This window comes from Terasakiella brassicae, assembly GCF_014641495.1.
GTDB classification, from domain to species: domain Bacteria; phylum Pseudomonadota; class Alphaproteobacteria; order Rhodospirillales; family Terasakiellaceae; genus Terasakiella; species Terasakiella brassicae.
Map to the genome: position 1 here is coordinate 1 of NZ_BMHV01000003.1, position 56773 is coordinate 56773.

General features: G+C 48.6%; 58 protein-coding genes and 1 other RNA gene (1 of these 59 cut by a window edge). 40 read left to right on the forward strand and 19 right to left on the reverse strand.

Annotated elements, in window-relative coordinates:
* Window positions 1-99 precede the first annotated feature (99 nt).
* A complete protein-coding gene (locus IEW74_RS02340) occupies window positions 100-369 on the reverse strand; it encodes a hypothetical protein (RefSeq protein WP_188660983.1) in 270 nt (89 codons plus the stop codon).
* 107 nt (window positions 370-476) lie between these two features.
* Window positions 477-725, reverse strand: coding sequence for a hypothetical protein (locus tag IEW74_RS02345; RefSeq protein WP_188660986.1), 249 nt, complete (start codon window positions 723-725; stop codon window positions 477-479).
* Window positions 726-1033: 308 nt separating this feature from the next.
* On the opposite strand from IEW74_RS02345, the gene IEW74_RS02350 reads away from it, so the two are divergent.
* Window positions 1034-1354, forward strand: a complete 321-nt coding sequence (locus IEW74_RS02350; RefSeq protein WP_188660989.1) for a hypothetical protein — start codon at window positions 1034-1036, stop codon at window positions 1352-1354.
* A gap of 63 nt (window positions 1355-1417) precedes the next feature.
* Here the strand turns inward: IEW74_RS02350 and IEW74_RS02355 are convergent, their stop codons facing one another.
* Window positions 1418-2299 (reverse strand): class I SAM-dependent methyltransferase, encoded by an 882-nt coding sequence (locus IEW74_RS02355; RefSeq protein WP_188660992.1) that lies wholly within the window; start codon window positions 2297-2299, stop codon window positions 1418-1420.
* 3 nt (window positions 2300-2302) lie between these two features.
* On the reverse strand, window positions 2303-3499 hold the full coding sequence (locus tag IEW74_RS02360; protein WP_188660994.1) for an N-acyl amino acid synthase FeeM domain-containing protein: 1197 nt from the start codon (window positions 3497-3499) through the stop codon (window positions 2303-2305).
* Between the two features lie 568 nt (window positions 3500-4067).
* Here IEW74_RS02360 and gshB point away from each other — a divergent pair.
* On the forward strand, window positions 4068-5123 hold the full coding sequence (gene gshB / locus IEW74_RS02365) for a glutathione synthase (RefSeq protein ID WP_229734211.1): 1056 nt from the start codon (window positions 4068-4070) through the stop codon (window positions 5121-5123).
* Window positions 5104-7131 carry a flavohemoglobin expression-modulating QEGLA motif protein gene (locus IEW74_RS02370; protein ID WP_188660997.1) on the forward strand — a complete coding sequence of 676 codons (2028 nt, stop codon included), beginning with the start codon at window positions 5104-5106 and terminating at the stop codon, window positions 7129-7131. Before gshB ends, IEW74_RS02370 begins: the two co-directional genes overlap by 20 nt.
* On the opposite strand, the gene IEW74_RS02375 is transcribed toward IEW74_RS02370, so the two are convergent.
* From IEW74_RS02375 to IEW74_RS02385, 3 genes are all read right to left on the reverse strand, one after another.
* Window positions 7128-8783, reverse strand: a complete 1656-nt coding sequence (locus tag IEW74_RS02375; RefSeq protein ID WP_188661000.1) for a sensor histidine kinase — start codon at window positions 8781-8783, stop codon at window positions 7128-7130. The genes IEW74_RS02370 and IEW74_RS02375 overlap by 4 nt on opposite strands.
* A gap of 193 nt (window positions 8784-8976) precedes the next feature.
* Window positions 8977-9177 (reverse strand): YgaP family membrane protein, encoded by a 201-nt coding sequence (locus tag IEW74_RS02380; RefSeq protein ID WP_188661003.1) that lies wholly within the window; start codon window positions 9175-9177, stop codon window positions 8977-8979.
* Between the two features lie 77 nt (window positions 9178-9254).
* Window positions 9255-9926: a Crp/Fnr family transcriptional regulator gene (locus IEW74_RS02385; protein ID WP_188661007.1), complete on the reverse strand. Its 672-nt coding sequence runs from the start codon at window positions 9924-9926 to the stop codon at window positions 9255-9257.
* Window positions 9927-10119: 193 nt separating this feature from the next.
* Here IEW74_RS02385 and IEW74_RS02390 point away from each other — a divergent pair, with 193 nt between their 5' ends.
* Window positions 10120-11136, forward strand: a complete 1017-nt coding sequence (locus tag IEW74_RS02390) for an amino acid ABC transporter substrate-binding protein (RefSeq protein ID WP_188661010.1) — start codon at window positions 10120-10122, stop codon at window positions 11134-11136.
* Between the two features lie 6 nt (window positions 11137-11142).
* Here the strand turns inward: IEW74_RS02390 and IEW74_RS02395 are convergent, their stop codons facing one another.
* On the reverse strand, window positions 11143-11502 hold the full coding sequence (locus IEW74_RS02395) for a c-type cytochrome (protein ID WP_188661012.1): 360 nt from the start codon (window positions 11500-11502) through the stop codon (window positions 11143-11145).
* Window positions 11495-14203 (reverse strand): preprotein translocase subunit SecA, encoded by a 2709-nt coding sequence (gene secA / locus IEW74_RS02400; protein ID WP_188661014.1) that lies wholly within the window; start codon window positions 14201-14203, stop codon window positions 11495-11497. The genes IEW74_RS02395 and secA overlap by 8 nt, the downstream gene beginning before the upstream one ends.
* A gap of 222 nt (window positions 14204-14425) precedes the next feature.
* Here secA and IEW74_RS02405 point away from each other — a divergent pair, with 222 nt between their 5' ends.
* From IEW74_RS02405 to IEW74_RS02440, 8 genes are all read left to right on the forward strand, one after another.
* A complete protein-coding gene (locus tag IEW74_RS02405) occupies window positions 14426-15274 on the forward strand; it encodes a peptidylprolyl isomerase (protein WP_188661018.1) in 849 nt (282 codons plus the stop codon).
* Window positions 15275-15352: 78 nt separating this feature from the next.
* Window positions 15353-16588 (forward strand): bifunctional glutamate N-acetyltransferase/amino-acid acetyltransferase ArgJ, encoded by a 1236-nt coding sequence (argJ, locus tag IEW74_RS02410; protein WP_188661021.1) that lies wholly within the window; start codon window positions 15353-15355, stop codon window positions 16586-16588.
* A 69-nt stretch (window positions 16589-16657) separates the two neighbouring features.
* On the forward strand, window positions 16658-17080 hold the full coding sequence (locus IEW74_RS02415; protein WP_268233796.1) for a (deoxy)nucleoside triphosphate pyrophosphohydrolase: 423 nt from the start codon (window positions 16658-16660) through the stop codon (window positions 17078-17080).
* 123 nt (window positions 17081-17203) lie between these two features.
* Entirely contained in the window at window positions 17204-18007 is an 804-nt protein-coding gene (locus tag IEW74_RS02420; RefSeq protein WP_188661025.1) for an inositol monophosphatase family protein, read from the forward strand.
* A 149-nt stretch (window positions 18008-18156) separates the two neighbouring features.
* A complete protein-coding gene (locus IEW74_RS02425; RefSeq protein WP_188661028.1) occupies window positions 18157-19281 on the forward strand; it encodes an OmpA family protein in 1125 nt (374 codons plus the stop codon).
* A 33-nt stretch (window positions 19282-19314) separates the two neighbouring features.
* Window positions 19315-20448 carry a flagellar motor protein MotA gene (locus IEW74_RS02430; RefSeq protein WP_188661031.1) on the forward strand — a complete coding sequence of 378 codons (1134 nt, stop codon included), beginning with the start codon at window positions 19315-19317 and terminating at the stop codon, window positions 20446-20448.
* A gap of 1 nt (window position 20449) precedes the next feature.
* Window positions 20450-21622, forward strand: a complete 1173-nt coding sequence (locus IEW74_RS02435; protein ID WP_188661034.1) for a peptidoglycan -binding protein — start codon at window positions 20450-20452, stop codon at window positions 21620-21622.
* An 85-nt stretch (window positions 21623-21707) separates the two neighbouring features.
* Window positions 21708-22904: an MFS transporter gene (locus IEW74_RS02440; protein ID WP_188661037.1), complete on the forward strand. Its 1197-nt coding sequence runs from the start codon at window positions 21708-21710 to the stop codon at window positions 22902-22904.
* A 5-nt stretch (window positions 22905-22909) separates the two neighbouring features.
* Here IEW74_RS02440 and IEW74_RS02445 read toward each other — a convergent pair whose 3' ends face one another.
* Both IEW74_RS02445 and cyaY read right to left on the reverse strand, forming a co-directional pair.
* Complete coding sequence (locus IEW74_RS02445; RefSeq protein ID WP_229734212.1) at window positions 22910-23914, reverse strand: asparaginase; 1005 nt, start codon at window positions 23912-23914, stop codon at window positions 22910-22912.
* On the reverse strand, window positions 23914-24219 hold the full coding sequence (cyaY, locus tag IEW74_RS02450) for an iron donor protein CyaY (RefSeq protein ID WP_188661040.1): 306 nt from the start codon (window positions 24217-24219) through the stop codon (window positions 23914-23916). Before cyaY ends, IEW74_RS02445 begins: the two co-directional genes overlap by 1 nt.
* 188 nt (window positions 24220-24407) lie before the next feature.
* Here cyaY and rpmE point away from each other — a divergent pair, with 188 nt between their 5' ends.
* The 5 genes from rpmE (at window position 24408) to IEW74_RS02475 (ending at window position 28775) form a co-directional block, all read left to right on the forward strand.
* On the forward strand, window positions 24408-24629 hold the full coding sequence (rpmE, locus tag IEW74_RS02455; protein ID WP_188661043.1) for a 50S ribosomal protein L31: 222 nt from the start codon (window positions 24408-24410) through the stop codon (window positions 24627-24629).
* Between the two features lie 196 nt (window positions 24630-24825).
* A complete protein-coding gene (locus tag IEW74_RS02460; protein ID WP_188661045.1) occupies window positions 24826-26091 on the forward strand; it encodes a DUF2336 domain-containing protein in 1266 nt (421 codons plus the stop codon).
* A gap of 201 nt (window positions 26092-26292) precedes the next feature.
* Window positions 26293-26754: an Hsp20 family protein gene (locus IEW74_RS02465; protein ID WP_188661048.1), complete on the forward strand. Its 462-nt coding sequence runs from the start codon at window positions 26293-26295 to the stop codon at window positions 26752-26754.
* Window positions 26755-26910: 156 nt separating this feature from the next.
* A complete protein-coding gene (locus IEW74_RS02470) occupies window positions 26911-28059 on the forward strand; it encodes a GMP reductase (protein ID WP_188661052.1) in 1149 nt (382 codons plus the stop codon).
* Between the two features lie 197 nt (window positions 28060-28256).
* Window positions 28257-28775 (forward strand): pentapeptide repeat-containing protein, encoded by a 519-nt coding sequence (locus tag IEW74_RS02475; protein WP_188661055.1) that lies wholly within the window; start codon window positions 28257-28259, stop codon window positions 28773-28775.
* Between the two features lie 56 nt (window positions 28776-28831).
* On the opposite strand, the gene IEW74_RS02480 is transcribed toward IEW74_RS02475, so the two are convergent.
* Window positions 28832-30220, reverse strand: a complete 1389-nt coding sequence (locus tag IEW74_RS02480; protein WP_188661058.1) for an MFS transporter — start codon at window positions 30218-30220, stop codon at window positions 28832-28834.
* A gap of 97 nt (window positions 30221-30317) precedes the next feature.
* On the opposite strand from IEW74_RS02480, the gene IEW74_RS02485 reads away from it, so the two are divergent.
* A complete protein-coding gene (locus IEW74_RS02485; RefSeq protein WP_188661061.1) occupies window positions 30318-30743 on the forward strand; it encodes a hypothetical protein in 426 nt (141 codons plus the stop codon).
* Here the strand turns inward: IEW74_RS02485 and IEW74_RS02490 are convergent.
* Window positions 30740-31681, reverse strand: a complete 942-nt coding sequence (locus IEW74_RS02490) for a pseudouridine-5'-phosphate glycosidase (RefSeq protein ID WP_188661064.1) — start codon at window positions 31679-31681, stop codon at window positions 30740-30742. The two genes, IEW74_RS02485 and IEW74_RS02490, sit on opposite strands and share 4 nt — an antisense overlap.
* Before the next feature lie 90 nt (window positions 31682-31771).
* On the opposite strand from IEW74_RS02490, the gene IEW74_RS02495 reads away from it, so the two are divergent.
* On the forward strand, window positions 31772-32659 hold the full coding sequence (locus IEW74_RS02495; RefSeq protein WP_188661077.1) for a formylglycine-generating enzyme family protein: 888 nt from the start codon (window positions 31772-31774) through the stop codon (window positions 32657-32659).
* A 39-nt stretch (window positions 32660-32698) separates the two neighbouring features.
* On the forward strand, window positions 32699-33571 hold the full coding sequence (hisG, locus tag IEW74_RS02500; RefSeq protein ID WP_188661081.1) for an ATP phosphoribosyltransferase: 873 nt from the start codon (window positions 32699-32701) through the stop codon (window positions 33569-33571).
* A gap of 72 nt (window positions 33572-33643) precedes the next feature.
* On the opposite strand, the gene efp is transcribed toward hisG, so the two are convergent.
* The 4 genes from efp to gap form a co-directional block, all read right to left on the reverse strand.
* Complete coding sequence (gene efp / locus IEW74_RS02505) at window positions 33644-34213, reverse strand: elongation factor P (RefSeq protein WP_188661084.1); 570 nt, start codon at window positions 34211-34213, stop codon at window positions 33644-33646.
* Between the two features lie 90 nt (window positions 34214-34303).
* Window positions 34304-35092, reverse strand: coding sequence for a substrate-binding periplasmic protein (locus IEW74_RS02510; protein WP_188661087.1), 789 nt, complete (start codon window positions 35090-35092; stop codon window positions 34304-34306).
* A 49-nt stretch (window positions 35093-35141) separates the two neighbouring features.
* A complete protein-coding gene (gene thiE, locus IEW74_RS02515) occupies window positions 35142-35759 on the reverse strand; it encodes a thiamine phosphate synthase (protein ID WP_188661090.1) in 618 nt (205 codons plus the stop codon).
* A 138-nt stretch (window positions 35760-35897) separates the two neighbouring features.
* Window positions 35898-36908: a type I glyceraldehyde-3-phosphate dehydrogenase gene (gap, locus tag IEW74_RS02520; protein WP_188661100.1), complete on the reverse strand. Its 1011-nt coding sequence runs from the start codon at window positions 36906-36908 to the stop codon at window positions 35898-35900.
* 194 nt (window positions 36909-37102) lie between these two features.
* Between gap and IEW74_RS02525 the strand changes: the two genes are divergently transcribed.
* From IEW74_RS02525 to IEW74_RS02545, 5 genes are all read left to right on the forward strand, one after another.
* Window positions 37103-37501, forward strand: coding sequence for a hypothetical protein (locus tag IEW74_RS02525; protein ID WP_188661102.1), 399 nt, complete (start codon window positions 37103-37105; stop codon window positions 37499-37501).
* Complete coding sequence (locus IEW74_RS02530) at window positions 37501-37908, forward strand: cell division protein ZapA (protein ID WP_188661103.1); 408 nt, start codon at window positions 37501-37503, stop codon at window positions 37906-37908. The genes IEW74_RS02525 and IEW74_RS02530 overlap by 1 nt, the downstream gene beginning before the upstream one ends.
* A gap of 39 nt (window positions 37909-37947) precedes the next feature.
* A non-coding RNA gene (ssrS, locus tag IEW74_RS02535) (6S RNA) lies at window positions 37948-38108 on the forward strand.
* 28 nt (window positions 38109-38136) lie between these two features.
* On the forward strand, window positions 38137-38700 hold the full coding sequence (locus IEW74_RS02540) for a 5-formyltetrahydrofolate cyclo-ligase (RefSeq protein ID WP_229734213.1): 564 nt from the start codon (window positions 38137-38139) through the stop codon (window positions 38698-38700).
* Between the two features lie 23 nt (window positions 38701-38723).
* Window positions 38724-39536 (forward strand): TIGR00282 family metallophosphoesterase, encoded by an 813-nt coding sequence (locus tag IEW74_RS02545; RefSeq protein ID WP_188661107.1) that lies wholly within the window; start codon window positions 38724-38726, stop codon window positions 39534-39536.
* A 74-nt stretch (window positions 39537-39610) separates the two neighbouring features.
* On the opposite strand, the gene IEW74_RS02550 is transcribed toward IEW74_RS02545, so the two are convergent.
* Window positions 39611-41773, reverse strand: a complete 2163-nt coding sequence (locus IEW74_RS02550) for a methyl-accepting chemotaxis protein (RefSeq protein WP_188661110.1) — start codon at window positions 41771-41773, stop codon at window positions 39611-39613.
* Window positions 41774-42134: 361 nt separating this feature from the next.
* On the opposite strand from IEW74_RS02550, the gene IEW74_RS02555 reads away from it, so the two are divergent.
* The 14 genes from IEW74_RS02555 to folP all read left to right on the forward strand — a co-directional run bounded on the left by IEW74_RS02555 (window position 42135) and on the right by folP (window position 55176).
* Window positions 42135-42884, forward strand: a complete 750-nt coding sequence (locus IEW74_RS02555) for a YebC/PmpR family DNA-binding transcriptional regulator (RefSeq protein WP_188661113.1) — start codon at window positions 42135-42137, stop codon at window positions 42882-42884.
* Between the two features lie 3 nt (window positions 42885-42887).
* Window positions 42888-43382: a crossover junction endodeoxyribonuclease RuvC gene (gene ruvC / locus IEW74_RS02560; protein ID WP_188661116.1), complete on the forward strand. Its 495-nt coding sequence runs from the start codon at window positions 42888-42890 to the stop codon at window positions 43380-43382.
* Window positions 43379-44011: a Holliday junction branch migration protein RuvA gene (gene ruvA / locus IEW74_RS02565; protein WP_188661120.1), complete on the forward strand. Its 633-nt coding sequence runs from the start codon at window positions 43379-43381 to the stop codon at window positions 44009-44011. Before ruvC ends, ruvA begins: the two co-directional genes overlap by 4 nt.
* A gap of 12 nt (window positions 44012-44023) precedes the next feature.
* Entirely contained in the window at window positions 44024-45076 is a 1053-nt protein-coding gene (gene ruvB / locus IEW74_RS02570; protein WP_188661123.1) for a Holliday junction branch migration DNA helicase RuvB, read from the forward strand.
* Complete coding sequence (ybgC, locus tag IEW74_RS02575; RefSeq protein ID WP_188661126.1) at window positions 45073-45513, forward strand: tol-pal system-associated acyl-CoA thioesterase; 441 nt, start codon at window positions 45073-45075, stop codon at window positions 45511-45513. Before ruvB ends, ybgC begins: the two co-directional genes overlap by 4 nt.
* Entirely contained in the window at window positions 45503-46234 is a 732-nt protein-coding gene (gene tolQ, locus IEW74_RS02580) for a protein TolQ (protein ID WP_188661129.1), read from the forward strand. The genes ybgC and tolQ overlap by 11 nt, the downstream gene beginning before the upstream one ends.
* 3 nt (window positions 46235-46237) lie before the next feature.
* Complete coding sequence (gene tolR, locus IEW74_RS02585) at window positions 46238-46696, forward strand: protein TolR (protein WP_188661131.1); 459 nt, start codon at window positions 46238-46240, stop codon at window positions 46694-46696.
* 9 nt (window positions 46697-46705) lie between these two features.
* Window positions 46706-47590 (forward strand): cell envelope integrity protein TolA, encoded by an 885-nt coding sequence (gene tolA / locus IEW74_RS02590; protein WP_506016867.1) that lies wholly within the window; start codon window positions 46706-46708, stop codon window positions 47588-47590.
* Between the two features lie 109 nt (window positions 47591-47699).
* Window positions 47700-49013, forward strand: a complete 1314-nt coding sequence (tolB, locus tag IEW74_RS02595; RefSeq protein WP_188661137.1) for a Tol-Pal system beta propeller repeat protein TolB — start codon at window positions 47700-47702, stop codon at window positions 49011-49013.
* A 119-nt stretch (window positions 49014-49132) separates the two neighbouring features.
* Window positions 49133-49636, forward strand: a complete 504-nt coding sequence (gene pal, locus IEW74_RS02600; RefSeq protein ID WP_188661141.1) for a peptidoglycan-associated lipoprotein Pal — start codon at window positions 49133-49135, stop codon at window positions 49634-49636.
* A gap of 137 nt (window positions 49637-49773) precedes the next feature.
* Window positions 49774-50793, forward strand: coding sequence for a tol-pal system protein YbgF (ybgF, locus tag IEW74_RS02605; protein WP_188661144.1), 1020 nt, complete (start codon window positions 49774-49776; stop codon window positions 50791-50793).
* 23 nt (window positions 50794-50816) lie between these two features.
* Window positions 50817-52022 carry a tRNA lysidine(34) synthetase TilS gene (gene tilS / locus IEW74_RS02610; protein ID WP_188661148.1) on the forward strand — a complete coding sequence of 402 codons (1206 nt, stop codon included), beginning with the start codon at window positions 50817-50819 and terminating at the stop codon, window positions 52020-52022.
* A gap of 81 nt (window positions 52023-52103) precedes the next feature.
* Window positions 52104-54032: an ATP-dependent zinc metalloprotease FtsH gene (gene ftsH, locus IEW74_RS02615; protein ID WP_188661150.1), complete on the forward strand. Its 1929-nt coding sequence runs from the start codon at window positions 52104-52106 to the stop codon at window positions 54030-54032.
* Window positions 54033-54093: 61 nt separating this feature from the next.
* Window positions 54094-55176, forward strand: a complete 1083-nt coding sequence (gene folP, locus IEW74_RS02620) for a dihydropteroate synthase (RefSeq protein WP_188661152.1) — start codon at window positions 54094-54096, stop codon at window positions 55174-55176.
* Window position 55177: 1 nt separating this feature from the next.
* Here folP and IEW74_RS02625 read toward each other — a convergent pair whose 3' ends face one another.
* Entirely contained in the window at window positions 55178-55399 is a 222-nt protein-coding gene (locus IEW74_RS02625) for an IMPACT family protein (RefSeq protein ID WP_188661154.1), read from the reverse strand.
* A gap of 129 nt (window positions 55400-55528) precedes the next feature.
* Here IEW74_RS02625 and glmM point away from each other — a divergent pair, with 129 nt between their 5' ends.
* A protein-coding gene (gene glmM / locus IEW74_RS02630; protein ID WP_188661156.1) for a phosphoglucosamine mutase crosses the window boundary here: on the forward strand, window positions 55529-56773 show its 5' portion. The gene runs 99 nt beyond the window's last position; 1245 of the gene's 1344 nt are visible here — the first part of the coding sequence; it begins with the start codon at window positions 55529-55531; its stop codon lies beyond the right edge, outside the window.

A 56773-nucleotide genomic window follows, 5' to 3' on the forward strand; every position in this document is an offset into this window, starting at 1 on the left:
AGTGCAAGCTGGACGGCTTCGCTTTTAAATTCATCAGATTTTTTGAGACTCATTTATTCCTCCTGTAAATCTCAGTTTAACAGAAGGTGCTCTCCAGTTTTAGGGGACGGGTCCATTATCCCAGTCAGCTGGGTTTCCAGGTATAATGCCTTTGTAAACGACTTTATCCACAGCAAGCTCAATGCTATCATTAAACTCCCCAGCAGAAACAAGTCGTTCTATTTCTGCTTTAGCAGCAGCTCCGGCAGTCTCAGTCGCCTTTTCCTCTGCAACTTCAGTAGCTTTTTTCAGGGTTTCTCTGTATCCAAAGAACGACAATATCGCAATAACAACACCGAAAACAGTAACTACAACGGTAACTGCAGCCAACAGGATACTAACCCAAGCACCAAAATAATTTTCATTATTAGGTAAGCTCTTCGTGTTGCTTTGAACAATCTTTCTGAGTTCGTCAATTCTCTGATTTTGAGATATTATCACTGCCTGCAGGTTTTGTATCTGAAGTTGACTGTTTTTTCCATTAGTCGCAACAGCTCTTGAGAACTGTTATTTTGCTGATAATCTATCCGGTCGAGCAAACGATTAATAAAGGTGAGATTATTTCTTTTATCTATTGAGGCGGTATCTGGTTTTACACTCGCTCCCTTTTCTTGGGCATAGACATTCAAATTAATAAATGCAGAAGCAATCAAAAGGACAATAAAGAAATATTTCCGAAAAATCATTTAGCTCACATTCCTGAGGTTTCTGTGACGTGAATTTAACCCAAGCGGCGAACGCTATCAAGTTGTAAAGGTTAAAATTATCACACTTCTATTTTGGAGTTTTAGTATTATCTATAAAGTTCCACCCCATATCACCCCGAAACCTGCCTGCATCCCCCGCAGTATATCCAGAACCTTCTCGGACTTTCATTCCTGCGCGCCAGTGACTTTTAAATTGTGATCAAAAAGGTCTGATTGCTTATCATTTTGTTAATTGCTTGTTTGTAACATGGAAATGATTATTTCGTTTTTGATGAAAGGGTTATAAAATGCAGGATGCTCAACTTGGTCGCATCAAATTGAAAATGGACAAGACAATTCGTGAAATTAATCAAGTTGTCATAAATCCTGAAATCCCCGAGTTATCATCAGAAGATTTGGAACCTGTTTTTCGTCTTGTGGCAAAATGCAGAGCCGCTTACCTTAAACAGCTTTTTCACGTAACCCTTGCTGCAAAAAAAGGGTTGCCGGACAACGGGCAAATTCAAGAATTAGCTGATTTGCGAAATACATATGAAGAAACCTTGAAAGCAACTCAAGCTTTGGAAACCGCTATTGAGCGCGGGTATCTTGATATGAAGAATGTCTAATCTTAAATATAGCGATTTCTTGCGAGCTCACCCGCACTCTTTGACGTGACTTGCAAGTAATCCCTAGTGGAAAAGGGCAGAGACCAGATATTCGCCATAATGTAAGGCGGGATGGTCGTCGGGTTTTAGGAATTGGGATTTGAATTGATCGGTGCCGTCCAAGGCCAGCAGGTCGCATTTCTGTTTTTCCAGAAAGGGTTTTATGTTGCCTTTTTCCATATCCCATTTGATCGGCTCCCCGATTATGTTCAGGTAGATTTGCAGAAGTTTTCGGGTGTTGTTGTCCGCGCTGTCTTGTGGTTCAAGGGCGGTGAACAGGAAGCGGGTGCCGCTGCCGCTTAGGGTGCGGATCGCGTTAAACATATGGGTGATTTCGTCATCACTCAGGTACATGGTCACGCCTTCACAGATATAAAGTGTCGGGATGTCTGTTTGAAAGGCGTTGAAGGCGGCAAGGCGGTCTTCGAGATTTTGATGGGTGAAATCGATGCTGAGGTAGTGCAGATTGCTTTGTTCGGCCTCTTTTAAGGCTTGTGCCTTAAACTGCTGAGTATCGGGATGATCGATTTCGATAAAGGAGACATCCGGGTTTTCTTTTGCCAGTCGCAGGGCGAGACTGTCAAATCCGGCACCAAGACACACGACTTGTTTAACGCCGTCCTCAAGAGCTTTTCGCGTATGTGTTTCTATAGAAAGTTTACGCAAGGCATAATGCAGGGTAATGCCGGGTAATAAAAGATATTCGCGCAGTTTGACGCCTAGGGTAAAGCCCGGTTTATTGATTTGTGCCAGTCGCTTTTGACCTTCTGGTGAGTGGGAGAGGATTTTTTCGCCGAGCTCTATCGCCTCTGGTGAAATGAGATAATGATGAGGTGTGCGCCGGGCGATATACATAATGCCTTGCAGAACGGTATAGGCCGTGATGCTGGCTTTATTCTCTTTCATTGATCAATCTTTCTCGACAAAGGTGATGGCATGTTTGCTGCGCTTGATGAGGTTTTGTGCTTCCAGTTTTGCAAGATGCGCTTCGGCTTCTTCTGGTGTGGCAAGGGCCATAGAGGCGAAATCTGTCGTTGTGACTTTGGCGATACGTTGATTGGGGTTTTTCGGGTCAATCATGGCGCTTTGGCGTAAACTTTTGGTGAAATAGGCCATGCGTTCTTCCAGTGAGGCATAGGCATAGAGCAAGGCGCGTTCGTCGGCAGAACGCAGGCGTTTGGATAAAATCTCCATCAGGTCGCGCAGGTAGGTGGCGTTTTCCTGAATCTTTTGCCAGAAGGTTTCCCGGTCAATCACCAACAGTTCGGTGTTGCCAATGGTGGTTGCGCTGGCTGAACGAGGCGCTTCATCAATCAATGACAATTCACCAAACATATCGCCGGGACCGAGTTTCGCCAACGAGAGCAGCTCGGCATTTTCTTTATAACGGCACGCAATATCGACCCCACCTTTGGTGATGAGATAGGCTTTGTCGCCGTGACTGTCTTGTTGAAAAATCGTTGTCCCGCCATCCAAAAGATACCATCGGAAACAGCCGCTGAAATGGTCCAGTAGCGTTTTTTGTTCTGCCAGCATATTGAAGGCCCAGTCGTACATATTGGCCAGCGGTGTGGCGATGGCGACGATATGGCTGTTGATCTCTTCTATCCAAATTTCATCGGACAGGATTTCCCAGCCCAGACGTTTGTAAATACCAATTGTACTGGCGTTTACGGTCGCGATAATATGGCTGACATTCAGGGAATGCCCGACATCAACCGCCATACGCAAAAGGGCCCGGAAAACATCGCGTCGATTGCGCCATTCTTCGGCGATTGCCAACATGCCGGAACTGGCAAAAACAGGGGGCGGTGCGTTTTCGTCAAATGCCTGTTGGCGGATTTTATCTTTGTAAGGCGTGAAGTCAAAAGATTCATCGGCGGCAGTGCCAATTTCATTTTCGAGCGTCACGCGCATGGTGCCAACGGCGGTTTCTTCACTATAGGCGATAATGTTAATGCTGTTTGGTACAGAATCGTAAAGGTCGATGATGTAGTCATGGGCTGTGTTTTGAAAAAAATCATTCGCCTTATAGACACTATGGCGCAGACGGTAGACATCATTCAGTTCTTTAGCCGATTTTGCAATTCTGATTTTTATTGCCATTTTAAAAAGTGCCGTAAAGGTTTTAAATAATGCTTATTCATCAATTAAATTGAAGATATGTCAAGGAATACATGGGATGTTTTCGGGTGAGATAGTAATCGAGAGGTGAATGAGGGCATTGCCCATGATATTTTAAAGTTATGTCTCACTCTTAAAATGTAAAGCGCACCTTGCGAAAAGGATCGTTTGATTTATGGGGTTGGTTAAAGTCAATTTGACCTAAGAATAGGTAGGTGAAGCCGTGTTACTTCTAAATGAGAAAGTGATTTTTCTTATTATTTATAATGTATTTTCGATTATTTTGTGAATTTTAATACTTGTTATTTACTTTAAAATAGCCTGAATTGCGCGTGCGTTACGTTGTGTTTGTAAATTGTGTTTTTTATTTTTTCTTGAAAATTTTAAGAAAAAATGCAATGTGTAATCATAAGTTCAATAGCGAACCTTCTTTTATTTCACATAATAAGTAAAAAGTTCTTGCCATCCTGTTGCGCAGTCCCTAAATAGCGCCTCGCCTTATCATTATTGGTAGTAGGTGTGTTTCAAGTTGTTCGTGATTGGAATTTAAATGACAACTTTTAATCGCCCCATCAAAATTTGTTTTCTGATGTATCCGTGGGAACGCATTTCCCCGGAAAGCGATACGACTTTGCGTATTATTCACGAAGCGGTTGGACGCGGCCATATTGTGGCGGTGACAACGCCGACGAATTTGACGATCCGTGAAACGGTGGCACATGCGTTTTGTTCTGTGATTGAACGCAAGTCCTATACCCGTTCGGCACAACATTTCCATAAATCGGCAACTTTCAAAAAGCGTTTGTTGCCGTTGTCCGGTTTTGATGTGATCTTTATGCGTGCCAATCCACCGTTGGATGTAACGGTGTTGAATTTCCTTGATTCTGTTAAAGATGATACATTCATCTGTAACGATATCAATGGCTTGCGTATTGCCAATAATAAAATTTATACCGCTGCCCTGTATGATCCGAACAGCACGTTTGTGCCGGCAACCCATGTGTCCAAAAACCGGGAATATCTGGAAAAGGTCCTGCTGGAATCTGATCAGGAACAAATGATTCTGAAACCACTCAACGGTTTTGGCGGGCAAGGTGTGATTATTGTCGAGAAAAAATCCAAGAGCAGTTTTCGCTCTTTGCTGGATTTTTATCTTGGTGCCAATTCCGATCAATATGTCATTTTACAGGAATTCGTCCCCGGTGCGGAAAAAGGGGACGTGCGTATTCTGATGCTGAACGGGGAACCGATCGGGGCCATGAAACGCGTCCCGGCCGAAGGCGAAGCCCGTTCCAATATCGCAACAGGCGGTAAGGCGGTTAAACACACCCTGACGAAGGAAGAAAAAGAACTCTGTCGTCAGGTTGGTCCCAAACTTGTGCGCGATGGTTTGTATTTTGTGGGTTTGGACGTCATTGGCGGCAAGCTGATTGAAGTTAATGTTCTCAGCCCCGGCGGGATCACGCGGATCAACCGTTTGAACCGTGTGCGCTTGCAAGCCAAGGTTATTGATTTTGTGGAATCTGTGGTGACGGCCAAAGAAGTGCTGATGGCGCGCAAGAACCAGTATAGAAGGTTGATCGAAGATGCAGTCGACGAAAGTTGAGGACATCATCGCGCGCCTTCATAAAGGCGAAAGTCTGGAGGCGCGTGAAGCCAGCGGGGCTTATGAAATTGCATTTGATCCCCAGTTTCCTTATATCTGTGCGGCTATTCATAACGGGCATCGTTTTGCAAGTGAACTACGCCCGCTTTGTTTGCTGGATGAAGCGGAACGCCTTTATGAAGAAGATCCGCATACTGGCGATCTGATAAGCGGTTATCCCAATCGAATTATTGCGTTTGACAGTCGTTATGAATATGACCTGAACCGCAATGAGCTGGATTGTGTCTATCAAACGGCATGGGGTAAAAAAGTCTGGAGCCGCGAACTGCCAGAAGAGCTAAGCCATCGTTCCATTGAAAAGCATCGTGCGTTTTACAAGGTGTTTGACGCGGCGGTGCAGGCCTTGATTAAAAAGCATGGTTTTTGCGTGGTCTATGACGTTCATTCCTATAACGGGGAACGTAAAGGCGGAACTGCCGCACCGAGCTTTAATATCGGTACGGCCCAAATTGATATGCGTAAACATCGCAGCAACGTGAATTTTATGTTGCGTCAGCTTGATCGAATTTCAATTACCGGTGAAACAGTCCGTGCCGCGCATGATGAAGTCTTTTTGGGACAAGGTTATCTGGCAACGCGTACACGTGAATTATCCGCCAAGGCTTTATGTTTGCCGATTGAAATTCGTAAATTTTATTGTGAAGAGAAAACGGCAACGCTTTATCCGCAGATTTTCAATGAATTGAAAGACGGGTTCACCAAAGTTATTTTGGAACATGCCGCTTTCTTTGCCAACAAGCGGACAGAGAAAAGCACGGTGCATCGTCACGATATGCTGTCATCCCAGATTGAACCGGTCACCCGTCAGGTGGATCGGGATCTGTTTCGCATTGCCAAATCAATGGAAACCCTGCTGTATGTTAACCCGATTAATATTGATCAGGAACGCAAGCGGTTTTTTGCCCGCAAAGAACGCTACGAACCGGTCTTTAAATATCGCAAGCTGGATATTGATCCGTTTTTGGTCAAAGAAAAACTCTTTCGTTTACCGATCGAAGAGATTGGCGATGTCACGGTACAAACCCTGTATCGCCGGGCCATTGATGGTTTGTCGACTAAAGTGGACCTTTTGTCGGCGATTGGCAGCAAAGGCTGTCTCTATAATTCACTGCGTTATTATGGGGAACCGGACCGGGCCGATTTGGACAATGCGCGTTTTCTGCTGCATGCCCCTGAGCTGAAGGATGAAACAGAAGATCGTGATTTTGTCAGTGACAACGATGTCGCTGCATTGCTGCAAAAAGAAATCGACTATTACAAACTGGATGCGCCGGTTAAGCTCAGCAGTCGTCTTGTTGCCGGGGCCATGGTCGATAATGCGAATTTCCGTGTTTTGATTAAACGCGGGAGCCACATGACGCGCAAGGCCGCACAGGCGTTGAAGCATCACGAGGTCGGTGTCCATCTGTTGACATCAGCCAATGCGCGACAACAACCGTTAAGCCTGTTTCGTCTTGGTTTGCCCGGTTCAACCGAAACGCAGGAAGGCATTGCGGTCCTGGCGGAATATTTGTCCGGTAATATGTCGTTAAAACGACTTAAGGTTCTGGCTTTGCGTGTGATTGCGGTACGTTATTTGCTGGATGGACATTCGTTTGAGCGCACTTACAGTATGCTGATGGAAGAATATCCGGAAATGGACGACCATATTTTCACAACGGTTGTTCGGGTGTTTCGTGGCGGTGGTTTTACGAAGGATTACCTCTATTTACGGGGATTGGCGAAAGCCTATTTTTATTGGCAATCGGGTAAATCGTGGGAACCGCTGTTAATCGGTAAAAGTGCTTTTGATGATAGTGAGCGTATTCAGGAATTAATTGAACGATCCGTTATTGTCAGACCAGAGCGTCTGCCGCACGCCTTTACCATGAAAGAGGTTAAAAACCCGATCCATGATTATTTGCTCAGTTCGCTTAAATATGAAATGAGTGACGAGGTTGCCGCTTAACGGGCGGCGTCCTCGTTATCCGGGGCAGGGGAGTAGTCTGCGTTGTATGCTTTTAAGTATATGCTGAAACGGCTCCCTTCGCCCAAGGTGCTTTCCACTTTGATTTCCCCGCCCATCAGTTCAAGGTTTTTTTGAACGATTGCCAAGCCAACACCTGTGCCTTCAACGTGCGTGGTGGTTTCTTTGACCCTGCGAAACGGTTCGAAGATGTGAGGGAGATCAGCTTCGGGGATGCCTTTGCCGTTATCTTCGACATAAAGTTCAATATATTGATTGTCGGTGGTCCGGCAACCAAATCTGACATAACCATCGTCATTGCCGTATTTAATCGCATTACTGACCAGATTAAGCAAAACCTGTTTCAATTTGCTGCGATCTACATAGACATAAAGGTCTGTTTCGGGATGTCCGCTCAGGCTGATATGACGTGCGCCTGCGATAGGTTCGACAATATCAAAACATTCTTTAAACACGTCACGGGGTTGAAAAATTTCGGGCTGGTAAACGGCGCGACCACTTTCAATGCGGGCAAGATCCAGTACATCGTTGACAATATCAAGCAGCATCCGCCCGGAATCAACGATCTGGGTAATCCATGCCTTTTGTTTCGCTGTCAGGTTTTGATCTTTATTCAACCCAAGCATTTGGGCAAATCCTAAAATTCCATTCAGGGGCGTTCGCAATTCGTGTGACATACTGGATAGGAAAGTTGATTTTGCGCGGTTGGCTTGTTCGGATTTCTCCGCCTTTTCCATGATTTCAACGGTCTGGCGCCGAACCTGCTCTTCCAGCCTTTTGTTGAAGCTTGCAAGCTCAGTATTGGCCCGTTCCAAATCGCGATTAAGTTTTTGGGATTGTATAGATTTACGTTGAATAACGCTGAGGAGATAGATCAACGACAAAATGGTAATCAGAAAAGGCAGAAGGTTCCAAATCAAGTCGATGAAAGAATAGCCTTTGGGGGTGAAATAAAGGGGGAAGCTGGACTGGCTTGCATCATCAAGCACATCAAATTTTATTTGATCTGGGTTTGGCTGTAGGGAAAGGTTTGTAACTGCAAAATTCTTCGAGATTTTGGCGAGATCAGTGGGGGTTATTGCTTTCAGTAGGACCAGGTAGCCTTTTTCGTCTTCTGTTCGGGAACCTGTGGCCGATTCACGGGTAAGCGCGCTGGTCGCAACGAGATAAACGCTCTCTTTATTTTGAAAGTAAAAGCCGCTGGCTTGTGGGGAATTTCGTTTTTGCGAGACGGTTTGCACCACCGCTGTTCTAAATACCGGATGACTTGTCAATGTGTTGGTTAATTCTGAATGAGCTGAACCGAAGGTGAAAATCAAGTTGTGTTGACCATCAAACAACAGCGTATGATATAAGCCAAACGTATCTAAAAGATATTGTCCAATATTGCCATCGGCCCATTGTCGGTCTCGCGCGATGAGAGCTTTGTCAATTGTATCGTCCCAATAGCTATTGTCGTAGGCGGTTCGTTTCAGGTTCTCTAGTTGCTCATGAATGAGAACGATAACCATCTGTATTTTATGGGAAAGATCATTATTCTTTGTTTTATTATAAGATAAGCCCCCGTAGATAATCGAGGCCAGAGTTGCGAGAACAGCAACCAAATAGGCAATTTTAATTTCCCGATTTTTCATCGCAGATCCATGAAATTTTGAGTTTTAATTATTCTTACACAGATATAGCCTCTTATAAAGGAATAGAGCCCTAATATCTGTCAATTTCAAGCAAAAAAACTGCAAGACTTTCGCCTTGCAGTTTCTTGTGTTTGATCTTTACGGTTTGAGGGGGCAGTAAAAATCAGAACTCTTTTTGCTGGATCAAAAATTCTTAATCAGAGATTTTGCAAGTTTTAATTCCGAACAATGTGTAAGCCGGGCACCAACCGAGCAATGCGGTTACCAGCGGGACAATACCGATGAAACCAAGATAGTTATAACCGGTTTCCGGACCGACCAGTGCAAATGCCAAGAGGCCAATGCCAGCAATAATGCGAATGATACGGTCGATAGAACCAACGTTTTTGTTCATGTAATCTACTCCCAACAGAATATGTAATTGTCATCTCTGGGGATACATTAACAAAGGTGAATAAAGTGTTCTGTAACTTAGTCACAATGGTGTGAAATAAAGCTTTTAAGGTCTTCCGGCTTTTTCACAATCAGTTTGCCACGGTGTAGTTCGATCCAGCCTTTTTTTTCAAATTCTTTCAGTTGGCGACTGATGACTTCACGGGCGGAACCAAGTTCGACGGCGAGATCGTAATGGGTTTTTTTGACAACCCCATTGCTGTCTTTATGCCGGGCTATAAATTGTGCCAGTCTGACATCAATACGTTTAAAGGCGACTTCTTCAACAAGCAGAACCAGACTTGAAATACGCTGGCCATAGCTTGCAAAAACCAAATCCCGAAACCCGTTACTGGTTGCCAGGAATTCTTGAAACGCACGTGCGGGCAGGGCGATTGCCGTTGTCTTTTCTTCGGTCAGGGCTTCTGCATTATAGGCTTCATGGGAAAGCAGGCAGGCTGTTGTCAGAACACAAGTCTGCCCGCTTTCCACGCGATAAAGAACAATTTCACGCCCATTGTCACCAACCATTTGGACACGCACACTGCCATCAATGACAAGCAGGAATGCCCCGCATTCATCACCGGGGGAAAAAAGTTTGGTGTGAGAGGGAACTTCAACAAGTTGCGCGTCTGTCTCAAGGCGTCTTTTTTCGTCAGCCGTAAGCTGATTTAGAAAGGGCAATTGTTCTATCCAGTCCGCGAGAGTCATATTTTTGAACGCATATTGTTGAAAGGACGAATATGGACTGATCATATTTTATGAAACGTAGGGAAGCTACTGATTTTTGAAACGGTATGTGGGGGGGGGAAGGAAAAGGGGGCTAAATCCCTGTCCTTTTGTTTTTATGAAAAATACCGTAAATTAAATGTATCTATAGCGGGGGAAGGAGACAAAGGGGCGCATGCGTTTATTTTTGTTGTTTGTTCTTGGTGGGATATTCTTTTTTAAGGGACCCGTTTCTTATGCGTCTACCTTGGATGATGTGCGCGAACGCGATTACCTTATTTGTGGCGTAGATGAACAAAATTACGGCTTTGCCTATGTGGATGAACACGGACGCTGGGTCGGGTTTGAGGTTGATTTCTGCCGGGCGCTGGCGGTTGCCGTTTTAGGAAGTGCCGAGAAAGTTCAGTTTATTTCCCTGAATGCCCAAACCCGTTTCAGTGCACTGAGTGCGCAACAAATTGATATTCTTTTGCGTTCGACAACATGGACTTATACGCGTGATATTGCTTATGGTGTGGATTATCCCGGTGTGACATATTATGACCAATTGGGAATTCTCGCCCATAAATCAATTGGTTATACAGCATTTTCTGAGGTTGAGGAGGCCACCTTGTGTGTGGCAAACGGGACGACAACGTTGGAAAGCGTTCAGGAGTATGTCCATAGCTCCGGACGTAAGATCAAGATCAAAGTGTTTAATTCCCGTGAGGGGTTGAGCAATTTTTTCTTTTCCGGTCAATGTGATCTTTATGCGGCGGATCGTTCGGCACTTCAGGCGATTCTTACTTTTTCTGCGCCCAATCCAAACGATTATGTTTTGTTGCAGGCAACGCTTTCTAAGGAGCCTTTGGGGCCGGTAGTGCGTGATGATGACCGTGAATGGTACGATATCGTCAAATGGCTTGTTTATGGATTAATCGAAGCCGAGGAACGCGGTGTAACGCGCCGCAATGTGGAAGAGATGCGGCGCTTAAATAATCATGCGGTTCGTTTTATGCTGGGGGGCGAAAGTGGTTTTGGCAAAGCCCTGCGCTTACCGGATAGCTGGTTATATGACGTTATTCGCGCACAAGGCAATTACGGCGAAATTTTCGAACGCAACCTTGGCAGTGGCAGCCAATTGAAAATAGAACGCGGCTTGAACAATTTGTGGCAAAAGGGCGGGTTGATGTATGCCATGCCGATCCGTTAACGCCGTTTATTTAAACGCATGCCAAAGATACTGGACAATAGCCTTGGCATCGTCTTCGGAAATATTATCGCGTTTTTCAAACGAGGGCATATCGGTATGAATGTTCTCGCCGCCTTCGCGAATGGTCCACATCAGATATTCATCCGATATGATCTTACCTTGCATGGCTTGTAACAAGTTTGCCGGCGGTGGTGACATATTTCCGGCAGCCGGGCCGTTCCCATCGCCTTCTGCGCCATGACATTCGGCGCAGAACTGCATATATAACTGTTCGCCTTTTTCAGTCAAATGACCGTGGGCGAAGGCATTGCCGGTGAAGGTAAGAAAGGCGGCGAGGTATGCGCCACCTTTTAGAAACTTAGCCATGACAGTGTTTGAACTTCTTGCCGGAACCGCAAGGACAAGCGGCGTTTCGGGCAACTTTCCCCCATGTAGCTGGATCATTCGGGTCGATATTTTCAGACGGTTTATTGGTGCGCACGGTTGCCGTACCATATTCCGGTGACTCCGGTTGCTGGTTCGCCATTGCCGGATCTTGGCGGCTTTCCGTCATTTGCTGATCTTCATGGCGGTTGAACGCTTCAAGCTCATCTTCAGGGGAGCCGACTTGCAGTTCCACATGTGCCAGCAGAGAAACAACACGGTCACGCAAAATAGAAAGCATCTCTTCAAACAGGTTGAAGGCCTCGCGTTTATATTCATTCAGCGGGTCACGTTGTGCATAGGCACGCAAGCCAATACCTTGGCGCAGGTGATCAAGGGCCAGCAGGTGTTCTTTCCAAATAGTGTCAAGCAGCTGTAAAAGGACGCTTTTTTCAACAGAACGCCAGATGTCTTCGCCGTAATTTACGACCTTGGCCGCCATTTTGCGATCCACTTCATCGGTGATGCGGTCACGGATTTCCTGATCGGCAACACCTTCTTCCTTGGCCCATTCCTTGACGGGCAGATCGATGTTGAAGACGCGTGTGATTTCTTCGTGCAGTGAATCTGTGTCCCATTGTTCCGCATAGGCTTTTTCCGGGATACATTTGTCGACGATATCTTCGATCACATCATAACGCATATCTTTAATCAGATCGGAAACGTCTTCGGTCGACATCATTTCTCGACGTTGTTCAAAGATCACTTTACGTTGATCATTCATAACATCGTCAAATTTAAGCAACTGTTTACGCATGTCGAAGTTTCGGGCCTCGACTTTCTGTTGCGCTTTTTCCAGTGCCTTGTTGATCCACGGGTGGACGATGGCTTCACCTTCTTCCAGACCGAGTTTTTTCAGCATGCCGTCCATACGTTCGGACCCGAAGATACGCATCAGGTCATCTTCCAGTGACAGGAAGAATTTAGAGGCACCGACATCGCCCTGGCGACCGGAACGACCACGCAACTGGTTGTCAATTCGGCGGCTTTCATGGCGTTCTGTGCCCAAGACGAACAAACCGCCTGCATCCAGTGCAACCTGTTTGGCCTCGGCAATTTCGCTTTTGAGACGTTCGATTTCAGCATCACTCGGGTTTTCACCCAGTTCTGTCTGAACGCGCATGTCCAGATTACCACCCAACTGAATGTCCGTTCCGCGACCTGCCATGTTTGTGGCGATCGTTACGGCACCGGGAACCCCGGCTTGGGCCACAATATAGGCTTCGCGCTCGTGTTGTTTGGCGTTGAGAACTTCGTGTTTGATTTTGCGCTTTTTCAAAGCCGCTGCCAGCTCTTCGGATTGTTCGATTGAAACTGTCCCGACGAGGATCGGCTGCTTGCGTTCAACGCATTCGACAATCTGTTCGATGATGGCATTAATTTTTTCGCCGCGTGTACGATAAACTTCGTCGTCATAATCCTTACGCGAAATAACGCGGTTGGTCGGCATATCCACGACTTCGAGCTTGTAAATCTCTGCAAATTCACCGGCTTCGGTCATGGCTGTCCCGGTCATGCCAGCCAGTTTCGGATAAAGTCGGAAGTAGTTCTGGAAGGTAACAGAGGCAAGCGTCTGATTTTCCTGTTGGACGGTAACTTTTTCCTTGGCTTCCAGAGCTTGATGCAGACCATCTGAATAACGACGGCCTTCCATTGCACGACCTGTGAATTCGTCCACAATCATGACTTTGCCGTCTTTAACCAGATAATCCACGCCATTTTGGAAAATATGGTGGGCGCGTAAGGCAGAATTTACATGGTGAAGAAGCGAAACGTTGGTCAGATCGTAAAGACCGCCAGCTTCCAAAAGCCCGGCCTGACGCAAAAGTTCTTCTGCGGTTTCGACACCTTTTTCAGAAAGCGAGATTGACTTAACCTTCTCGTCTTTCTCGTAGTCGTCTTCTTGTAAATTCGGGATAATCGCATCGACCGCGCCATACAGGTCGGAACTGTCGTCGCTGGGGCCGGAAATGATCAACGGTGTACGTGCTTCATCGATCAGGATGGAGTCGACTTCATCGACGATGGCAAAATTAAAGGGACGCTGAACCATGGTTTCCAGCGTGAATTTCATATTGTCGCGCAGATAGTCGAAGCCAAGTTCGTTGTTGGTCGCATAAGTGATGTCGCAAGCATAGGCATCCTGACGTTCTTTGTCCCCCATTTCATTGAGGATACAAGATGTCGTCATACCGAGGAAATTATAGACCTTGCCCATCCATTCGGAGTCGCGTTTGGCCAGGTAATCGTTGACGGTCACAACGTGAACGCCTTTTCCATCCAGAGCATTCAGGTAAGCTGCCAACGTGGCAACCAGTGTTTTACCTTCGCCCGTGGCCATTTCTGCGATTTGTCCCCGGTGCAGAACGATCCCGCCGAGAAGCTGTACATCATAATGGCGCTGTCCCAGTGTGCGTTTGGCGGCTTCGCGGACCGTGGCGAAGGCATCGACCAAAACGTCATCCAGTTTTTCACCGTTTGCGACACGTTCGCGCAGCCAGTCGGTGCGGGCACGAAGCGCGTCATCGCTTAAGGGTTCAATCTCTGCCTCAAGTGCGTTGATATCATCGACGTATTTTTGCAGACCTTTAATGTAACGTTCATTTGCAGTGCCGAAGAGCTTGCGGGCAATAGCGCCAAACATGAAAATCCCCTAGGAAAAATGGTGGAATACCGTTCACGACCGCACAGAGATAGAAGGAATGGGCTTCTCTGTCAATTGGACTTGGTCAAATATGGCGAAAATTGGGGCAAAAAAACGACCATGTTACAAACCTGTTACTTTTCTAGGCTGGACTAGTCCAATGGGATGTGCATTATGCCCGTTAGAGTTTTTTTATCTAACCTTTCTGGGGGTCTCAATTCCATGCTGAAAACAACCTTTCGCAGTTTCGTTCTTGCTGGCGCACTGATCGTCGCTTTGCCTGCTTTTGCTGCAGACAAGCCTGTTGCAGGCAATGACCGTGTCGTTGCCACTGTTAACGGTGCTGACATTTATTATTCCGAACTGTTGGAAGCACAGCGTGCGATGGGCGGTCAGGCACAGGCGATGCCGCTGAAAGTCATTCAAGGCTTGTTGGTCAATTCTATTGCGGATCGTAAACTGGTTGCGGCGACAGCCCGTATGGAAGGCATCCATAAAACAGACGAATTTAAAAAACGCATGCAAAGCATCGAAGAGCATGTGTTGCAGCGTCAGTATCTGATGGCTTATGCAGACAAAGCGGTCACGGATGAAAAAATAAAAGCCAAATATGACGAAATGGTCAAATCCTTTAACCCGGAAAAGCAGGTTCATGCCCGTCATATTCTGGTGAAAACAGAAGATGAAGCCAAAGCTGTCATTAAGGAACTTGAAGGCGGGGCTGATTTTGCGGAATTGGCCAAAACTAAATCCACAGGCCCCAGCGGCCCGAACGGTGGCGACCTCGGTTTCTTTGGTGCAGGTCAAATGGTACCGGCATTTGAATTGGCGGCGTTTGATTTGAAAGAAGGCGATTTTTCTAAAAAACCTGTCAAAACGCAGTTTGGTTACCATGTGATCAAGGCGGAAGCTTTCCGCGTTTCCGAGGCACCGAAACTGGAAGAAGTCGCAGACAAAATTAAAGGTGACCTCGCAAATGATGCGGTGACATCCTACATCGAAGGCCTGCGTAAAAAAGCTGAAATCAAAATGTTTGACGAAGCTGGAAAAGAGATCAAAATGGACGAATAATCCGTCCGGATAATTGAACAACGTCTCAATCATCCCCGGTATTGCGCCGGGGATGCTTTATTTTAAAGGCATTGACATATGACTGACATTTCTCCTCTTGCGCCTAAACAGTTTCCTGAAATTTCCCCTGTCAGCGGTGTGCGTTTTGTGACCCGTGGGGTTGGGGTCAAATATAAAGACCGTACCGATTTAATGGTGGCGGAACTTGTTGAAGGCAGCAGCATTGCAGGTGTGTTTACAAAGTCACTGACCGCATCGGCCCCCGTTGATGCGTGTCGGGCAGCGTTGAAAGCAGGAAAAGGTCAGGCGCGATGTATGATCGTCAATTCAGGAAATGCCAATGCCTTTACCGGTAAAAAGGGCAGTGCCTCGGTTGAGCGGATTGTGACGGCAGCCGCAGATGTGTTTAATTGCACACCGGAAGAAATTTTCACAGCATCGACCGGGGTGATCGGTCAACCGTTGCCGGATAGCAAAATCACCAATGCCTTGGCGGAGATGAAGGATCATTTGGGCGAAGCGGATTTTGAAGCGGCGGCCAAGGCGATTATGACAACGGATACCTTCCCCAAGGCGGCATCTAAAACCGTTCAAATTAACGGAGTCGATGTGGTGATTTCCGGGATTGCGAAAGGGTCCGGTATGATTGCACCGGATATGGCAACCATGTTGTCGTTTATCTTTACCGATGCGAAAATTGCCCCGGATGTGTTGCAGGCTGTCTTGCGCGATGCAACTGATAAATCCTTTAATGCGATTACGGTGGATAGCGATACATCGACCAGCGATACCGTTTTGTTTGCGGCGACCAATCAAGCTGCCCATGATGAGATTACATCTTATGACGATGCTGCCTTGTCCGATTTCAAGGCAGCTTTTGAAGAATTGATGATCGATCTTGCCCAGCAAGTTGTGCGCGATGGCGAAGGGGCAAGTAAGTTTATTACTGTGACCGTGACTGGGGCTGAAAATGACAAGGCCGCGAAAACCATTGCGCTGGCAATTGCCAATTCACCGCTGGTTAAAACAGCGATTGCCGGGGAAGATGCCAATTGGGGCCGTGTTGTGATGGCAGTGGGCAAGGCTGGCGAAAAAGCAGACCGCGATAAATTACAAATCTCGATGGGGGGTGTGATGATCGCGGGTGAAGGCGAGGCCGTCGACGATTATGACGAAGGTCCGGTTGCCGCCCATATGAAAGGTCAGGAAATCGACGTGTTGGTGGATGTCGGGATTGCGACAGGCAAAGCCACGGTTTGGACCTGTGATTTGACGCATGGTTACATTACGATCAACGCAGATTATCGTTCCTGATTGATAAAAAAGAATAGCGGGTAAAATCACATGGCTTTGATTGAAGACGATGATATGGGCTGTTATGGCATGCAGGTCACCAAACATGGTTTGCCAGCCGTGTGGGTGTCTGCTGTTGCAATGGTCGATATAGACGGGCGTGTCTTGATGGCACAACGCCCGGAAGGTAAATCACTGGCCGGATTGTGGGAGTTCCCCGGCGGCAAGGTGGAAGAGGGCGAAACACCCGAAGCCACCTTGGTGCGTGAATTGCACGAAGAATTGGGGGTCGATATTTCTGAAAGCTGTTTGGCTCCCTTTACATTTGCGTCCCATTCCTATGATGATTTTCATCTGTTTATGCCGCTCTATCTCTGCCGCGTCTGGAAAGGGGAACCGCATGGAAAAGAAGGGCAAAAACTGAAATGGGTCTATCCGCACAAGATGGTGGAGTTACCCATGCCGGCAGCGGATGTCCCCTTAATTGCCATGTTGCGTGATTTTCTGTCTTAGCAAAAAAGCACAAACATTGGTCTTGCATCTGCGCGCGTAAAAGAGTAAACGTCTCGCTTCGCCCTGCCCGAAGCTGGCAAGGCTTTGAAACCTGCTCCTTGAATTTATATATACGGTGATGTTATGGCTGTGCGTTCTGCCACGATCAATGTAATGGCAAAAGCTGTTGAAGCTGCTTCACGCGGTTTGTTGCGTGATTTCGGTGAAATTGAAAACCTTCAGGTGTCCCGAAAAGGACCGGCGGATTTCGTAAGCACAGCGGATACCCGTACTGAAAAAATCCTGATTAAAGAACTAACCAAAGCTCGCCCTGAAGTTGGTTTTTTGCTGGAAGAAGGCGGCGAGATCAAAGGGGAAGACGAGACCAAACGCTGGATCATTGACCCGTTGGATGGCACAACGAACTTTTTGCACGGCATTCCTCATTTCGCAATTTCAATTGCCTTGGAAGAAAACGGCCAAATCATTGCCGGTATGGTTTATAACCCGATTACTGATGAAAAATACTGGGCCGAACGCGGGCAAGGCGCCTTTTTGAATGGCCGCCGTTTACGCGTTTCCGGTCGTCGTACGATGGATGAAGCCGTTTATGCGACAGGCATTCCTTTTCGCGGGCGTGGCGATCATGGCCGTTTCCTGAATGAACTGGAAGCCATTATGAAAGTGTCTGCCGGTGTGCGTCGTTTTGGGGCGGCATCGCTTGATCTGGCCTTTGTTGCCGCCGGTCGTTATGACGGGTTCTGGGAAACAGGTTTGCAGCCGTGGGATATTGCCGCCGGGATTTTGCTGGTGAAAGAAGCGGGCGGTTTTGTCTCTGAATTTGATGCCCGCCAGAAAATGTTGGAAAGCGGCAATGTTGTTTGTGGGAATGAATTCCAGCATAACTTGCTTTTGAAAACATTCCGGGATGCAAGAAAACGCGCCTGAGTTGATCGAATATATAAAAAGGCTCTTTTCATTTTGAAAGGGGCCTTTTTTTTGGCTTATATGGTTGTTTGTAAGTCAAACCTTGGGTATCTTGTTTGAATTCGATTTTTATGCATGTGGGAGTACCCCACTCACGGGGGTATGGTTTTATGGGTAAATGGACTGGTTATCGTAAGGTTCTTCTTTGTTCGGCTTTTCTGGGCGCAATGACGCTAGGGACAGTTGCGCAAGCACAGATTTTGGCAAATTTTGATAATAATGTCGTGGTGGACTTGTCCGTTCTTGACGACCGTGGGGTGCGTGCACCTTCACCATCCGGTATAAACCCGTACGTTTCAACGAAAATGCCCCCGGCGCAAATGCCGCGTTCACAGTTTTATGGTTTGCCGCAAGGGGTACAACCACGCGCAGCCGTTACCTTGAACGAGCCTGATTTTCCGGCACAAGGAACACCGCCGAAATCCCGTTTGTTGGTGCAAGCCCCGGATCTCGGTGAAAAGCCGATGTTGAAAATGCCGGCTGCACCAGCCTCCAAGATTACATTGAAAAAACCGGTTGCAGCACCGAAAGCCCCGGTGGCGCGTGTCGCGGTTGCTGAAACGGCACCCAAACCGATGGTTAAAGTGACGCCCAAACCCGAAGTGGTTGAAGCTGCCCCGGCAAAAGAAGTCGCGAAGGCCCCGCTTCCCAGTCAGGTTGTTGAAACAGCACCTAAAGAAATTGCGAAAGTGGAAAAAAAGGTAGAGGCCGCGCAACCGGCTGAACCGAAACCGATTGCTGAAAAAACGAAAGTGGCAGAAGCGCCGAAAGTGGAACAAAAACCACAACCGGCCCCTGAAACGGTGATGGCGGAAGCCCCACCCCCGCCGCCGAGTACGACAATTGAACCCAAAGACGTAACCTCTGCTATTTCTGCAGAAAGTGGTAATAAAACATCGACGGCCTCTTTGCCCACGCAAAATGAAGCTGCTGTTCGTGTTGTTTTCCAGTCCGGTCGCAGCAAGCTGCCGTCCAGCGTCGAGACAGACCTGAAAAAAATGGCGGAAGATTTACGCAGTCATCCCGATGACCGTGTTCAGTTGCAGGCTTATGCCGGCGGGGAAGATCTGTCTGCCAGTAAAGCGCGTCGTTTGTCCCTGTCGCGGGCTTTGGCTGTGCGCTCTTATTTGATTGATCAAGGCGTACAAAGTACACGCATTGATGTCCGTGCCTTGGGCAACAAGACCACGGAAGAACCGTTTGATCGTGTGGATGTTGAAATTACGCCACGCTAATCCAATCATGTAAACTCAGGTGTGGAGCCTCCTATGACTCGTCCCAAACGTTATCTCATTCGGATGGTTTTGTTCCTGTTGGCTGTTGTGGCCGCAGCCATTTTGCTGTTTGGGCAATTACAGGATGCCTTTTTTGCCAATGCCGCGCTCAACGGTTTGATCTTGGGTGTTTTATTAATCGGGATTTTTAACAATTTCCGGCAAGTCCTTATGCTGGACCCGGAAGTGCGCTGGATTGAAGATTTTAAATCGGATCGTCCGGGTGTGCGTTCCGACAGTTCGCCGCGCCTTTTGGCACCCATGGCCACCATGTTGCGCGAGCGTGAAGGCGGACAGTTTACATTATCGGCTTTGTCTACCCGTTCACTGCTGGATGGGATTGCGACCCGTTTGGAAGAACAACGTGATTTGTCCCGTTATAATATCGGGTTGCTTATTTTTCTTGGTCTGTTGGGGACGTTCTGGGGATTGCTGAGTACCGTTGGGTCTATTGGTGATGTTATCAGTAATATCACCATCGGCAATGGTGGTGACCTTGGTGTGGTCTTCAACGAATTGAAACGCGGTCTGGAAGCCCCGATTGAGGGAATGGGAACAGCGTTCAGTTCTTCCTTGTTCGGGTTGGCCGGGTCACTGGTTCTGGGTTTTCTGGATTTACAAACAGGGCAATCGCAAAATCGTTTTTACACCGATCTGGAAGATTGGCTTGCCAGTCAGACGCGATTGTCCAGTGGGGCGCTTTCAGATGCGGCAGGGGATCAGTCTGTCCCGGCTTATGTACAAGCCTTACTAGAACAGACCGCAGATAGTTTGGAAAAACTACAACGCACCATGACGCGCAGTGAAGAAAACAAATCTCAAACCACCAATCAGATGATGGAACTGACGTCCAAACTGGGGACTTTAAGTGACACGATGCGCACAGAACAAGCCTTAATGGCAAAATTGGCGGAAGGCCAGTTGGCGCAGAAGGCGATTTTGGAAAAAATTGCGCACGGCAATGCTGGTGGTGGGCTGGACGAAAGCAGCCGCAGTCATTTGCGCAATATCGATATTTATGCGCAAAAATTGATTGAAGAAATCAGCGGTGGGCGCGAAGAGGTGATTTCTCAAGTTCGTCAGGAAATTCGACTGTTGGCCCGTACAATCGCAGCCAAGGACGGCTAGGATGGCATTTGGGCGGCGCAGACGCATTCATCAGGATAACATTTGGCCGGGGTTCGTGGATGCCTTGGCAACCTTGTTGATGGTCATTATTTTTCTTTTGATGATTTTTGTTCTCGCGCAGGTCTTTTTAAATGAAACCCTTTCTGGGCGAGAAAGTGCCTTGGAAAAGCTCGGCTCTGATATGAGTGAGTTGACGGAACTTTTGAATTTGGAACGTAAGGCCAATAAGGATTTACGCACCAATATGGCTGGATTATCACAGGAATTGCAGGCATCCCTGCGTTTGCGCGATGAATATTCTCTCAAATTAAAAGGTCTGGAAGATAAGAACCAGCAACTGAATGAACGCCTTGCGGACGCCTTCCAAACGATTGAAGCCGATAAAGAAAAAATAGAACTGAAACTGGCGGAAGTGGCGAAGCTGCAACAAGATGTAGCCGCCCTTGAAGCGTTGCGCGAAGAATTAACCAAAGAAGTGCAACAACAAGCGTCCAAGCTGGAACAGAAAGATGGGCAGCTGATTGAGGAACGTAAGATCGCGGAAAGTGAACGCGCGCAGCGGGCTTTGCTCAATCAACAAATGGCGGCTTTGCGCGAACAATTAAGTGCGATCCAAGAAGCCTTGGATGCATCCGAGGCGCTGAACAATGACCAGAAAGCACAGATTAAATCTTTGGGCAAACGCCTAAACGCGGCCCTTGCCACCAAAGTACAGGAATTATCAAAATATCGATCTGAATTTTTTGGTGAGTTGCGCAAGGTTTTGGGCAATCGGTCCGGGATTCGAATTGTGGGGGATCGCTTTGTCTTTCAATCGGAAGTCCTGTTTAATTCCGGTGAAGCCAAACTTGGTGAGGCTGGCAAAGCGCAATTGGAGCAACTGGCGCTTACATTACTGGAGATTTCGCAAAAAATTCCGGCAAAAATTGATTGGATTTTACGGGTGGATGGGCATACGGACAATGTGCCGATTGCAACGGCCAAATTCCCCTCCAATTGGGAACTTTCAACGCAACGGGCCATTTCTGTCGTCAAAGAACTGATTGCACACGGAATTGCACCGGAACGATTGGCGGCGACCGGCTTTGGTGAATTTCAGCCCTTGGATGGACGACATGATGAAATCGCAAAAAGACGCAATCGCCGTATTGAACTGAAGCTCACACAACGCTAAAAAAGGCGTTCTTGCCCTTATTCAGCCAAAATTCCCCTGCATAAGTCCTAAGTTTTAAATAGTTCCAGCAAAAGCAGAACCCCGCATGTTTGTTTTATTTCTTGTCGTCTTTATTGATCTGGTCGGTTTCGGCATTGTCATTCCCTTGTTGCCGTTTTTTGGGGAACACTTTAATGCAAGTCCTGATGTTGTGACGCTTTTGTTGGCGACTTATTCGGTGACACAGTTGATATCGGCCCCTGTTTTAGGGCGCCTGAGTGATCGTTATGGGCGCAGGCCTATTTTGTTGTTTTCTTTGCTCGGTTCCATCATTACCTATGTGTGGCTTGGCTTTGCTGAAACCTTGACGATGTTGTTCCTCGCACGGGCCTTTAACGGGTTTATGGCGGGCAACATTGCAACGGCGTTTGCCTATATCGCGGATATTACGACCCCGGAAAACCGGGCAAAAGGCATGGGGGTCATTGGAGCGGCTTTTGGATTGGGCTTCATTATGGGACCAGCTATCGGGGGCGTCTTGGCCGGACCGGATGCCGCGACAGCGAATTTCCAGCTTCCGGCCCTGTGTGCCGCCGGACTGTCCGCAATCGCGTTTGTGATTGCGTTGGTGAAATTAAAAGAGTCCATGACAGATGAAACCCGTGCAAAAATTGCTGCCTTACCCCCGCGCAAGCATTGGAAGTCTTTCTTTGAAACATTGTCGCGCCCGCATTTGGGTTTTCTTATCGGATTGTCGTTTGTCTGCACATTTGTCTTTGCCGGTATGGAAACCACATTTGCCATGTGGACACGCCGCCAATTTGACTGGGGGCCGGAACAGAACGGATATTTATTTGCCTTTTTGGGAATTATCAGTGCGCTTATTCAAGGGGGGCTGATCGGTCGCTTGTCCAAAAAATTTGGCGAAGGAAAGCTGGTGGTTGCGGGAACCTTGTTTCTGGGGGCTGGGCTGGGTCTTATTCCGCTAAGCCATACTGTACCCATGCTGATGGCGGCGACAATGGTGTTGGCGATTGGTTTTGCCTTGTCCACACCATCACTAAACAGCTTGATCTCGTTTGAAGCTTCAGAGACAGAGCGCGGCGGTGTCATGGGGGCAAGCCGTTCTGCGTCAACCTTGTCCCGTGTGTTGGGACCGGTTCTGGCCGGTGTTCTGTTTGCACAGATCGGGCGTGATGCGCCTTATTATGCCGGGATGGTAATCATGTTGATTGCAACGCTGATTGCCTATAGCAAGCTGATGTCTAAAAAGACAGCCAAGCCGCTGGAAGTTAATAAATAACAGCCTTATGTCGTGGCGCGGCGGATGTCACCGACATGAACGCCGTTACGATTTTTGAGGGGATGGATCAATAGGTCCAGAATCCCCGCTTTATCGAAATCTTCTTTGGTAAAGATGCCAAGATCTTCCAGTACAAGACTGAGCATAATTTCTGCGCCGCGCAAGGTGCCATCGTCACATTTGACCGCAATTCCTAAGCCGCGTTCAGGGATAAAGGCGCAGAAGACACCTTCTGCACCGACTTTGCTGAAGATGCGCCCGGGGAAGGCTTCCATTAATCGGGTATCATAGCGGTCTTTACCCGCCACCATGTAAGGATGGGCAAAGACAGATTGTGTGATGCGACGAATTGCTTTTGTACGCTCTGGTGCAAAAAATAAATCGGGCTGACTGTATTTGGCAAACCCGAGGGCAAGATTTTTTAAGGGAATCGCCCATGTGGGAATGTCGCAGCCATCAATGCCAATCGGGGCTGTGGACAGATCAATTTCACAGACATCTTCCAATGCATCCCGGATTTTTTTCTGCAACATATGGTCAGGTTGACCGTACCCTGTGGGCATGATCTTTTCTTTTTTGAGATAGGCCAGAAAACCGGAATGCTTGCCGGAACAGTTGTTGTGCAGGGAACAAGGTGTTTCCCCTTCCATTGCAAGATGGCGCCCGGCTTCTTCGCTCATGGGCCAATGGGAGCCACATTGCAACATGTCCTTGGATAAACCGAGTTTGTTCAGCATGGCTTGGGCCACGCCGACATGAACAATTTCACCGTTATGCGAGGAACAGGCAAGCGCAATTTCTTCATCGCTGAACCCATAGGTATCCGCTGCGCCGCTTTCCATCATGGGCAAGGCTTGTATGGCCTTGATGCTGGAGCGGGGAAAGACAGGGGTGTTGATATCACCTTGGCAGGCAACGACATTGCGCTGGGTATCGACAACGCAAAACGCACCGCGATGCTGGCTTTCGACGATGGACCCGCGTGTGACTTCAATCAAAACGGGGTTCATTATAAGGTGACTTTCAACTCTTCGCTTAATCGTTCCAGCAAGTTGGCCTGATCGCGTGTTCCAATCCAGTCTGTGCCGTCATAAGCGTAATGCGTTGCCCCGCTTTTGGGGGAGGCCATCCAGATTTCGCGGTTGGGGCCGTGCTTGTTGATGATATAGACACCACCTGCATCCAGTTCGATATTGAGAATCCCGTCTTGCAAGTCGACATCGGCATGATTCCCAATGGCATCATCCAGTTGATCGAACAGATTTTCAAGCAGTTCGTCCGCAATTGCGTTAAAACGGGTTTCATCAAGAGCCATTGGAATTTCCCTTATAATGGTCAAACACTCAAGCGGATATAGCAACGTGATGAGGGGGCGGCAAGGTGATTTACATAAAAATGCAAAGAAGGCCTTGCACCGGGCAAGTATAGTCGGTATATAGGCGCCTCGTTTTCCCGACAACTCTGTTCTGCCATGTGCGGGACGTAAGAAACTGAGACGAAGATATGAAAAAAGACATTCATCCTGAATACCACGAAATTACCGTTCAAATGACAGACGGTTCTACCTTCACAACACGTTCCACTTGGGGCAAAGAAGGTGACGTTATGAAACTGGACATCGACCCGAAAGCTCACCCGGCTTGGACAGGCGTTCACCGCTTGCTCGATTCCGGCGGGCAGCTAGCGAAATTCAACAAGCGTTTCTCCAACTTCGGCATCAAATAAGGCGCGCGCAAGTTATTTTGCGACCCTCTTATGTCGGGATAGACGCTCCTTAAAATCCGTATGGATTTGGGAAAAGAGAAAAAAGGCGGCAGATCTTCACAGGTCTGTCGCCTTTATTTTGTGATTTGGGTTGCAAAAAAGGACAGAAGACCGCAAAACTATCGAAAGAGATAAAAAATAAGAGACAGTGTAGACTATGAAGGATATCGATAAAAAACGTGCTGCCAACGAGAAACTCACGTATGAAGAAATGCAGGAGTTGGCATCACACGAAGATGTCAGCGTGCGTTGTCTCTTGGCACAGCGTGAAGATATCCGGCCTGAAATCCTTTATTATCTGGCAGAAGACGAGGAAATGGAGGTCCGACGCCATATCGCGTTGAACCCGGCGACACCGCGTCAGGCTGACCTTTTGTTGGCAAGTGATCGGGATGAAGGCGTACGTTTACCCTTAACGGAAAAAATTGCCAAACTTGCCCCGGATGTCAGTGAGGCAGAGCGGGATAAAATTCAGGCTCTGACCTATGAGGCGCTTATGGTTCTGTCGCGCGATCAGGCGATCAAGGTGCGCCAGATCTTGTCGGAAACCTTGAAGGATGTCGATGGGGTGCCCTGTGATGTGATCCGACAGCTTGCCAGTGATATGGAATTGGTTGTTTCCGGCCCGGTTTTGCAATTCTCCCCGGTTTTAAGTGACGAAGACTTGCTGGAAATTATTTCTTCGACCCATGCGAAAGGGGCGTTGAATGCGATTTCAAAACGCGCCCATGTGTCAGAATCGGTTTCAGATGCGGTTATCTCGACCAATGAAAGAAGCGCGATTGCCGACCTTCTGGGCAATAAAAGCGCACAGATTCGCGAAGAAGCACTCGATCTGTTGGCAGAGCGTGCGCATGATATTGCCGAATGGCATGTGCCTTTGGTCAAACGTCCGCAACTCAGTTCAAACGCCGCAAAACGTATGGCGCATTATCTAGCGGATAACTTGCTTAAATCTTTGGAAAAACGCGAAGATCTTGATGATGCTGTGATCGTCAGTATCAAGAAAGAGGTCAAAAAGCGTATTGAGTGTGATGGCCTTGATGCAGAGATCGAAGAGGAAGAAGGAGGGATCAGCGATCCCATTGATGAGGTCAGGCAACTTGACGAAGAAGGCAAGCTGGACGAAGAGATATTGATCGACTGGATCGACGAATCGCAATGGCAATATGTCATTGCGGCCCTGTCTGTTCTGTCGAAAATGCGTCGTGTGAAAGTGAAAAAAATTATTTCGTCGCAAAGCGCAAAAGGGATGATGGCTTTGGCATGGCGGGCGGGTATTCCGGCTTATTTAGGCGAAAGTTTACAGTTTAAATTAGCGAAAATGCCGATTGGAAATATTTTAAAAGCCACACAGAAGGGCGAATACCCTTTGACGGACGAAGAGCTGAGTTGGCATTTGGAATTGTTTGGCGAAGATTAAGCCTGTTTGAAAAACCGCTGGAAAAAATATTTTACCGCCCCCTTGCATCCCTGAAAAACGCTGCCTAATTCCTCTGTACACAAGGACGAAACGATGCCGCCAAGCGGGTCTTTCAAATCAAATTCCTTGTTGTTAAACCGCCTTGCCCATGATGGGAAGGCTTGTGATTTTCAACCATGTTGCTCAGAGGAGAATATGGACATGCGTAGTTTTGACTTAACACCTCTTTTGCGTTCTTCTGTTGGTTTTGATCGTATGCAGCGCGCTCTGGAAGCTGCCGCACGCCTTGATACAGCCGCCAACGCCTATCCGCCCTATGACATTGAAGTCAGCGGTGAAGACGCCTATCGAATTAGTTTGGCCGTTGCCGGTTTCAGCCGTGATGATATTGAGATTACGGTGAAAGAAAACAGTCTTGAAATCACGGCACAAGCCAAAACGGAAGAAGCTGCTGAGCGTGAGTTCCTGCATCGCGGGATTGCACGGCGCGCCTTTGAAAAACGCTTTGAGCTTGCCGACCATGTGAAAGTGGTTGGGGCGAGCATGGATAACGGTTTGTTACATGTGGATCTGGTACGTGAAATTCCGCAAAGCCTGAAACCGCGAAAAATTGAAATCACCGCAGATAACCCCAAGGCACTGGTACATAAAGATGCTGCTTAATCCCGCATCTTAGTTGCCCCCTCACTCCCAAGATACCAGTGCAACTCGGCGTGTAAGTTTTATAAACTTGCACGCCGTTTTTTTAATTATTGTCCATTCGGTCAAGAAAGTGATAATGTCAGGAATCGGTGCTATTAATAAGGGAGCCATTGGCCCGTGCGTATCGATACTGAAGTCAAACTTGACTATAAAAACGTTCTCATCCGTCCCAAACGATCTTATTTGCTGTCACGTTCCGAAGTGGATATGCAGCGCGAATTCAGATTTCCGCATTCCCCATATCATTGGAAAGGTGTGCCGATCATTGCTGCCAATATGGATACGGTGGGTACTTTCCGTATGGCAAAAAAACTGGCAGAACACGGTGCAATGACAGCGTTGCATAAGTTCTATGGGTTGGAAGACTATCAGGAATTTGTTGAAGCAAAACGTGCAGAACCGCAGGAAAATATCCCGTTGGAACCAGCCGAAGGTGGGCTGAATGCGTGGAATAGTACGTTCTTTTCTTTCGGCATTACTGATCAGGATGGTGAAAAACTGGATGCCGTGATGAAAATCGCGCAAAATCGCCCCAAGGATCAACCTGTTTTCATTTGTCTGGATGTCGCCAATGGATACAGCGAACGGTTCGCGCGTATTGTGGAACGTATCCGTAAAAAACACGCCAATACAGTCATTATGGCCGGAAACGTGGTGACGGGTGAAATGACGGAAGAGTTGATCCTGTCTGGGGCCGATATTGTCAAAGTGGGTATTGGGCCGGGTTCGGTTTGTACAACCCGTAAAATGACGGGTGTGGGCTATCCTCAATTATCTGCGGTTATTGAATGTGCAGACGCCGCCCACGGGCTGAAAGGCCTTGTGTGTGCCGATGGGGGATGTACGGTTCCCGGTGATGTGGCAAAAGCATTTGCTGCCGGTGCGGACTTTGTCATGCTGGGCGGTATGTTGGCCGGTCACGATGAAAGCGATGGGGAGATTTTAACTCGACGCTACCTGACGAATGAGTTGGATGAAAACAACCGGCAAATTGTACGTGAGGAAAAGTTCCTCGAATTTTACGGCATGTCTTCGGATACAGCCATGCATAAGCATTATGGCGGTGTGGCGAAATATCGCGCCAGTGAAGGCAAACGTGTTGAAATCCCCTATCGGGGCCCGGTGGAAGAAACCTTAAGTGAAATCCTCGGCGGTGTGCGTTCGACCTGTACATACGTTGGGGCGCAAAGTTTAAAGGAATTGTCGAAACGCACGACCTTTGTGATGGTTTCGCAGCAAATCAACGAAGTTTTTGGAAAATCCTGATGTGCGTTTAACGAAGAGAAGACTTTTTTGAAACTGGAAAGTCTTCTCTTCAGGCCCTTCGTCAATGGACGTATAGAATAATACATTTAATTAATGTTAAATATTTATTATTACATTTATCTAATTGATTAAGGTTAATGAGGTGCTTTATTTTCGCATGTATTATTTATTCAACATATAAATAGTGGAGTTAGATGATGTCTAACATATTGAAGCATGCTTTTTTAACTGCCGTCTTCGGGCTTGGTCTGGCAACATCTGCACAGGCCTGGACAGATCAAATTGATCCCAAAAATGACATTAATACCCGATGTAAATTTGAACCCGAGGCCCAGTGTACGGATGCAATTCGCGTTGGGGCACAAATCGAAGGTGTGGACATGAGCTATTCCTCCATGCCGAAGATGCGTCTGGACGGGGCGAATATGAAGCGCATTAATCTGCAAGGCTCCAATATGGAGATCATCAATCTGAAAGGGGCTGACCTGACATTGGCGAACCTTTCCTTTAGCCAGTTACATGCTGCAAACCTGCAAAATGCCAATCTGATGCTGTCAAATATGACAAAAGCCCTATTGGTTGACGCGGATCTTCGCGGGGCAAACCTTCAAGGGGCGAATATTCAAGGGGCGGTTTTCTTTCAGGCAAACTTAAGCAACGCCACATGGGTTGATGGTCGTGTCTGTGCCGAAGGCTCTATCGGTGAATGTAAATAGAGATTTCAGATCTCGTTCTAAAAAGGCTTTCGAGAAATCGGAAGCCTTTTTTCATATCAACGTTGCGGCCATTTGACATGATGGGCATCGATGACAAAGGGGTGGGCGTGGCGTGTTTCTTTGTGGCGATGTTCATGAATATGCGGTTCTGGCCCTTCCCAACCTTCATGGGGGTGATGATGATGGGGGTCTTTGTGGGTATGGGGGTGATCGTGGGAATGTGCCGGATGACTATGTTCAATAACGACCGGGTCATTGGTCGGCCACAGCTTTAAGGCCCATAAGGTCATGAGAAAAGCAAGACAGGCGAGAATCGCAAAGGTTTGGGAAAGACCGATATTGGCCCCCAGCCAGCCTGCCAAACTGTAACCGATAAACCAAGCGCCATGGGACAGGGCAAAGTTAGCACTGAAATAAGCAGCCCGATCAGACGGGGTGGTGGATCGTGTGACTACGCGGGCCGCTGGTGTTTGAATGAGTGACCAGCCGGCCCCCAATAAAAACCAGATAATCAGTAATCCGCCCAGACCGGGCAGGATGACGCCCCATAAAAGGGCCGAGGCAATCAGACTGCCCCCCAAGATCATCATCGGGCGATCCGGTACTGTTTTTAGGAGCCGAGGAAGAAAGAGCGCAACGAGCATGGATCCTGCACCCGATGCCATCATAACGTAAGCTGTTTCACTTTCCCCCAGTCCCAAATGGGCACGCACATAAATGACCGTATTGACAATCACCATCGCACCTGCGCAGGCGACAGCCCCATGCAGGGCCAACAGGCCACGCAAACGAGGGGTACGCAGGTACGCCTTAATCCCGAAACTTATATTGTGCCAGAGGGACGATTCGCGCTCGGCAATCGCTTGTTTGGGCAAAGCCGTGAGGACCACCAATAAGGCAGATCCCAAAAACGTCAGACCGTTTAACAGGAAAAGGCTGTCGAAACTCCAGATGGATAAAAGCAGGGCCGCCAATGTCGGGCTGAGCAGGTTTTCCAGATCATAGGCCAACCGGGAATAAGACAGTGCCTTGGTATAACGCTCTTCGTTGGGCAGCAAGTCGGGAATTGTGGATTGAAAAAGCGGTGTAAAGCAGGCAGAACAAACGTTGAGGGCAAAGATAACGCCATAGAGCTGCCATTGTGTCGATAAAAAGGGCAGGGTGAGTATGAGGCCTGCACGCACAATATCCAGCAAAATCAGGGTTTGTTTGCGCGGAAGAAGATGGGCAAAACCGCCGGCGATTGGGGCCACGCAGACATAGGCGATCATCTTGATGGCAAGGGCGGTACCCAGAACCTGCCCCGCATTTTCACCCGCCATGTCATAAGCAAGCAAAGCCAGTGCAACCGTGGTCAGCCCGGTTCCGACCAATGAGGTAACTTGTGCACCAAACAAATTGCGATAGGCCGGATTTTTGAGGGGGGACTGTGCAGATTGGTTCATATGTCTGACTTAAATTGTAAATAAACAGGTTCGAAGGTTCTAATCAACGCAACGATAGGATATGCTTTTAAACATAACTTTAATAGTACGTTTGAACATGCAGAAACTTTTCATTCTTTCATTTGCTTTGATGATTGCTTCATCCTTGTTTGTCGGTCATGCCTTTTCTAAAGGATATGTTCCCTATTTCGGGATGATCGCGGGTGTGTTTTTTTTATTGGCGATTTTTTTACCGTTTTTAAGCGAGTACAATATTTTACACCGTGGGTTTTCAAGTATTGGCGATAATTTTAAAAATCTGATGCATTCTGAAGAACCGACAAAGGGGGAGGTGGAAATTCTGCTTCCCAGTCATATGAACCAAGCGGCGAAAACCTATCAGTTACACGAAAGCGGGAATATTAAGATCGGCCTTTGGGTGATCCTTGTGACCGGTTTGGTGTTTTTCGCCATTGACGGGGTTGATTTTTATGTTTTGGGCGATGGTCTAAAATCTGCGAACGGGCCGATCAGTAATTTTTAACTCAGTTTCTCACTGAGGCGACACGCGATTTTTGCAGCCAGGGCCGCATTATTTTTTAACAAGGCAATATTACTGGTCTTGCTTTTCTCCTGACTTAAATCCGCAAGCCGGGCCAGTAGATAAGGTGTCACATCGCGTCCGCTGACAGTCATTTCTTCCAAGGCCTGTTTGATGCATGTTTCGACTTCTTCCTTGGGATATTCAAACTCGGGGGCTATTGGGTTGCCAATGAGAACACCCCCTTTGAAATCCAGACCATCGGGCCAGCCGATCATATTCCATTTATGGATCAACAGGTCTGTGATTTCCTCCACACGGTCCAGTCGATAGGCGCCCTTAACGCCGCTGTTGCGATAATAAAAAGCCGGGAAATCATCACATCCAAACGATATGGTCGGAACCCCTTTTGTTTCCAGTACCTCTAACGTCTTGGGGATATCAAGAACAGCCTTGGCCCCGGCGCAAACGACACAGACGTTACAACGGCCGAGTTCTTCAAGGTCGGCGGAAATGTCGAACGTTTCGCCCACACCACGATGAACGCCCCCGATACCACCAGTGGCGAAGATACGAATATTGGCGTGTTCGGCAATCATCATTGTGGTGGCAACCGTTGTGCCGCCATTTTTTTTCTGGGACAGGGCATAGGGCATATCGCGCCTACTGATCTTTAGGGCGTTTTGGTCCTGTGCCAAGTGTTCCAGTTCTTGAATGTTCAATCCCACCCGGATGATACCGTCAATGACGGCGATGGTGGCCGGGGTGCAGCCCTGTTGTCTGATGGTTTCTTCAAGGGCGAGCGCGGTTTTTAAATTGTCGGGATAGGGAAGGCCATGTGTGATCACGGTACTTTCCAGTGCAACAACGCCTTTTTTATTAAAAAAGGCCTCTTTAACATCGTTGCTGATGAGAAGTCTGCGCTGGATCGGCTTTCTCATTCCTTTTCACCTTTCTTTTTCGTATTTTGGCTTGCGTCCATGACTGTCCTAAGGGATGTTATATCAAATAATGCGCACAAGGGGGGATTGATGTTTTTATTAAGGTTCAAGAAACTGGTATTGGGGATCTGTTGTCTTGCCTTAAGTGGCTGCGCCAGTACACCGTTTAAACAAAAAATTGATCCGTTACAGGAAGTTCCCGCCCTTTCTTTAATCCCGAATTCTGTATTTTACATTGGATCAACGGACAGTGAACGTGAAAAGGCTTATCACATAGATGAAGCGGCCTATAGTGTGCCGGTGACGCGTGAACAAAATTGGTACGAGGCTGAGTTACCGCTGCAACAGGTGCGTTTGCGCAGTTTTTATATCACGCGCACACCGATTACCAATTTCCAATATGCGGCTTTCGTTCGTGATAGCGGTTACGATGCACCGGACGTTGATATTGTGGACTGGCAATCTTATGGATTGAACCATACCTATGAAAGTACGCGCAAGTATGCGTGGGGGCCAAATGGTTATGCGCAAGGACGGGATCGCCACCCGGTTGTTTTAGTCAATTATGAAGATGCGCAGGCCTATGCCAAATGGCTGGCTGAAAAAACCGGACAATACTGGCGCCTGCCCAATGAACGGGAATGGGAGCTAGCGGCACGTGGCACCGATGGTCGGGCTTATCCGTGGGGCAATGACTTTAATCCGGCAAAGGCCAACACCGCAGATATTGGACCGCACGATACGTTACCTGTGGGCAGCTTTCCGGAAGGGGCTAGCCCCTTTGGTGTGCTGGATATGGCCGGGCAGGTCTATGAATGGACCAGTACACCGGGTGAAGCTTCTCGCATGACCGTGAAAGGCGGGGCGTGGGATGACCGGGGGTGCGGGGTGTGCCGCGCAGCCGCACGCCATCACCGGCGTTGGGATATGAAACATATTTTAATCGGCTTCCGACTGGTGCGTGAAGTCGCAAATTAATTTCCATTTTTATATGATGAAGTGAAAGAGAGCGAAAGAATGGCCTTTTTGAAACTTGGTATTCCGAAGGGAAGTCTGGAAGAAGCCACGATCGAATTGTTTGAACAAGCTGGGTGGAGCATCAAGAAACGGGCACGCAATTACTTTCCGGTCATTGATGATGACGATATTGAATGCTCCCTCGTGCGGTCTCAGGAAATGTCGCGCTATATCGAAGATGATGTGCTGGATGTTGGTTTGTGTGGTCTGGATTGGGTACAGGAAAATAATTCGGATGTAGAAGTCGTCAGTGACCTGATTTATTCCAAAGTTTCAGACAAGCCCGCGCGTTGGGTGCTGGTTGTGGAAAAAGACTCCCCCATTCAAAGTGTCAAGGATCTGGATGGAAAACGGGTTGCGACAGAACTTGTCGGGTTTACCAAACGGTATCTGGAAGAAAACGGCGTTCAGGCAGATGTGGAATTTTCCTGGGGGGCAACTGAAGCCAAGGTCATTCAAGGCTTGGCAGATGCGGTTGTGGAAATTACAGAAACCGGAACCACCATCAAGGCCAACGGGTTGCGCATTGTTGAAGAATTGATGCAGACCCACACGGTCTTGATTGCCAATAAGGCTGCGTTAAAAGACCCACAGAAAAAGGCCAAAATTGACCAAATCGCCTTGATGTTGCAAGCGGCGCTGTCTGCACGTCATAAGGTCTTGTTAAAAATGAATGCCCCAGATGCCAACCTGAGTGAAATTGTCGCGATGTTGCCGAGTTTACATTCCCCAACGGTGAACCCGTTGTCTGATCAAAATTGGCATGCGGTGGAAACGGTTGTTGATCGTAAGCAAACACGTGACCTTATCCCGGCGTTAAAGGCTGCCGGGGCGCAAGGTATTCTGGAACTGCCTTTGCAGAAAATGTGCTAGGCAAGAGAAGTTTTTACATAAAAAAAGGGCGCTGATGTGAGCGCCCTTTTTTGTGTTTTTGCCGAAGACGGCTTAGTCTTTTGCACGTTCGACGTAAGTGCTGTCCATTGTATTGACGACAACGCGGGTTCCTGCTTCGATATGCGGGGGAACCAAAATTTTAACACCGTTCTCCAGAACCGCCGGTTTGAAAGAGGATGATTGTGTCTGGCCTTTTACAACCGGGTCGGCTTCAGCAATTTCAAAAGCCATTTTTTCCGGCAATGTAATGCCAAGAACTTCACCTTCGTGTGACTCGATGGTCACGGTGATGCCGTCTGTCAGGAAGGGCGCTTGTTCATCAAGTAACATGGAACGGTTGGCTTCGATTTGTTCGTAAGTTTCATTATCCATGAATGTCAGCAAATCGCCGTCACCGTACAGATATTGATATTCTTTTTGTTCAAGGGTAACGCGTTCAACGGTTTCTGATGCGCGGAAGCGTTCGTTCAATTTTGTACCGACACGAATGTCTTTAAGTTCTACCTGATTGAAGGCACCGCCTTTACCGGGTTTGACGGCTTGACATTTCACAGCGCGCCACAGGCCGTCTTTGTGATTGATGATATTGCCGGGGCGAATTTCGTTACCGTTGATCTTCATAGGTCTGGATATCCTGAAATAAACACTGAAATTGGCGCGAAATTAGCAGGAAGTTGCCTCTAAAGCCAACCCTTTTTACGTAAAGGCAACTTATCGTTTGAAAGTCACAAGGGATGACTGGTATTTCAGGTAAATGCGCCGAAAGGTTCCATCATCAATCAAGCTTTGTGCCGCTTTTTTCAAATCCTCAAGGCCTTCACGTTGTACAAATTGGTTCGAGGCCTGAACCCATCCTTGCAATCGGTCCAGTTCAAAGGGGGTATCAAAGTCGGAACTGGTGCTTAGGCCTGTGCGAACGGCATTGTAGGCAAGGCTTTGTTCTGTACCGACAACCGCGTCAACGCGTCCAGCTTTAAACAAAAGCATGGAATGGGCATAATCCATTGAGGGGACGATGTTGAGGTTTTCCTGTTCTGCAAATTTACCCCCGACCTTCAAACCGCGTGCAACGGTTAAGCTGAGGTTTTGGAGGTCTTGATAACTTGTTATGTTTATTCCTTTGCGGGGCCAGACAACGGTTCGAAAATCAATACCGACATTGACAATCGGGACGGTAATTTTTTCAGAATAAGGGGTGCGCAGAACGATGGAAAAGTCAGCTTTGCCATATTCCAGTGATTTGAACAATCGTGCCATTGGAACAATCCTGTTCTCACTTTTGCGTCCCATACGTTCGGCAATGGCATTGGCCCATTCAAAACAAATCCCCTTGGAAATACCGTCATTTGTTTTATAGCCCCAAGGCGGCAAGGGCAGGGTTGCAATACGTAACGGCGGTTTTTCTTGTGCGTGAACGCTGTGCATTCCCCATGCAAAGACGCAGACCAGCAAGGCAAGGGATACTGATAAAAATCGTTTGATATATAAACGAATGGTCATTGTTTTTGCAGTTTCTCAAGAGGGGGGATTATTTTTGCCTCATTGTAGATTATTCGCACAGCTTGTTAAAGTGTTTTACCGCGTGTTCTACGCCTTTAGGATGGTTCCAAATACCACCGCATACGGCAAGGAAATCTGCTCCCGCTTCGATTAATGGTGTGGCATTGTCCGTTGTGATGCCACCAATGGCAACGCAGGGGATTTCAAACATGGTTGTCCACCATTCCAAAATCCAGGGTTCCGCCTTTGATTTAGGTTGCTTGGTATCGGTCGGATAGAAGGCACCAAAGGCCACATAATCGGCCCCTTGTTCACCTGCGATCATGGCAAGATGTTTGGAATCGTGGCAGGTGACACCGACAATGGCATCTTTCCCCATAATCTCGCGTGCCTTTTTATATGGTGTGTCATCCTGTCCGATATGAACACCATCGCAGCCCATTTCCTTGGCAAGGTCGGGGCGGTCATTGAGCACAAATGCGATATCGCGGTCCTGTACAAGCGGTTGAAGTTTTTCACATGCACGGCGGACTGTATCGTCATCGACATCTTTCAGGCGCAGTTGAACGCAGGCGATTTCGCCGCTATCTAGTGCCGTAACAAGGGTGTCGGCAAAAATATCCAAATCAATTCTGGGCGGTGTAATCAAATAAAGCTGCGTATTCATGTTGATCCTGCTTTGCTGGCATATGCCAGAACCTTGTGTGCCGCGCATTGGGGACAGTTGTTGAAATAATAACCTTTCTATAGCAAAAAAGGGGACGAAAATCGCCCCCTACTTCACCCAATTCGCGATAACAGTGATTTACAGGCCGGTTTTGGCCATTGCAAGGGCCGTATCCAGCATCCGACAGGAAAACCCCCATTCGTTATCATACCAGGATAAGACCCGTACCAAAGTTCCCCCCATAACGGTTGTTTGGGTCAAATCAAAACAGGAGGAATGTGGATTATGGTTAAAATCAATGGACACCAGTGGCGCATCATATGCCCCTAAGACTCCTTTCATACGTCCTTGAGCAGCCTCAAGGATGGCTGCATGTATTTCTTCTGTACTTGTCGGGCGGGACGCATCGAACGTTAAATCAATCATGGATACATTGGGGGTTGGGACGCGAATGGCACATCCGTCCAGTTTACCGGCGAGTTCCGGCAAAACCAGACCAACCGCCTTGGCGGCCCCGGTTGATGTCGGGATCATGGAAACCGCACCGGCACGGGCACGGCGCATGTCTTTGTGCAGCATATCGACCATTCGTTGACCACCGGTGTAGGCGTGAACGGTGGTCATATATCCTTTTTCAATACCGACGGCTTTGTTCAATACATCGGCAACCGGGGCCAGACAATTGGTGGTGCAGGAGGCATTGGAAACGACTTTATGATGGTTGGTTAATTGATCGTGATTGACACCGTAAACAACCGTCAGGTCGGCGTCTTTTCCGGGGGCGGAGATCAAGACCTTTTTGGCCCCGGCGTCAAGATGGGCCTGCGCTTCGTCACGGGTCTTGAAAATCCCGGTACATTCAAAGACGATATCAATGTTCATCTCTGCCCAAGGGAGATTTACCGGGTTGGGTTCGGAGGTAAATTTAATCGCTGTCCCGTCAATGAGAATAGCGTTATCGGTGGTGGAAACCTCGGACGATAAAATACCGTGAACGGAGTCGTATTTCAGGAGATGTGCATTGGAGTCAACCGGACCGAGATCGTTAATCGCAACGATTTCAAGGTCGCTTCGCCCACTTTCAATGAGGGCGCGTAAGCAAAGACGTCCAATCCGGCCGAAACCGTTAATCGCCACGCGAATAGCCATTGTATCCTCCATATCCATTTATAAAAACCTAATATTTTATAGCACGTTAGCCAATGTCAAAACCAGCACTGAGTTGCGCGAAAGTGAATAGATAAGCATTGTATTCGTGACTTTTGTTTTTGATGGAGTCGCTTGGGGCTTGCTCAATGTCATATTTTTTGTCATTACCTTAGCCTTGGAATTTCTCAGCATACATGAAATGGGGTTCGTCCTTGTCTGTTTCTGCACAAGTATCACCGCGTATTCTTTCTGCGTTTGATCGACTTGAAAAAGCCGTTCTGGTTCTGGAACAGGCTTGCGAGTCGCAAAGCACAAAGGTCGATGCGGCACAGGTTGAGGTTTTGCAGAACCAGATTGAAGGATTGAAGCAGGATAATCTGGCGCTGTCCGAAGCACTGGAAGCGTATAGCGAGGCAGATTACGATACGCAGTTTGAAGAACTGAAAGACAAGATTTCAGTGCTCGAAGATAATAATCAGGCCCTCAGCGTCCAAAATGAAACCTTGCATGAAATAAAAAGTGATTTTGCCACGCGTCTGGAAAAATTGATCGGCAATGTCCAGCAAATTCTGGATGAAGAGGAGGACGAATAATGGCTTCAGTCGCTGTTACCATTAATGGTCGCCGTTACGAGATTGCCTGTGAAGAAGGTCAGGAAGCGCAGCTTTCCCGATTGGGACGTTATGTGGATGACCGTGTGCGCCAATTGGCGGCTGCGGTTGGTCAGTTGGGCGATACACGCTTGATGGTGATGACCAGTTTGTTGCTGGCAGATGAACTGAGCGATAAAAACGACGAGCTTGAAACCTATAAGGTGGAACATAGTGTCGCCGTTCGGGAACGCAAAGACGAGATGATTGTTCAAAAACTGGATCGCCTGACACAAAAAATCACGGAAATTGCGCAAATCATGGATGATGTCGATCGTGTTGAGGTGAGCAGCAATGTTGAAGCAATTGTTCACAATGAAGATGAGTTGGACGATCCTTCTGCGCAATAGGGCGTGACAATTCAAGAAAGACTGACTATATAGCCCAAGGTGAAGCTGCGAAGTGCGTCGGTGTTCAAGAATCCCCGGGGCCAATAATGAAACCATCGGGAGCTGTCCCTGTCCACCTCGTGGGGTGGTTACACGGCGCCCACCTGCTTTGGCAGGCCTATGGTGGATCTAGTCAACATTACGGCTTATGTGGCTTCACCCACGCCGTCAAATCCAACGAGGTGATGCGTGGATTCTTTAAAGGAAGAAAAAAATCGTCTGCGCTTGCGTATGCTATCGTTACGCAAAGGGATCAATAAGCCGGAACTTTCCTCGCTGTTGCAGCAAACGTTCTTGGGCGAAGATCATTTCAAATCTTATCAGAGGGTCGCGACCTACTGGCCTCTGTCCGGTGAACTTGATATCCGCGCGTTGTTGCCGTCTTTACAGGCGCGCGGGCAGGTTTGTGCGTTACCCGTTGTGTTGAACAAAAACACACCGTTGATTTTTCGCAAATGGTTGCCCGGTGATGTGTTGGTTGCGGGACCGCATGGGACACTCCATCCCCGCGAAGACGCACCGCTTGTTATCCCCGATTTGGTTCTTGTCCCCTTGTTGGCCTTTGATCTTCAAGGCGGACGTCTGGGGTTTGGCGGGGGGTATTATGATCGCACTTTGGCCAACTTGCCCACGGTTACCACGGTCGGAATTGCCTATGATGAACAGGCTGTGGATGATGTCCCGATGGATCGGCTGGATCAAAGAATGAACTGGATTGTTACGCCGACACGGGTTATTCACACCCAAGCGTGATTTTTGAAAAATGGACGAGATATATGCGTTTTCTTTATTGTGGTGATGTGATGGGCCGAAGCGGTCGAAAAGCAATTTTGGAACAAATTCCTCAATTGCGTGAGACACTCGGTCTGGATTTTGTCATCGTCAATGGTGAAAATTCTGCGCATGGGTTTGGCATTACCCGCAAGATTTGCGATGCCTTTTATGATGTTGGTGTTGATGTCATTACCACAGGAAATCATGCATGGGATCAGCGCGAGGTTATGAATTTCATTGACGATGAACCGCGCCTGTTACGCCCGTTGAATTACCCGGAAGGCACACCGGGGCGAGGCTTTCATGTCTATGAGATGAAAGATAATCGCCGTTTTTTTGTGGCACAAGTCATGGGCCGTTTGTTTATGGACCCGTTGGATGATCCGTTTACCATGTTGTCTGCGGTGTTGGATAAGCATGTTCTGGGGCGTGACGTGCACGGCGCCTTGGTCGATATTCATGCCGAAGCAACCAGTGAAAAAATGGCGATGGGTCAATATTTGGATGGGCGTGTGTCGCTGGTGGCGGGAACGCATTCCCATATCCCAACGGCAGATGCGCAGATTTTACCAAACGGTACGGCCTATCAAACCGATGTGGGGATGTGTGGCGATTATGACAGTGTAATCGGAATGGAAAAATCGGTCCCGATTGAACGTTTCACCAAGAAAATCAGTGGGCGTTTGACCCCGGCAGAAGGTCCGGCGACATTATGTGCCGTCTTTGTTGAAACCGATGATGAAACGGGTTTGGCCAAAATGGTTTCTCCGGTCAGGCTTGGCGGTCGTTTAATCGAAATTACCCCGACCTTGTAATGAATTAAACAAAAAGAAAAGCCCCGATGACGGAATGTGCATCGGGGCTTGTTTATTTTTAGGTGCTCGGCTTTTTAATTGCCGCGAACCTGTTGCAGGAATTTTTGAACAACGTCTTTCAATGCTGTTGCCTGAGAGTTCAGCCCGCTGGACGCTTCCAGCACCATTTGTGAGGCTTTGCCCGTTTCGGCGGCGGCAAGGTTGACGTTTTCGATGTTTTTTGTCACATCGACCGTGCCGCTTGCGGCTTCCTGAACGTTTTTGGAAATCTCAATTGTTGCAGCGCCTTGTTCTTCAACGGCGATGGAAATGCTGCTGGAGATATCGTTGATGTTGTTGATCGTTTGACCGATGTTGGAAATGGCGCTGACCGCATCGGTGGTTGCCGATTGCATCGCATCAATTTGTTCGGTGATCTCTGCTGTGGCGCGTGCGGTCTGATCGGCAAGGTTTTTCACTTCGGAAGCCACAACCGCGAACCCTTTACCGGCTTCACCGGCACGGGCGGCTTCGATGGTGGCGTTCAAGGCCAGAAGGTTGGTCTGTTCAGCGATGGAGGTAATCAACTCGACAACCTCGCCCACCTTGTTGGCGGCAGCAGACAGGCTGCTGACGGTGTCTGTCGCCTGCTGGGCTTCATCCACGGCTTCCTGTGCAATCCCACGCGATTGTTCGACCTGACGGGAAATTTCACTAATGGATGCGGACAGTTCTTCTGCGGCGGAAGCTACGGTTTGTACGTTACCGGTTGCCTGTTCGGCAGCTTGGGCAACGACACTGGATTGTTCCGATGTGGCGGCTGCGGTGCGCGACATACCTTGGGCGGTTGTTTCCATATCCTGTGCGGCAGTGCCAACGGCTTCCACCACGCTGCTGACGGTGTTTTCGAAATTGTCAGCCATCTGGTTCAGGAAGGCACGTTGTTTTTCTTCACTACGGCGTTGGGTTTCTTCTTGTTCGTCGCGGAGTTTTTCAACTTCTTGTGCGTTTTTACGGAAGATACGCAAGGCTTCCGCCATTTCACCGACTTCGTCTTTGCGTTCATCTTCAAGGATTTTGACATCCAGATTACCCGCAGCGAGGGCGTGCATCACCTTGGTCATGGCAGAGATCGGGGTGGCGAGGTTGCGGGCAACGACAAGACCGATAACGATAATGACAAGCAGTGTGATCCCGGCAGCAACGATGATAAAGGTGCGCATGGTCCGCACGGGTTCCAGAACTTCATCTTCGGACATTTCAGCAACCACACCCCAATGCATGCCCATGAAATCCAGTGGCGCATAGGCTGCAAAGACATCTTCGCCTTTAAAGTTTTTGGTTTCTACGAGACCGGATTCACCTTTAAGCGCGGCGTTTACAGCTTGGTTACTGATTTTTTGCTTAATTATGGTCTTTTCTTTGACCAGACGCAGGTCACTGCGCAACAAGTTGTCTTTCCCAATAATATAAGTTTCACCGGTGTTGCCAAGCCCGCGCGGGTTTTGCATAACCTGATCGATTCGTTTAATCGGCATGCGTACGATCAATGCACCGACGAAGGCATCTTCTTCGTTTTTCACCGGACTTCCCATAAAGCTGGCAGCTTCGTTATTATCCGCTTCATAGGCGGCAAAGTCTGTCATGGTAACAAAACCGTTGTTGTCGCCATTTTCCTTAATTTCTTTGAAAATCTTGGCTAAGTCGGTGTCTTTCCATTTTCCATTTTCAAGGTTGGTTGCAAAATCTTTCGCTTTGTAAACGGAATAAATAACGTTGCCTTTGGCATCGACAATAAACAAGTCGTGATAGGCGCGCGATTTGGCAAGCGGCTGGAACCATGCATGATAACGTTGATGTGTGTCATGGTAGGCGTCTTCACTTTGTCCGCGTGTCAGTTTGTCGCGCTCCTTGGCAGTATTGGAATTATCTTCAATATATTCCTTCTGCAAAAATGCGGTGGCATCGCCATATTCGGCACCGATATCTTCATAGTCAACAGCCAGTTCAACCAAGGCATTTTTTACCATTTGGTTGCTGGATAAAATCCCTAAGTCCTGATGTATCCCTTCCATCAAAGACGTGATGGAATGCGTACGGCTGTCGATAAGGGTTTGCATGCTGTCGTCAGCGGCAATTCGCATATTGTCGGCCGATTTGGTATAGGCAAGCAGTCCTGTGATCAGGATCGAAGCAAGCGCGAGAATGACGATGATAGCGGGGAGTTTGACTGAGATTTTGACGTTTGACAGTGACATTATCTTTTCCGATCTTTGGTTTCGGCCAACCTGTTATTGCAGCTTACTGCTTTTGGTCGAATTACCCCAAGGGATATTTCGCAAAATTCGGAACTATTTATGGCATAAGAAACCGTACATATGATAGGGAAAATTTTCTTTTTCTGTGAATCGGAAAGGTATATTTTTCATACAGTTAATGCGTATTATCTTTTTGTGTCTATACTTAAGGGTGATTCATTGTTGATAAATTGATACTTTAGTTAAAAATGGGAAATGTTCGAAGCTGCACATTGTTTGTTGTTGCCAAGATGTGCTAATAGAATGTCAGAGATGGATTTCTCGTCATTTTCAGAAAAGTTAAGGATTAAATGTAGGAACCATGGCTGGTCATTCCAAGTTTAAAAATATCATGCATCGCAAAGGCGCACAGGACAAAAAGCGCGCCAAAGAATTTGCCAAACTGTCAAAAGAAATTATGGTTGCCGCCGGGATGGGCACACCTGATCCCGATATGAACCCGCGCTTGCGTACAGCGATTGCTGCGGCGAAAGGGGCGTCCATGCCGAAGGACAATATCGAACGGGCCATTAAAAAAGGTTCCGGCGAGATGGATGGCGATAATTTCGTTGAAATGCGTTACGAAGGCTACGGCCCCGGCGGTGTTGCGGTTATTGTGGAATGCCTGACCGACAATAAAAACCGGACAGCTTCCGATGTGCGCTCGACTTTTTCAAAACGCGGCGGAAATCTGGGTGAAACCGGTTCTGTTGCCTTCAGTTTCGAGCGTCGCGGCCTGATCACATATCCGCTGGATGTTGCCGATGGGGATGCAATGTTTGAAGCTGCCCTAGAGGCTGGTGCGACCGAAGTGGAAACAACGGACGAAGCCCACGAAATTTCGTGTGAACCCGATGAGCTGCATGCGGTTCTGGATGAATTGGTCAAACAGTTTGGTGACTCAAAAGGGGCGGCACTGGATTGGAAACCGACCAACACGACCGAACTGGATGCCGACAAGGCGCAAAGCCTTATGGGACTGGTTGAAGCGTTGGAAGATCTGGACGATGTTCAGGATGTCTTCACCAATATGGAAGTTTCTGACGAGGTCATGGCAAGTCTGGCGGGCTAGGCGATGCGGATCGTGGGGCTGGACCCGGGATTGCGCATAACCGGATGGGGGATCATTGATATTGATGGGAACCGGATGCGGTGTATTGCCGATGGTGTCATTAAAACAGATTCCAAACGCCCCTTGGCGGAAAGACTGGTACAGCTTTACGAAGGGATCGAAGATGTTCTCAAACGCTTCGGTCCCATCGAGGCGGCTGTGGAAGAAACATTCGTCAATAAAAACCCGAATTCGACATTGAAATTGGGACAGGCCCGTGGTGTCGTGATGTTGACACCGGCGCGTGCCGGATTATCTGTGTTTGAATATACACCCAATCAGGTCAAAAAGACGGTGGTGGGGAGTGGACATGCGCAGAAAGAACAAGTTCAAATGATGGTGAAAACCTTGTTGCCAACCGCCCAAATCGAAATTGCAGATGCAGCAGATGCGTTGGCGGTGGCGATTTGTCATGCGCACAATCGCAATACGCCCGATAAATGGGGAGGGATCGCATGATTGCCAAATTAAAAGGCTTGGTCGATTCCGTTGGGGAAGATTGGGTTGTTCTGGATGTCAACGGGGTGGGCTATCTTGTCTTTGCTTCTGCAAAAACATTGGGGAAATTGCCCAAGGCTGGCGAGGCAACATCACTTTTGATCGAAACCCATGTGCGCGAAGATCATATTCACCTGTACGGTTTTGGTGATGTTGCAGAACGCGACTGGTTTAAGCTTTTAACAACGGTTCAGGGCGTTGGGGCCAAAGTCGGCTTGGCTATTTTATCAGCCTTGACGGCGCAGGACATCATGCATGCGATTGCTGCACAGGATAAAAAGGTTTTAACGCAAGCCAATGGTGTTGGCCCGAAAGTGGCAACACGGATTTTAACCGAACTGAAAGATAAAGCCGGTGCCATTGCACTGAGTACCCCTGAAGGGTCTTTGTCTTCGTCGGGACGTGCGGCTTCGTCATCAACGGGTTTTGGCGGTGCGCCGGTGGAGGCGGTTTCCGCCCTTGTCAATCTCGGTTACGGGCGCAGCGAGGCTTTGGCCGCTGTTTCCAAGGTGAACAAGGAACTCGGCGGTGAAGGTAAACTTGATGATTTGATCCGCCTTGCCTTGTCGGAATTATCGGTGTTGGGCTAGGGGGCATCAGATATGTATGAAGATGAAAACCGCGTGGTCTCGCCGGAACGTTTTGAAGATGATGTTTCTGAAAATTCCCTTCGGCCTTTGGCGTTAAACGAATTTATCGGTCAAAAACAAGTCCGTGAAAATTTAAAAATCTTTGTTGAGGCCGCGCGCGCGCGCGGGGATGCAATGGATCATGTGTTGTTTTATGGTCCGCCGGGACTGGGGAAAACAACACTGGCTCAAATCGTTGCACGTGAACTGGGTGTCGGATTTCGCGCGACATCCGGCCCGGTGATTGCAAAAGCGGGGGATCTGGCGGCGCTGCTGACCAATTTGCAGCCTTATGATGTTCTCTTTATTGATGAGATTCATCGCCTCAACCCGGCTATTGAAGAAGTGCTCTATCCGGCGATGGAAGATTTCCAGCTTGATTTGATTATTGGGGAAGGTCCGGCTGCGCGTTCGGTTCGCATTGATCTGCCGCCTTTTACTTTGGTGGGGGCGACAACGCGTTCGGGGCTTATCACCACACCGTTGCGTGATCGTTTTGGCATTCCGTTGCGGATGAATTTTTACGAAGTGGACGAACTGGAAGAAATTGTCACGCGTGGTGCCCGTATTTTGGGGATGGAAATGACATCGGACGGTGCACATGAAGTTGCAAAACGTGCCCGTGGAACTCCCCGTGTTGCCGGGCGTTTGTTGCGCAGGGTCCGCGATTTCGCCCATGTGGCCGGTGTGTCCCCTGTGGATGCTGTATGCGCCGATGGGGCCTTGAACCGTCTGGAAGTGGATCATCGCGGTCTGGATGAGATGGACCGCCGTTATCTGAAATGTATTTGCGAAAATTACGGGGGCGGCCCTGTTGGCGTGGAAACGATGGCAGCGGCCTTGTCTGAACAACGCGACACGATCGAAGAAGTGATGGAACCTTATTTGATCCAGCAAGGCTTGTTAATGCGCACCCCGCGCGGACGGATGTTATCGGAAGCCGCCTATCGTCATTTGGGATTGGACGCGCCAAAGGGACGCGAGGCCGCGCAAATGGATTTGTTGAAGAAAGTGGATAACGAATGACTGTGGGCCGGTTGGAAGGCGATACCTTCATTTTCCCCATCCGTGTCTATTATGAAGACACAGATGCGGGTGAAATTGTTTATTATGCCAATTATCTGAAATTTGCTGAACGCGCACGCACTGAATTTTTACGATATTTCAATATTCATCAGTCAGAATTGCTGGAAAAGGATCGGATTGCGTTTGCGGTACGCCGCGCGGAAGCGGATTATCGCAAACCGGCGAAGCTTGATGATTTGTTGGAAGTCCATACCCGTCTCGTTAAGTTGGGTGGGGCGTCTTTGGAAATGGAACAGGTCTTAAAACGTGATGGCGAAACGTTGGTTTGCGTAAAAGTGCGAATCGCCTGTATTCATTTGGAAGGACGTGCGGTGCCTATTCCGAAGACTATCAGACAGGTATTTATGAAAATGTTAGGGGTTCACAATGGAAAATAATCTGGTCGAGGCAGCCGTACTGGCAGGCTCCGTTGAGGTACACGACCTGAGTATGCTTGGTTTGTTTCTGCGAGCCGATCTTATCGTACAGTCTGTGATGGTCGGTTTATTGCTGGCTTCCATCTGGTGTTGGGGGATTATTTTCGACAAGATCGTGCGTTTACGCCGTTTGAATAAAAAAGCAGATAGTTTTGAGGATAAATTCTGGTCCGGGCAGTCTTTGGACCAATTGTATGACGCCCAAGGCAATCAGCCGGAAGACCCGATGTCTGCTGTGTTTGTGACCGCAATGCGCGAAGTCCGTCGATCTCAGGCCAAAGGGCGCGGTAACGGGGATGAAATGCGTACCCGTTTGCAAGACCGGGTTGATCGTGTGATGCAAATTACGGTGGGGCGCGAAATGGAACGTGTTGAAAAAAATATGACCTTTTTGGCCTCGACTGGTTCAACAGCCCCGTTCATCGGTTTGTTCGGAACTGTGTGGGGGATTATGAATGCCTTTACCGCGATTGCGCAAACCAAGAACACCACATTGGCAGTGGTTGCCCCCGGTATTGCCGAAGCTTTGTTTGCAACGGCACTTGGTTTGGTTGCTGCGATTCCGGCGGTCGTGGCTTACAACAAACTCTCTCGCGACCTTGATCGCTATGCCGGGCGTCTGGACAGTTTTTCCGGTGAGTTCGGTGCGATTTTGTCTCGTCAACTAGACGAAAAGAAGTAAATCATGGGTGCGTCATTCAATTCAGGATCAGGTCGACGCGGGCACTATGGTCGTCGTCGCTCCTCAGCGCAAATGTCGGAAATCAACGTGACCCCGATGGTCGATGTGATGCTGGTGTTGCTGGTCATTTTCATGGTGACGGCCCCCTTGCTGACAGTGGGGGTTGAAGTGGACCTGCCGAAAACCAAGGCAGGTGAAATTCACGGGCAGGACGAACCTCTGGCAGTGAGTATTGATAAAGAAGGTAAGCTTTTTGTTCAGGATACGGCTGTTGAATTGGATGGGTTGGCACCCTTGTTGATGGAAATTTCCAAAAACAATATGGATATCCGTATTTTTGTGCGTGGTGATGAAAAAATCGACTATGGCACGGTTATGCGGGTTATGGGGGTTTTAAATGGTGCCGGTTTTTCCAAGGTTGCGCTGATCGCACGCAATCCTGCCAACAGTCAAAAGAAATAATCAGAAGTGATGCGCGGCCCCTTATCCATATCGTTTTTCCTTCATCTGGCAGTTATTTTGCTGGCTTACTTTGGGATTCCGTTGTTACCGGATCGTGATTTGATTGTGGAACCACCCATTGTTGTGGAAGTGGTGCAAATTGATGATGTCTCCAACGTACCCACGCCCAAACCTGTGACAAAAAAGCCGGAGCCACCGAAGGAAAAACCGAAACCGCCGCCACCAGCACCCAAACCGCAGCCCCCGGCACCGAAGCCGGAGCCAAAACCTGCGCCAGAACCGGAACCCAAAGCCGAGGTCGTGCCGGAGAAAAAGCCGGAACCGAAACCTGAGCCCAAACCTGAACCGAAGCCGGAACCGGTGAAGCCGAAGCCGCGTGTTCAACCACAACAGGTCACGCAAAAACCAAAGCCGCCGCAGCGCAATGACTTTGACAGTTTGATGAAAGACTTGGCGCCGACTTTGAAAGAAACGGCGAAGAAAGAAGAAAAAGAACAGGAAGATTTAAAACTGGATGATCTCGCCAAGTCTATTCAGGAAGCCATTAAACAACCGAGTAAGTTTAGTGATGCCTCGCGTCCGCTTACCATTACCGAAATTGATGCGTTGCGCCAGCATATTGCCAAATGTTGGAACCCGCCTATTGGGGCGCGTGAAGCGGAAAATCTGAAAATTGAAATTGAAGTCACGATGAACCCGGATGCAACACCGCGTGCGGCTTCCATTGCATCACGTACCCGCTTGTCCGATCCGTTTTATCAGGCGGCAGCGGAAAGTGCGTTGCGTGCGGTGAATAATCGTCGCTGCTGGCCTTATCCGTTGTCGCGTGAAACGTATGATCAATGGCGTGATCTGACATTGATTTTTGATCCGAAAGAACTTCTGGGTCTGTAAACAGAGTAAGAATTGCAAGGCAGGGGATCAGGTTTTTGTCGTCTGGCCCTTGGCAGAACCACAGGAACTGCGTATCTTGCATCAAACGCATTGAACAGGACTGGATGACATGAGATTCGCACTGCGCTGTCTAGCTATTTTCACCATTATGGTTTCTGCCTTCCCCGCATGGGCCGAATTACGGGTTGATATCACACAAGGGCGTGTGGAACCTATGCCGCTTGCGATTGTGGAATTTGATGGCGAAACGGCAGAAGCCGCCCAGATCGGCGCGCAGATTGCCCAGGTGGTTTCGGCTGATCTGGAACGTTCCGGCCTGTTTCGACCGATTGATCCTAAAGCCTTTATCCAAAAAGAACTGTCCATGAAGACATTGCCGCGTTTTGGGGATTGGCGGATTCTAAATGCGCAAGCCCTGGTGCAAGGTTTTGCTGTGCCACAAGGAAACGGACAACTTGCGATCCAGTTCCGGTTGTGGGATGTGTTTGCTGAACAGCAGATGGTCGGTTTGGCCTATAATACCGTGGCGGATAACTGGCGCCGTGTGGCCCATATTATCGCCGATACCATTTATCAACGTATCACCGGGGAAAGCGGTTATTTCGACACCCGTATTGTTTATGTGGCGGAATCCGGTCCGGCCAATCGCCGGGTCAAACGTCTGGCGATTATGGATCAGGACGGGGCGAACCATAAGTTTCTGACAGACGGACAAGACATGGTTTTAACACCGCGTTTTTCACCGACATTACAAGAAATTACCTATCTGTCCTATTATCGCAACACACCACGGGTTTACCTGTTTAATATTGATACGGGCCGTCAGGCTGTTTTGGGTGATTTTCCGGGTATGACCTTTGCACCACGTTTTTCTTTTGATGGCACCAAAGTCATCATGTCTATGGCGCAAGACGGCAACTCGGATATTTACACAATGGACTTGGCGACTCGACAGACGAAACGTCTGACCAGCCATTCCGCAATTGATACGTCCCCCAGTTATTCCCCGGATGGAACGCAGGTGGCGTTTAACTCGGACCGGGGGGGGGCTCAACAAATTTATGTTATGGATTCGAACGGTAAAAACGTCCATCGCATCAGTTTTGGCAAGGGTCGCTATGCAACACCGGTCTGGTCACCGCGTGGTGATTTGATTGCATTTACAAAAATGTTAAGCGGTAAATTCTATATTGGTGTCATGCGTACGGATGGCAGCGGGGAACGACTTTTAGCGGACGGTTATTTGGTCGAAAGCCCAACGTGGTCGCCCAATGGCAGGGTTTTGAGCTTCTTCCGTGAAACCCTTCGCGGTGAAGAAAAAACGACGAAAATCTATACCGTAGACCTCACGGGTTACAATGAAAGAGAGCTGATTACACCCCTGGAAGGGTCCGACCCGGCATGGTCCCCCTTGATTCCTTAAAAATAGCTGCCTATAGTCAAACTTAAGACTTTGACGTTATTCGTCTTAATTCGGGGGGCGTCTAGGGGTCTGTGTAAATTATCGGTTTAAAACAAATAGTCCTAATAAGGGGATTGCTCATGCGTAAGTTTATTGGTCTGGTTGGTGCTGTTGCTCTGCTCGCAGCTTGTGAGACCGCTCCTCAAGATGGTGCCAATGCAACAGGCACCGGTAATGCGAATGCGACGGCTGCTCAAAAACTCGGCCCGGCTGCTGGTTCAGCTCAAGATTTTGTTGTTAATGTCGGTGACCGTGTGTTCTTCGGTTTCGACCAGTACAACCTCACTACAGACGCACGTGCGACTTTGGACAAACAAGCAGTTTGGCTGAAGAAATACCCAAGCGTTACAATCGCGTTGGAAGGCCATGCTGACGAACGCGGCACACGCGAGTACAACCTTGCACTGGGTGAGCGTCGTGCAAATGCGGCCAAAGAATATTTGGTAAGCCTCGGTGTTGATGCGGCACGTGTTAAAACCATTTCCTATGGTAAAGAACGCCCGGTTGCGCTGGGCCACAACGAAGCAGCATGGGCACAGAACCGTCGCTCTGTGACTGTTGTTTCTTTGGGTGCAGGTTCTTAATTTAAAAATTAAGTTCTCTGGTAGACCTTTTAAACAAGGCGTTTGCTGCATATCTTGTGGCAAACGCCTTGTTTTTTTGTGTAAATGGATGCACAAAGACAGTACGTGAAATCAACGCAGGTTCCGAATCTATGAGAATGTCCCTAAAAACTCTGTTCGCCACTACTTTTTTGATGACCGCCACGATTATGCCAGCTTATGCACAAGATAGTGATATGCAGGCCTTGGTCGATCGGCTGGAACGGATGGACCGGGATATAAAGGCCCTGAATTTGAAAGTCTATCGTGGCACAAACGCCCCGGCAATTTCTGGCGGCGGTGAAGATGTCAGTGGTCCGCTGGGCGCACGTTTGAGCATTCGAATCAATGAGTTGGAAAATCAACTGCGCCAAATGACCGGGCAGATTGAGGAAACGGCCTTTCGCATTTCACAGTTGACCACGCGTTTGGATAAACTGGTCGTTGATGTTGATTATCGTCTCACCGCGCTGGAAGGTGGTACCCCGAATGGGGGGATGGCCCAACCCAATGAAGCCGGAACGCAAGGTGAAAGCGTTGCGAATTTGCCAAACGGTGTATCGGGTGAGCAACTGCAACCTCCCGCACCGTCTGGGCAAGAAGCCGCAGAAACCCAGCAAACGACACCAGCGGGCAGCCAGCCCGGTGTGCTTGGGACGTTGGAAGAAAAAGATCTGACAAACCCGACTTTATCACAGAAACCGTTGGAAAATACGCCAACTGCCGGACAAGTGGAACAGCAGCAAGCGGCTTTGACGCCGCAAGCGATGTATGAAAGTTCCCGACAAATGTTGATGCGTGGTGAATTCGCCGATGCTGAAAAGTCGTTTAAAACTTTCCTCGAAGAAAACCGCGAGCACGAACTGGCAGGCAATGCACGTTACTGGCTGGGTGAAACCTATTATGTGCAAGGCAATTATGCCCAAGCGGCTGCGACTTTTCTGGAAGGCTATCAAAAAGATGCACGTGGGGCGAAAGCGCCAGACTCTTTGTTGAAGCTGGGCATGTCTTTAAAACGCATGGATAAAAAACGTGAAGCCTGTGCGGCCTTTGGTAAATTGCGCGCGGATTTCCCCAAATTGCCGGCCCATCTGTCTAAAACGCTGGAGCGCGAGCGCACTGCGGCCCAATGCAGCTAAGCCGGGATGAATTTTCATCTTTAATGACAAGCTTCCCCGATATCGGGGAACGCTTTGCTGTCGCTGTGTCCGGTGGTGCCGATAGCCTTGCCTTGTGTCTATTGGCGGCAATCTGGGCGAAAGACACGGGGCGTCATCTGGTGGCGCTGAGTGTGGATCATGGCTTGCGTACCGCTAGTCGTCAGGAATGCAACGGATTGCATGAAACTTTGACGGCAAAGGGGATTGAACATCATATCCTGACATGGGTGGGCGAAAAGCCGACATCGGGCATTCAGGCGGCTGCGCGTGAGGCACGTTATCAATTGATGTCCAGATGGTGTCTGGAAAATCAAATTGAAGATTTGATGGTGGCTCATCATCAAGATGATCAGGCGGAAACGTTTCTGTTACGTTTGGCACGCGGCAGCGGTGTGGATGGTCTCGGGGCCATGAAAGCGATAACCCAGTACGGGGAGATAAGGTTGCTACGCCCGCTTTTGGATATTCCTAAATCGAGATTAATCTCGACATTAGAGACGATGGGGCAGGATTGGGTGGAAGATCCCTCCAATCAAAATGAAGATTTTGATCGGGTGAAAATTCGTAAAAACATGGCCTTGTTTCAAGATCTTGGCTTAACATCCGAAAGGTTGGTGCAAACTGCCCATGCGATGCAACGCGCTGGCGATGCTTTGCAGCGCATGACGAGAAACTGGTTAAAACAATATGCCCACCTGTTTGAGGAAGGTTATTGTATTATCGAACGGACCGGACTGGATGGGCTGGAGGATGAAATCCGGCTTCGCAGTCTCGCCCGAATCGGTATGGTAATCAGCGGCGAAATTTATCCACCACGACTGGAAAGACTGCAACGTTTATCCATGAGCCTGAAAAAAGGCAGCGATGCAACATTGATGGGCTGTCGCTGGATCGTGCGCAAAGACGATATTCTTGTCTGTCGAGAAGTGCGTCATTTTGATGTGCCGGATAATCTTTATCAGATTGATTATCCTCATTCATTCTCGGGTTTGAAACTGCGTATATTGGGGCAGGAAGGCTGGAAACAGCTTTTGAAAGAAAGAAAAAGTGTGGATGATTTGAATATTCCGAAACCCGTGATTTATACCCTTGTGTCGTTTTGGGATGAGGAAGGGGTTTTGGCTGTTCCACATTTAGGTTATCAACGCGTGGGTAGCGAATTTGAGGCACAATTAACGTTTATCGCCAAAAAGAGGCTGTTATCGTAAAGTTTCGCCTTGCGTGAGTGAGAAAATAGCTTATCTCTAATTCACTAAGAATTGTACGAATACGAAGGAAGGAATCCTAACGTGAACTTTAGCAGGAACCTCGCGCTGTGGGTTATCATTGCATTGCTGATCTTTGCGCTGTTCAATCTGTTCCAAAGCTCTAACCAGCAAATGGACCAATCGACTGTGCCGTTCTCCGACTTCATCACGGCTGTTGAAGAGGGTAACGTGCAGGACGTGGTCATTCAGGACAACACGATTACGGGCACATATCGCGATGGCATTAAGTTTCATTCTTATACGCCGGACGATCCCAACCTGATTTCCACCTTGCGTGAAAAAGGCGTGAAAATTACCGCTGTGCCGAAAGATGACAGTGTGTCGTTCTTCTCTATCCTGATCAGCTGGTTCCCGATGCTGTTGTTGATCGGCGTTTGGATTTTCTTCATGCGTCAGATGCAAGGTGGCGGTGGCAAGGCGATGGGCTTTGGCAAAAGCCGCGCACGTCAATTGACGGAAAAGCAAGGCCGCGTTACGTTTGATGATGTGGCGGGGATTGAAGAAGCCAAGCAAGAACTGGAAGAAGTGGTCGATTTCTTGAAAGATCCGTCCAAGTTCCAGCGTCTTGGCGGTAAAATCCCCAAAGGTTGTCTGCTTGTCGGCCCTCCGGGGACAGGAAAAACATTGTTGGCGCGCGCCATTGCCGGCGAAGCCAATGTTCCGTTCTTTACGATTTCCGGTTCTGACTTCGTTGAAATGTTCGTCGGTGTCGGTGCCTCTCGTGTACGCGATATGTTCGAACAAGGCAAAAAGAATGCTCCTTGCATCATCTTTATTGATGAGATCGATGCGGTTGGTCGTCATCGTGGCGCCGGTCTTGGCGGCGGTAATGATGAACGCGAACAGACCCTCAACCAATTGCTGGTCGAGATGGACGGCTTTAGTGACAACGAAGGTGTGATCCTGATTGCCGCGACCAACCGTCCCGATGTTCTGGACCCGGCCCTTTTGCGCCCCGGTCGATTTGACCGTCAGGTTGTTGTGCCGAACCCGGATATTCAAGGTCGGGAAATGATTTTGGGTGTTCATATGCGTAAAGTTCCGATTGGCCCGGATGTCGAGCCTTTGGTCATTGCGCGTGGAACGCCGGGTTTCTCCGGTGCGGATTTGGCAAACCTTGTGAACGAAGCGGCCTTGTTGGCAGCACGCCGTAACAAGCGCCTCGTCACCATGAGTGAATTTGAAGAAGCCAAAGATAAAGTGATGATGGGTGCGGAACGCAAATCCATGGTCATGTCCGATGACGAGAAAAAACTGACGGCCTTCCACGAAGCCGGTCATGCCTTGTGTGCCCTGCATATGGAAGCATCCGATCCGATCCATAAGGCAACGATCATTCCGCGTGGTCGTGCGTTGGGGATGGTGATGCGTTTGCCGGAATCTGACCGTGTGTCCTTGTCTGTTGAAAAATTGCGGGCGGATTTGGTTGTTGCGATGGGTGGACGTGTGGCCGAAGAACTTGTTTTTGGTAAAGACAAGGTCACAACCGGTGCATCCAACGATATCAAGCAAGCTACCAACATGGCCAAACATATGGTTATGGAATGGGGTATGAGTGACAAGCTTGGCCCGATTGCTTATAGCGAGAATGAACAGGAAGTTTTCCTCGGCCATTCCGTGACGCAAACGCAGAATAATTCTGAAGAAACAGCCCGTGTGATTGATTCAGAAGTTCGTGAAATTATTGAGACGGCTTATGATAAAGCAACAGCTATTCTCACAGATTTCCGCGATCAACTGGATATTATCGGGAATGGGTTGATTGAATTTGAAACCCTGTCCGGTGATGAAATCCGCGAACTGTTAAACGGTAACCCGCCAAAACGCGGCGGCACCGGCGGCGCGGCGGGCGGTGACGGGAAACGTCGCAGTACGATCCCGACAGCAGGCCATAAGAAAGACTCTTCGGATGGCAACGGCGTTGAGCCGGAACCGCAACCGGGTGAGTAATCTTTAAACACCTTATCACCCCGCATATTCTGCGGGGTGATTTGTTTTTTGGGGTAAGATAATGACATTCCATACGGACACATTCGGTTCACCATCCTGGCCCAGCGGGTTTTGTTCCCCTGAACTTGATCTTGCCAAGGCGGTCTATCTTCGACCACTGGCCCCGTTTATAGAGGGTGGCTTTGACTTCCCGCTTTATGAAATTGCTGTTCGTCTGGATGGGGGTGTCTGGCGTTTTACCTCTACACATAGTGATTTAATGCAATGGGCAAACGAGGAAGGCGAAGACCTTGTTGCCCATGTTGGCAAAATGCTGGAACGTTTGGAAAGTCCAATTCGGCGATTTGCCGGGCTTGAGGTCGGACGCCGTCCTTTGATTATGGGAATTGTCAATGTCACCCCGGACAGCTTTTCAGATGGGGGTGATAATTACGATGCGTCTGACGCAATTGCGCATGGGAAAGCCCTGCTGGCAGCGGGTGCGGATATTCTGGATATCGGGGGGGAATCAACACGCCCGGGTGCGGCCGCTGTGGGTTTTGAGGAAGAGGTCCGCCGTGTTGTTCCCGTCATTCGCGGGTTAAAGGGTTTAGGGGCGAAAATCTCCATTGATACACGACATGCAGACGTCATGGTCGAAGCGGTGGCAGCGGGTGCTGATATTATTAATGACGTAACCGCCCTTGAAGGCGATGGTGCGCTGGAAGTTGCCGTTCAAAGTGGTGTACCCGTGATGTTGATGCATATGCAGGGCGAACCGCAAACCATGCAGGATAATCCGGTTTATGAAGACTGCGCGCTGGATGTGTTTGATTACCTGCAAGACCGCATCCGCGTCTGTGAAGAAGCTGGCCTGAAACGGGAAAATATCTGTATTGACCCCGGTATCGGGTTTGGTAAGACGCTGGATCATAATATGGAAATTATGAACCGTATTGGCCTTTATCACGGGCTGGGGTGTCCTATTCTGCTTGGGGCATCACGCAAAAGCTTTATCGCGAAAATCTGCGGTGATATTCCGGCAAAAGATCGTCTGCCCGGCTCGCTTGCTGCGGTGTTGAAAGGGGCGGATGTAGGGGTCCAGATCGTGCGTGTACATGATGTTGCTGAAACCAAGCAAGCCTTGGATGTCTGGTGTTATTAACTTATCTGCCGGGTTTGACGTAGCTTAAAGGTGGTGCCTCTTCAATAAGGCGTTTTTTGCCATCAAACGCGCGAAAGGCACTGACATGATGATTGGCTTTGGGATGTTCACGTCGCAGGCGGTCCAGTTCACTATCCAGCACAGAATAGGGCAGGAGAAAGGCCAGAAAGCGTGATTTTTTTTCTTCTGTTTCGACAAAGACGGGATGTTTGATGGTTTTCATGGGGAAATAACAAAAAAAGCAGGGAAACACAGGCTAACATTTGCGCTTGAATTGCCCAAGTGCTAAACCTGAATGAGATCAATTTGTCGATCCCACGGTGGGGCGGACAGCAAGGAAAAGACGAACGGTATGACACGGAAACTCTTTGGCACAGACGGTATTCGCGGGACGGCAAATATCTATCCGATGACGGCGGAAATTGCGATGAAAGTCGGTATGGCAGCCGGACATTATTTTGTCCGGGGTACTCACCGTCACCGGGTTGTTATTGGCAAGGATACACGCTTGTCCGGTTATATGATCGAACCGGCCCTGGTATCGGGGTTTGTGGCGATGGGGATGGATGTTTTATTGGTCGGTCCGATGCCCACGCCTGCGGTTGCCATGTTGACCCATTCCATGCGCTGTGATCTGGGGGTGATGATATCTGCATCGCATAATCCGTTTGGCGATAACGGGATCAAGCTGTTTGGTCCCGATGGGTATAAGCTGCCGGACAATGTCGAATTAAAACTGGAAGAATTGATTGAAAGCGATTTGTCGTCCCAATTTGTATCACCGGAAAAACTGGGCCGTGCGACCCGTCTGGAAGATGCATCGGGTCGATATGTGGAATTTGCCAAAAAGACTTTTCCCGAAGATTTACGTCTTGATGGCCTTAAAATCGTTGTCGATTGCGCCAATGGTGCGGCCTATAAAGTGGCCCCGGCAGTGTTATGGGAACTGGGGGCGGAGGTCATCCCCGTTGGTGTGACGCCGAACGGGTTTAACATCAATAAAGATTGCGGATCGACGGCAACAGATACCCTCAGCCAGCAGGTTGTCACCCATAAGGCCGATATCGGGATTGCCTTGGATGGGGATGCGGACCGTTTGATCATTTGCGATGAAAATGGCGATGTGATTGACGGGGATCAGATTATGGGGCTGGTGACCACCCATCTGCACAAGCGCGGATTGTTGAAAGGTGGTGGTCTGGTTGCAACCGTCATGTCCAATATGGGGCTGGAAAAATATCTGGAAGATCAAGGTTTGACGTTGCAACGTACACAAGTCGGCGACCGTTATGTGGTCGAACGGATGCGCGCGGACGGGTTCAATATTGGTGGCGAACAATCCGGTCATATTGTTCTGGGCGATTATGCCACAACCGGGGACGGCCTTGTTGCAGCCTTGCAGGTCTTGGCGGTGATTGTGGAACGCGGACAACCCACCTCGCAGGTGTGTCGACTGTTTGATCCCTTTCCGCAGATTTTGAAAAATGTGCGTTACGGTAATACGTTCCCGTTGGATGAAGAAAGTGTCCAGCAAGCGATTGAGGAAGGGGAAGGCCGTTTGAATGGCGCGGGTCGCGTCCTTATTCGTAAATCCGGC

Excerpts from the sequence above, each read along its gene's own strand:
- IEW74_RS02345 (WP_188660986.1), bottom strand. The coding sequence starts at position 725 with ATGATTTTTCGGAAATATTTCTTTATTGTCCTTTTGATTGCTTCTGCA.
- IEW74_RS02350 (WP_188660989.1), top strand. The coding sequence starts at position 1,034 with ATGCAGGATGCTCAACTTGGTCGCATCAAATTGAAAATGGACAAGACA.
- IEW74_RS02355 (WP_188660992.1), bottom strand. The coding sequence starts at position 2,299 with ATGAAAGAGAATAAAGCCAGCATCACGGCCTATACCGTTCTGCAAGGC.
- IEW74_RS02360 (WP_188660994.1), bottom strand. The coding sequence starts at position 3,499 with ATGGCAATAAAAATCAGAATTGCAAAATCGGCTAAAGAACTGAATGAT.
- gshB (WP_229734211.1), top strand. The coding sequence starts at position 4,068 with ATGACAACTTTTAATCGCCCCATCAAAATTTGTTTTCTGATGTATCCG.
- IEW74_RS02370 (WP_188660997.1), top strand. The coding sequence starts at position 5,104 with ATGCAGTCGACGAAAGTTGAGGACATCATCGCGCGCCTTCATAAAGGC.
- IEW74_RS02375 (WP_188661000.1), bottom strand. The coding sequence starts at position 8,783 with ATGAAAAATCGGGAAATTAAAATTGCCTATTTGGTTGCTGTTCTCGCA.
- IEW74_RS02380 (WP_188661003.1), bottom strand. The coding sequence starts at position 9,177 with ATGAACAAAAACGTTGGTTCTATCGACCGTATCATTCGCATTATTGCT.
- IEW74_RS02385 (WP_188661007.1), bottom strand. The coding sequence starts at position 9,926 with ATGACTCTCGCGGACTGGATAGAACAATTGCCCTTTCTAAATCAGCTT.
- IEW74_RS02390 (WP_188661010.1), top strand. The coding sequence starts at position 10,120 with ATGCGTTTATTTTTGTTGTTTGTTCTTGGTGGGATATTCTTTTTTAAG.
- IEW74_RS02395 (WP_188661012.1), bottom strand. The coding sequence starts at position 11,502 with ATGGCTAAGTTTCTAAAAGGTGGCGCATACCTCGCCGCCTTTCTTACC.
- secA (WP_188661014.1), bottom strand. The coding sequence starts at position 14,203 with ATGTTTGGCGCTATTGCCCGCAAGCTCTTCGGCACTGCAAATGAACGT.
- IEW74_RS02405 (WP_188661018.1), top strand. The coding sequence starts at position 14,426 with ATGCTGAAAACAACCTTTCGCAGTTTCGTTCTTGCTGGCGCACTGATC.
- argJ (WP_188661021.1), top strand. The coding sequence starts at position 15,353 with ATGACTGACATTTCTCCTCTTGCGCCTAAACAGTTTCCTGAAATTTCC.
- IEW74_RS02415 (WP_268233796.1), top strand. The coding sequence starts at position 16,658 with ATGCAGGTCACCAAACATGGTTTGCCAGCCGTGTGGGTGTCTGCTGTT.
- IEW74_RS02420 (WP_188661025.1), top strand. The coding sequence starts at position 17,204 with ATGGCTGTGCGTTCTGCCACGATCAATGTAATGGCAAAAGCTGTTGAA.
- IEW74_RS02425 (WP_188661028.1), top strand. The coding sequence starts at position 18,157 with ATGGGTAAATGGACTGGTTATCGTAAGGTTCTTCTTTGTTCGGCTTTT.
- IEW74_RS02430 (WP_188661031.1), top strand. The coding sequence starts at position 19,315 with ATGACTCGTCCCAAACGTTATCTCATTCGGATGGTTTTGTTCCTGTTG.
- IEW74_RS02435 (WP_188661034.1), top strand. The coding sequence starts at position 20,450 with ATGGCATTTGGGCGGCGCAGACGCATTCATCAGGATAACATTTGGCCG.
- IEW74_RS02440 (WP_188661037.1), top strand. The coding sequence starts at position 21,708 with ATGTTTGTTTTATTTCTTGTCGTCTTTATTGATCTGGTCGGTTTCGGC.
- IEW74_RS02445 (WP_229734212.1), bottom strand. The coding sequence starts at position 23,914 with ATGAACCCCGTTTTGATTGAAGTCACACGCGGGTCCATCGTCGAAAGC.
- cyaY (WP_188661040.1), bottom strand. The coding sequence starts at position 24,219 with ATGGCTCTTGATGAAACCCGTTTTAACGCAATTGCGGACGAACTGCTT.
- rpmE (WP_188661043.1), top strand. The coding sequence starts at position 24,408 with ATGAAAAAAGACATTCATCCTGAATACCACGAAATTACCGTTCAAATG.
- IEW74_RS02460 (WP_188661045.1), top strand. The coding sequence starts at position 24,826 with ATGAAGGATATCGATAAAAAACGTGCTGCCAACGAGAAACTCACGTAT.
- IEW74_RS02465 (WP_188661048.1), top strand. The coding sequence starts at position 26,293 with ATGCGTAGTTTTGACTTAACACCTCTTTTGCGTTCTTCTGTTGGTTTT.
- IEW74_RS02475 (WP_188661055.1), top strand. The coding sequence starts at position 28,257 with ATGTCTAACATATTGAAGCATGCTTTTTTAACTGCCGTCTTCGGGCTT.
- IEW74_RS02480 (WP_188661058.1), bottom strand. The coding sequence starts at position 30,220 with ATGAACCAATCTGCACAGTCCCCCCTCAAAAATCCGGCCTATCGCAAT.
- IEW74_RS02485 (WP_188661061.1), top strand. The coding sequence starts at position 30,318 with ATGCAGAAACTTTTCATTCTTTCATTTGCTTTGATGATTGCTTCATCC.
- IEW74_RS02490 (WP_188661064.1), bottom strand. The coding sequence starts at position 31,681 with ATGAGAAAGCCGATCCAGCGCAGACTTCTCATCAGCAACGATGTTAAA.
- IEW74_RS02495 (WP_188661077.1), top strand. The coding sequence starts at position 31,772 with ATGTTTTTATTAAGGTTCAAGAAACTGGTATTGGGGATCTGTTGTCTT.
- hisG (WP_188661081.1), top strand. The coding sequence starts at position 32,699 with ATGGCCTTTTTGAAACTTGGTATTCCGAAGGGAAGTCTGGAAGAAGCC.
- efp (WP_188661084.1), bottom strand. The coding sequence starts at position 34,213 with ATGAAGATCAACGGTAACGAAATTCGCCCCGGCAATATCATCAATCAC.
- IEW74_RS02510 (WP_188661087.1), bottom strand. The coding sequence starts at position 35,092 with ATGACCATTCGTTTATATATCAAACGATTTTTATCAGTATCCCTTGCC.
- thiE (WP_188661090.1), bottom strand. The coding sequence starts at position 35,759 with ATGAATACGCAGCTTTATTTGATTACACCGCCCAGAATTGATTTGGAT.
- gap (WP_188661100.1), bottom strand. The coding sequence starts at position 36,908 with ATGGCTATTCGCGTGGCGATTAACGGTTTCGGCCGGATTGGACGTCTT.
- IEW74_RS02525 (WP_188661102.1), top strand. The coding sequence starts at position 37,103 with ATGAAATGGGGTTCGTCCTTGTCTGTTTCTGCACAAGTATCACCGCGT.
- IEW74_RS02530 (WP_188661103.1), top strand. The coding sequence starts at position 37,501 with ATGGCTTCAGTCGCTGTTACCATTAATGGTCGCCGTTACGAGATTGCC.
- IEW74_RS02545 (WP_188661107.1), top strand. The coding sequence starts at position 38,724 with ATGCGTTTTCTTTATTGTGGTGATGTGATGGGCCGAAGCGGTCGAAAA.
- IEW74_RS02550 (WP_188661110.1), bottom strand. The coding sequence starts at position 41,773 with ATGTCACTGTCAAACGTCAAAATCTCAGTCAAACTCCCCGCTATCATC.
- IEW74_RS02555 (WP_188661113.1), top strand. The coding sequence starts at position 42,135 with ATGGCTGGTCATTCCAAGTTTAAAAATATCATGCATCGCAAAGGCGCA.
- ruvC (WP_188661116.1), top strand. The coding sequence starts at position 42,888 with ATGCGGATCGTGGGGCTGGACCCGGGATTGCGCATAACCGGATGGGGG.
- ruvA (WP_188661120.1), top strand. The coding sequence starts at position 43,379 with ATGATTGCCAAATTAAAAGGCTTGGTCGATTCCGTTGGGGAAGATTGG.
- ruvB (WP_188661123.1), top strand. The coding sequence starts at position 44,024 with ATGTATGAAGATGAAAACCGCGTGGTCTCGCCGGAACGTTTTGAAGAT.
- ybgC (WP_188661126.1), top strand. The coding sequence starts at position 45,073 with ATGACTGTGGGCCGGTTGGAAGGCGATACCTTCATTTTCCCCATCCGT.
- tolQ (WP_188661129.1), top strand. The coding sequence starts at position 45,503 with ATGGAAAATAATCTGGTCGAGGCAGCCGTACTGGCAGGCTCCGTTGAG.
- tolR (WP_188661131.1), top strand. The coding sequence starts at position 46,238 with ATGGGTGCGTCATTCAATTCAGGATCAGGTCGACGCGGGCACTATGGT.
- tolA (WP_506016867.1), top strand. The coding sequence starts at position 46,706 with ATGCGCGGCCCCTTATCCATATCGTTTTTCCTTCATCTGGCAGTTATT.
- tolB (WP_188661137.1), top strand. The coding sequence starts at position 47,700 with ATGAGATTCGCACTGCGCTGTCTAGCTATTTTCACCATTATGGTTTCT.
- pal (WP_188661141.1), top strand. The coding sequence starts at position 49,133 with ATGCGTAAGTTTATTGGTCTGGTTGGTGCTGTTGCTCTGCTCGCAGCT.
- ybgF (WP_188661144.1), top strand. The coding sequence starts at position 49,774 with ATGTCCCTAAAAACTCTGTTCGCCACTACTTTTTTGATGACCGCCACG.
- tilS (WP_188661148.1), top strand. The coding sequence starts at position 50,817 with ATGACAAGCTTCCCCGATATCGGGGAACGCTTTGCTGTCGCTGTGTCC.
- folP (WP_188661152.1), top strand. The coding sequence starts at position 54,094 with ATGACATTCCATACGGACACATTCGGTTCACCATCCTGGCCCAGCGGG.
- IEW74_RS02625 (WP_188661154.1), bottom strand. The coding sequence starts at position 55,399 with ATGAAAACCATCAAACATCCCGTCTTTGTCGAAACAGAAGAAAAAAAA.